The 57,671-nt window shown below is 43.0% G+C and carries 51 protein-coding genes (2 of these 51 cut by a window edge); 19 read left to right on the top strand and 32 right to left on the bottom strand.

The genetic code is table 11. From position 1 onward, the window contains the following. Both AM228_RS13000 and AM228_RS12995 read right to left on the bottom strand, forming a co-directional pair. Positions 1-1,245 carry the 5' portion of an ABC transporter ATP-binding protein gene (locus tag AM228_RS13000; RefSeq protein ID WP_054466534.1) on the bottom strand. 288 nt of this gene lie to the left of the window's left edge, so the window shows 1,245 of its 1,533 coding nt (coding positions 1-1,245); its start codon is at positions 1,243-1,245; its stop codon lies off the left edge, out of view. A 63-nt stretch (positions 1,246-1,308) separates the two neighbouring features. Further along, positions 1,309-2,352: a BMP family protein gene (locus tag AM228_RS12995; RefSeq protein ID WP_054466533.1), complete on the bottom strand. Its 1,044-nt coding sequence runs from the start codon at positions 2,350-2,352 to the stop codon at positions 1,309-1,311. A 147-nt stretch (positions 2,353-2,499) separates the two neighbouring features. Between AM228_RS12995 and AM228_RS32505 the strand changes: the two genes are divergently transcribed. The 4 genes from AM228_RS32505 (at position 2,500) to AM228_RS12980 (ending at position 4,627) form a co-directional block, all read left to right on the top strand. Further along, the gene (locus AM228_RS32505; RefSeq protein ID WP_156331739.1) at positions 2,500-2,643 is read left to right on the top strand and encodes a hypothetical protein; all 144 of its coding nucleotides are present in this window, start codon (positions 2,500-2,502) and stop codon (positions 2,641-2,643) included. A 64-nt stretch (positions 2,644-2,707) separates the two neighbouring features. Then, a complete protein-coding gene (locus AM228_RS12990) occupies positions 2,708-3,484 on the top strand; it encodes a peptidylprolyl isomerase (protein WP_054466532.1) in 777 nt (258 codons plus the stop codon). A 202-nt stretch (positions 3,485-3,686) separates the two neighbouring features. Then, positions 3,687-4,169, top strand: a complete 483-nt coding sequence (locus tag AM228_RS12985; protein ID WP_231636780.1) for a hypothetical protein — start codon at positions 3,687-3,689, stop codon at positions 4,167-4,169. Continuing rightward, complete coding sequence (locus tag AM228_RS12980) at positions 4,169-4,627, top strand: hypothetical protein (protein ID WP_231636779.1); 459 nt, start codon at positions 4,169-4,171, stop codon at positions 4,625-4,627. Before AM228_RS12985 ends, AM228_RS12980 begins: the two co-directional genes overlap by 1 nt. Before the next feature lie 377 nt (positions 4,628-5,004). Here AM228_RS12980 and AM228_RS12975 read toward each other — a convergent pair whose 3' ends face one another. Further along, complete coding sequence (locus tag AM228_RS12975; RefSeq protein ID WP_054466530.1) at positions 5,005-5,238, bottom strand: hypothetical protein; 234 nt, start codon at positions 5,236-5,238, stop codon at positions 5,005-5,007. Positions 5,239-5,932: 694 nt separating this feature from the next. Next, positions 5,933-6,154 carry a hypothetical protein gene (locus tag AM228_RS32500; RefSeq protein ID WP_156331738.1) on the bottom strand — a complete coding sequence of 74 codons (222 nt, stop codon included), beginning with the start codon at positions 6,152-6,154 and terminating at the stop codon, positions 5,933-5,935. Here AM228_RS32500 and smc point away from each other — a divergent pair. The 4 genes from smc to AM228_RS12955 all read left to right on the top strand — a co-directional run bounded on the left by smc (position 6,146) and on the right by AM228_RS12955 (position 11,843). Then, positions 6,146-9,835, top strand: a complete 3,690-nt coding sequence (gene smc, locus AM228_RS12970; protein ID WP_054466529.1) for a chromosome segregation protein SMC — start codon at positions 6,146-6,148, stop codon at positions 9,833-9,835. The two genes, AM228_RS32500 and smc, sit on opposite strands and share 9 nt — an antisense overlap. 68 nt (positions 9,836-9,903) lie before the next feature. Next, positions 9,904-10,911, top strand: a complete 1,008-nt coding sequence (locus tag AM228_RS12965) for a PRC-barrel domain-containing protein (protein WP_054466528.1) — start codon at positions 9,904-9,906, stop codon at positions 10,909-10,911. 255 nt (positions 10,912-11,166) lie between these two features. Beyond that, on the top strand, positions 11,167-11,388 hold the full coding sequence (gene ndhL, locus AM228_RS12960; protein WP_054466527.1) for an NAD(P)H-quinone oxidoreductase subunit L: 222 nt from the start codon (positions 11,167-11,169) through the stop codon (positions 11,386-11,388). A gap of 149 nt (positions 11,389-11,537) precedes the next feature. Continuing rightward, positions 11,538-11,843 (top strand): DUF3007 family protein, encoded by a 306-nt coding sequence (locus AM228_RS12955; RefSeq protein ID WP_054466526.1) that lies wholly within the window; start codon positions 11,538-11,540, stop codon positions 11,841-11,843. A 466-nt stretch (positions 11,844-12,309) separates the two neighbouring features. Here AM228_RS12955 and AM228_RS34205 read toward each other — a convergent pair whose 3' ends face one another. From AM228_RS34205 to AM228_RS12940, 5 genes are all read right to left on the bottom strand, one after another. Then, the gene (locus AM228_RS34205; RefSeq protein WP_197285291.1) at positions 12,310-12,588 is read right to left on the bottom strand and encodes a hypothetical protein; all 279 of its coding nucleotides are present in this window, start codon (positions 12,586-12,588) and stop codon (positions 12,310-12,312) included. A gap of 32 nt (positions 12,589-12,620) precedes the next feature. After that, positions 12,621-12,791 (bottom strand): hypothetical protein, encoded by a 171-nt coding sequence (locus tag AM228_RS34200; RefSeq protein WP_197285290.1) that lies wholly within the window; start codon positions 12,789-12,791, stop codon positions 12,621-12,623. A gap of 18 nt (positions 12,792-12,809) precedes the next feature. Further along, the gene (locus tag AM228_RS34195; RefSeq protein ID WP_197285289.1) at positions 12,810-13,193 is read right to left on the bottom strand and encodes a DNA adenine methylase; all 384 of its coding nucleotides are present in this window, start codon (positions 13,191-13,193) and stop codon (positions 12,810-12,812) included. A gap of 526 nt (positions 13,194-13,719) precedes the next feature. Beyond that, a complete protein-coding gene (locus AM228_RS12945; protein ID WP_231636781.1) occupies positions 13,720-14,706 on the bottom strand; it encodes a putative 2-dehydropantoate 2-reductase in 987 nt (328 codons plus the stop codon). A gap of 300 nt (positions 14,707-15,006) precedes the next feature. Then, a complete protein-coding gene (locus AM228_RS12940; RefSeq protein ID WP_054466525.1) occupies positions 15,007-15,336 on the bottom strand; it encodes an Hsp20/alpha crystallin family protein in 330 nt (109 codons plus the stop codon). 143 nt (positions 15,337-15,479) lie between these two features. Here AM228_RS12940 and AM228_RS12935 point away from each other — a divergent pair, with 143 nt between their 5' ends. The 4 genes from AM228_RS12935 to AM228_RS12920 all read left to right on the top strand — a co-directional run bounded on the left by AM228_RS12935 (position 15,480) and on the right by AM228_RS12920 (position 17,695). Further along, complete coding sequence (locus tag AM228_RS12935) at positions 15,480-16,064, top strand: hypothetical protein (RefSeq protein ID WP_054466524.1); 585 nt, start codon at positions 15,480-15,482, stop codon at positions 16,062-16,064. Between the two features lie 25 nt (positions 16,065-16,089). Then, positions 16,090-16,536: a hypothetical protein gene (locus AM228_RS12930; RefSeq protein WP_156331737.1), complete on the top strand. Its 447-nt coding sequence runs from the start codon at positions 16,090-16,092 to the stop codon at positions 16,534-16,536. A 157-nt stretch (positions 16,537-16,693) separates the two neighbouring features. Beyond that, positions 16,694-16,912 carry a hypothetical protein gene (locus tag AM228_RS12925; protein ID WP_054466522.1) on the top strand — a complete coding sequence of 73 codons (219 nt, stop codon included), beginning with the start codon at positions 16,694-16,696 and terminating at the stop codon, positions 16,910-16,912. A gap of 330 nt (positions 16,913-17,242) precedes the next feature. Beyond that, positions 17,243-17,695 carry a hypothetical protein gene (locus tag AM228_RS12920; RefSeq protein WP_156331736.1) on the top strand — a complete coding sequence of 151 codons (453 nt, stop codon included), beginning with the start codon at positions 17,243-17,245 and terminating at the stop codon, positions 17,693-17,695. A gap of 313 nt (positions 17,696-18,008) precedes the next feature. Here AM228_RS12920 and AM228_RS12915 read toward each other — a convergent pair whose 3' ends face one another. Next, positions 18,009-18,713: a PEP-CTERM sorting domain-containing protein gene (locus AM228_RS12915; protein WP_190879855.1), complete on the bottom strand. Its 705-nt coding sequence runs from the start codon at positions 18,711-18,713 to the stop codon at positions 18,009-18,011. 1,004 nt (positions 18,714-19,717) lie between these two features. On the opposite strand from AM228_RS12915, the gene AM228_RS12910 reads away from it, so the two are divergent. Continuing rightward, positions 19,718-25,552, top strand: a complete 5,835-nt coding sequence (locus AM228_RS12910; protein WP_054466519.1) for an alpha-2-macroglobulin — start codon at positions 19,718-19,720, stop codon at positions 25,550-25,552. Between the two features lie 141 nt (positions 25,553-25,693). On the opposite strand, the gene AM228_RS12905 is transcribed toward AM228_RS12910, so the two are convergent. Together AM228_RS12905 and AM228_RS12900 are read right to left on the bottom strand one after the other, a co-directional pair. Beyond that, the gene (locus AM228_RS12905; protein ID WP_054466518.1) at positions 25,694-26,776 is read right to left on the bottom strand and encodes a phosphatidylserine/phosphatidylglycerophosphate/cardiolipin synthase family protein; all 1,083 of its coding nucleotides are present in this window, start codon (positions 26,774-26,776) and stop codon (positions 25,694-25,696) included. Positions 26,777-26,921: 145 nt separating this feature from the next. After that, a complete protein-coding gene (locus AM228_RS12900) occupies positions 26,922-27,254 on the bottom strand; it encodes a hypothetical protein (RefSeq protein WP_054466517.1) in 333 nt (110 codons plus the stop codon). A 568-nt stretch (positions 27,255-27,822) separates the two neighbouring features. Between AM228_RS12900 and AM228_RS32495 the strand changes: the two genes are divergently transcribed. Both AM228_RS32495 and AM228_RS12890 read left to right on the top strand, forming a co-directional pair. Continuing rightward, positions 27,823-27,972, top strand: coding sequence for a hypothetical protein (locus tag AM228_RS32495; protein ID WP_156331735.1), 150 nt, complete (start codon positions 27,823-27,825; stop codon positions 27,970-27,972). Between the two features lie 304 nt (positions 27,973-28,276). After that, positions 28,277-28,963, top strand: a complete 687-nt coding sequence (locus tag AM228_RS12890) for a response regulator transcription factor (protein WP_054466515.1) — start codon at positions 28,277-28,279, stop codon at positions 28,961-28,963. Positions 28,964-29,209: 246 nt separating this feature from the next. Here AM228_RS12890 and AM228_RS12885 read toward each other — a convergent pair whose 3' ends face one another. Then, on the bottom strand, positions 29,210-29,965 hold the full coding sequence (locus AM228_RS12885; protein WP_054466514.1) for a PHP domain-containing protein: 756 nt from the start codon (positions 29,963-29,965) through the stop codon (positions 29,210-29,212). Between the two features lie 363 nt (positions 29,966-30,328). Then, positions 30,329-31,600 (bottom strand): HetZ-related protein, encoded by a 1,272-nt coding sequence (locus AM228_RS12880; protein ID WP_054466513.1) that lies wholly within the window; start codon positions 31,598-31,600, stop codon positions 30,329-30,331. A gap of 1,124 nt (positions 31,601-32,724) precedes the next feature. Between AM228_RS12880 and adhE the strand changes: the two genes are divergently transcribed. Continuing rightward, on the top strand, positions 32,725-35,358 hold the full coding sequence (gene adhE / locus AM228_RS12870) for a bifunctional acetaldehyde-CoA/alcohol dehydrogenase (RefSeq protein ID WP_054466511.1): 2,634 nt from the start codon (positions 32,725-32,727) through the stop codon (positions 35,356-35,358). A gap of 264 nt (positions 35,359-35,622) precedes the next feature. Here the strand turns inward: adhE and AM228_RS12865 are convergent, their stop codons facing one another. The 4 genes from AM228_RS12865 to AM228_RS12850 all read right to left on the bottom strand — a co-directional run bounded on the left by AM228_RS12865 (position 35,623) and on the right by AM228_RS12850 (position 37,976). Then, positions 35,623-35,973, bottom strand: coding sequence for a hypothetical protein (locus tag AM228_RS12865; protein WP_054466510.1), 351 nt, complete (start codon positions 35,971-35,973; stop codon positions 35,623-35,625). Positions 35,974-36,108: 135 nt separating this feature from the next. Continuing rightward, a complete protein-coding gene (locus tag AM228_RS12860; RefSeq protein WP_231636778.1) occupies positions 36,109-36,777 on the bottom strand; it encodes an S-layer homology domain-containing protein in 669 nt (222 codons plus the stop codon). Between the two features lie 117 nt (positions 36,778-36,894). Next, a complete protein-coding gene (locus AM228_RS12855) occupies positions 36,895-37,167 on the bottom strand; it encodes a cupin domain-containing protein (protein ID WP_054466543.1) in 273 nt (90 codons plus the stop codon). 176 nt (positions 37,168-37,343) lie between these two features. Beyond that, entirely contained in the window at positions 37,344-37,976 is a 633-nt protein-coding gene (locus AM228_RS12850; protein ID WP_054466509.1) for an S-layer homology domain-containing protein, read from the bottom strand. Positions 37,977-38,557: 581 nt separating this feature from the next. Here AM228_RS12850 and psaK point away from each other — a divergent pair. Further along, complete coding sequence (gene psaK / locus AM228_RS12845; RefSeq protein WP_197285287.1) at positions 38,558-38,818, top strand: photosystem I reaction center subunit PsaK; 261 nt, start codon at positions 38,558-38,560, stop codon at positions 38,816-38,818. A 128-nt stretch (positions 38,819-38,946) separates the two neighbouring features. Here the strand turns inward: psaK and AM228_RS12840 are convergent, their stop codons facing one another. The 5 genes from AM228_RS12840 to AM228_RS12820 all read right to left on the bottom strand — a co-directional run bounded on the left by AM228_RS12840 (position 38,947) and on the right by AM228_RS12820 (position 45,387). Beyond that, complete coding sequence (locus AM228_RS12840; RefSeq protein ID WP_054466508.1) at positions 38,947-40,458, bottom strand: FAD-dependent oxidoreductase; 1,512 nt, start codon at positions 40,456-40,458, stop codon at positions 38,947-38,949. 438 nt (positions 40,459-40,896) lie between these two features. Next, positions 40,897-42,549, bottom strand: coding sequence for a tetratricopeptide repeat protein (locus AM228_RS12835; RefSeq protein WP_054466507.1), 1,653 nt, complete (start codon positions 42,547-42,549; stop codon positions 40,897-40,899). Between the two features lie 333 nt (positions 42,550-42,882). Beyond that, positions 42,883-43,857 (bottom strand): malate dehydrogenase, encoded by a 975-nt coding sequence (gene mdh, locus AM228_RS12830; protein WP_054466506.1) that lies wholly within the window; start codon positions 43,855-43,857, stop codon positions 42,883-42,885. A gap of 17 nt (positions 43,858-43,874) precedes the next feature. Next, complete coding sequence (locus AM228_RS12825) at positions 43,875-44,090, bottom strand: NAD(P)H-quinone oxidoreductase subunit O (protein ID WP_054466505.1); 216 nt, start codon at positions 44,088-44,090, stop codon at positions 43,875-43,877. A gap of 205 nt (positions 44,091-44,295) precedes the next feature. Further along, complete coding sequence (locus AM228_RS12820) at positions 44,296-45,387, bottom strand: N-acetylmuramoyl-L-alanine amidase-like domain-containing protein (protein WP_082348868.1); 1,092 nt, start codon at positions 45,385-45,387, stop codon at positions 44,296-44,298. Positions 45,388-45,571: 184 nt separating this feature from the next. Here AM228_RS12820 and AM228_RS12815 point away from each other — a divergent pair, with 184 nt between their 5' ends. Beyond that, complete coding sequence (locus tag AM228_RS12815; RefSeq protein ID WP_054466504.1) at positions 45,572-48,292, top strand: filamentous hemagglutinin N-terminal domain-containing protein; 2,721 nt, start codon at positions 45,572-45,574, stop codon at positions 48,290-48,292. A gap of 106 nt (positions 48,293-48,398) precedes the next feature. Beyond that, on the top strand, positions 48,399-49,346 hold the full coding sequence (locus tag AM228_RS12810; RefSeq protein WP_231636777.1) for a phosphodiester glycosidase family protein: 948 nt from the start codon (positions 48,399-48,401) through the stop codon (positions 49,344-49,346). A 99-nt stretch (positions 49,347-49,445) separates the two neighbouring features. On the opposite strand, the gene AM228_RS12805 is transcribed toward AM228_RS12810, so the two are convergent. The 9 genes from AM228_RS12805 to AM228_RS12770 all read right to left on the bottom strand — a co-directional run. Then, the gene (locus AM228_RS12805; RefSeq protein WP_054466503.1) at positions 49,446-49,700 is read right to left on the bottom strand and encodes a phycobilisome linker polypeptide; all 255 of its coding nucleotides are present in this window, start codon (positions 49,698-49,700) and stop codon (positions 49,446-49,448) included. Further along, a complete protein-coding gene (locus tag AM228_RS32490; protein ID WP_156331733.1) occupies positions 49,666-49,842 on the bottom strand; it encodes a hypothetical protein in 177 nt (58 codons plus the stop codon). The genes AM228_RS12805 and AM228_RS32490 overlap by 35 nt, the downstream gene beginning before the upstream one ends. Before the next feature lie 47 nt (positions 49,843-49,889). Next, the gene (locus tag AM228_RS12800) at positions 49,890-50,762 is read right to left on the bottom strand and encodes a phycobilisome linker polypeptide (RefSeq protein ID WP_054466502.1); all 873 of its coding nucleotides are present in this window, start codon (positions 50,760-50,762) and stop codon (positions 49,890-49,892) included. A gap of 357 nt (positions 50,763-51,119) precedes the next feature. Continuing rightward, positions 51,120-51,608 (bottom strand): phycocyanin subunit alpha, encoded by a 489-nt coding sequence (gene cpcA / locus AM228_RS12795; RefSeq protein WP_054465837.1) that lies wholly within the window; start codon positions 51,606-51,608, stop codon positions 51,120-51,122. Between the two features lie 135 nt (positions 51,609-51,743). After that, on the bottom strand, positions 51,744-52,262 hold the full coding sequence (locus AM228_RS12790) for a phycocyanin subunit beta (RefSeq protein ID WP_054466501.1): 519 nt from the start codon (positions 52,260-52,262) through the stop codon (positions 51,744-51,746). 837 nt (positions 52,263-53,099) lie between these two features. Then, positions 53,100-56,453 carry an Eco57I restriction-modification methylase domain-containing protein gene (locus tag AM228_RS12785; protein ID WP_054466500.1) on the bottom strand — a complete coding sequence of 1,118 codons (3,354 nt, stop codon included), beginning with the start codon at positions 56,451-56,453 and terminating at the stop codon, positions 53,100-53,102. 76 nt (positions 56,454-56,529) lie between these two features. Next, positions 56,530-56,865, bottom strand: coding sequence for a XisI protein (locus tag AM228_RS12780; RefSeq protein WP_054466499.1), 336 nt, complete (start codon positions 56,863-56,865; stop codon positions 56,530-56,532). Further along, entirely contained in the window at positions 56,853-57,269 is a 417-nt protein-coding gene (locus tag AM228_RS12775; protein ID WP_054466498.1) for a XisH family protein, read from the bottom strand. Before AM228_RS12775 ends, AM228_RS12780 begins: the two co-directional genes overlap by 13 nt. Before the next feature lie 215 nt (positions 57,270-57,484). Beyond that, positions 57,485-57,671, bottom strand: partial view of a Uma2 family endonuclease gene (locus AM228_RS12770; protein ID WP_054466497.1) — the final stretch only. It continues 377 nt past the right edge of the window; 187 of the gene's 564 nt are visible here — the last part of the coding sequence; the start codon falls outside the window, past its right edge — the gene reads right to left on this strand; its stop codon occupies positions 57,485-57,487.

Here is a 57,671-nt window from a genome sequence, read left to right as displayed (position 1 = left end):
TTGCTGATTTCCCCCTGATAGTTGACTAACTTTTACATTTTCTCCTGAAACGCGAATTTTAAATTTTTCTATGCTGATTTGAGCATTGCGTTCGATCGCCTTTGGTTGCAATAAAAAATAACGGCAAAACGGCGACTTAGTAAAACTATTTAATATTAAGTTTTCTGCAATGGTAAACGGCAAGATTAACCCCATTTTTTGGCGGTCTTCGGGAATATAGCCGATTTGCGGATGCACCAAAGAACCAGGGAAAGAAATTTTACCCTGATGGATACTTCTTAAACCGGCGATCGCATCAGCCAATTCTCTTTGTCCATTCCCATCTACCCCCGCAATTCCTAAAATTTCTCCAGCCCGTAATTCAAAGGAAATATTGCGAAGAGAGGGAATATTTCTATCATCTAAAACTTGCAATTTTTCTACGGATAAAATTACTTGTTCGGCTGTGTATACAGATTGATTAACTTGTTGATTAACTTGTTGATTAACTTGTTGATTAACTTTTTTATTAACTTTTTTATTAACTGTTAAACTTACCCCTTGTCCCACCATCAAGTCTGATAATTGCTGAGAAGTGACTTCTTGAGTGCTTCTGGTAGCGACTACTTTACCTCGTCTTAATACGGTGACATTATCACAAAGTTTAATCACTTCTTCTAATTTATGGCTAATAAAAATAATCGTCTTCCCAGCCGCCGCTAATTGTCGCAAGATATGAATAAATCCTGCGACTTCCTTGGGGGTTAAAACGGCGGTGGGTTCATCAAAAATTAATAGTTTTGCTTGGCGATATAATACTTTTAGGATTTCGACTCTTTGCTGTTGCCCTACAGGTAAATTTTCGATGCGGGCATTTGGCTCAATTTCTAGGCCATAACTTTGAGCTAAAGCAAAAATTTCTTGTTGTTTTTGCGACCAATTTAAGCGCCAACTATTTTCGGTGCCTAAAATAATATTTTCCGTAACGGTCAAGTTAGGCACCAGCATAAAATGTTGATGTACCATGCCGATTCCTAACTGAATTGCCTGGTGGGGTGATGTAATTTTGACGGGGCGATCGTCTAGATAAATTGTACCCGTATCCGGTTGATATAGACCACTTAGAATATTCATTAAAGTGGTCTTTCCGGCTCCATTTTCCCCTAATATTGCCATAATTTTTCCCGTTTCAACCCGGAAACTAATGCGATCGTTGGCAATAAATGAATGAAAGTGTTTACTAATATTTTCTAAGCGTAAATCCATGAACCTTTCACATTACCAGAGAATTACCAGAAAATTACCAGAAAATTAGTATCTTAGTATAATTTAGACTTTTTTCACGCAACGGGTATCTTTTCCGGCGTCTTGACAAGGTTCAAAGATTATTTTTTGCTGAGAAATGGCTTGTTCTATTTGCAAGGCATTTTGTTTAATTGGTTCGGGTACGGCGGAACCAAATTGACCTAAATATAAGATATCTTTTCTATCTAAACCGATATTATATATCTGTCCCTTGAGTTCTTTTTTTTGAGCGAGTTCTGCTAAATAGGCGATCGCCACATCCAAGCGTTTGATAATACTGGTTAACACGGCTTTCGGAGCAATCTGTAATTGATCCGTTGTATTCCCAAAAGCATAAACTCCTTTATCACTGGCGGCTTGTAAAACTGCGGGAGAAGAACTATCTAACCATTGATAAATCACATCAGCACCATCGGCAATTAAAGCCAGTGCCGCTTGTTTTGCCTTCACAATATCATTCCAATCCCCCACAAAGGTGGAACTTACTTGAATATTCGGTTTAACGGATTTTGCGCCTAATTCAAATCCCCGCAATTCTTCCTGGGTTGCCGGAAATTCTTGCCCTGCTAGATAGGCTAATTTATTTGATTTAGTCATTGCCGCCCCAATCAGACCACATAAATAACTCCCTTGTAAGTGATCGATTCTTAAAGAGGCAATATTTTCTCCTTGATTATTCCCATTAACCCCGACAAAAAATGTATTGGGAAATTGGGGCGCAACTTGCTCTATAGAGGCATCAAATTGCCCACCATGAGCAAAGACCACATTATAACCTTTGCGGGCAAAGTCGATTAAAACTTCCGCTTGATCGGTTTGGGCAACTTGTTCGAGATATGCCACTTCTGCCCCTAAGTTTTGTTTCGCTAGGTTGATCCCTTCGTATCCAGACTGATTCCAAGCTTTATCGGTGATTAGACCAGGAAGTGCGATCGCAATTTTAAACCCTGCCCCACTATCACTAACGGTGCTAGTTTGATTACTACTGCAAGCTTTCAGTAATAAGCTAGTCCCTAAAGTCGCTGAACCATACACCAAAAATTTCCGGCGGCTAAAATTTCGTTTCATATTTTCTCTGGATGATATCTAGTCATTTTATAGTATTTGCACAAATAATTCGTCAAGCGATCGCCGAAATTAGTTAGGCGATCTAAAATTTTTCCGCAAAATCAGCTATTCTGAGGTTGGTTTTCTTATATAATGCGATAATTTTCTGTGCGAATACAGGAGATTTGCCCATTCTACTTTATTCGGGACAAGACCGGAGCAACCACCGCCAACGGAATTGCTGAATTCCGTCCGGGACAACCACGGAAAACCGGGGCAACCACCGCCAACGGAATTGCCCCTACGGTCTGAATGCTTTGAATATGTTACCGTAAAGGTGAAATCACCCTAGTTTTACTCTAGGTTTTAATTCAACATGACTGCGGAAAATTTTTTAACGATTGGCGAAGAAAACATCTCTTTACCCCAAGCACTGGGTTATTTGCGGGCAAGTGGAGACTTGCAGCAATTTCTGATGCGAATTCTGCGGCAGCACGTGATTGCCAAAGAGGTCGCCCAACGCACGGATCTGGAGGTTGACTCTAGCCAAATCGAACAAGCGATCGTCAATTTTCGACTGCAAAATCAACTGGTAAATCCCCAAAGTTTTGACCAATGGCTGACCAGTCAAGGCACTAACTATGTTGATTTTCGCAAACAAGTGACAGCGGGATTAAAGTTTGAATTGCTCAAACAAGCGATCGTCAATAGTAAGGTGCAAGAAATCTTTGAGCAAAATAAAGATTCATTTGAGCAAGTGATTCTTTCTCGGATTGTGGTGGATAATTTACCCAAGGCAGAAGAGTTAAAAACTCAGCTTGATAAAAAGCCTGCCCAATTTGAAAAACTGGTGAAAGAGCATTCCACAACCGGCGATCGCCTATTTAATGGCATGATGGGGGCGGTGACATTGGGTCAACTCCCAGACCAAATTAGTGAATTGCTCAAAGATGCCAAACCGGGAGATATTGTCGGGCCTGTAGAATTTCAGAATTTATACAGTGTTCTGCGACTGGAACAACGGATTCCCGCCACACTTTCTGGACAACTAAAACAAAATCTAGAAGAGCAAGTATTTGAACAATGGTGGCAATTCCAATTACAAAATCAGCCGGTGAAACTGCATATAGAACCGCCAAAAGTTGAAGCTTGATATTCCCAACCTAACCTAAGTTTAAGAAACCGGGTTTCTGCGTGTATTTTTGATAAGGACAACCTTTTCCAGAAACCCGGTTTTTCTAACTTAGTATTTTTTTATATTAACATTTATCTAAACATTTTTTAGCCCAAGGGTTATATTCAAGATATTTATGTTAGAATGATGGGTAGAGTAATGATTCGCAAGGCGATCGCCTATGAAATTAATTGAAGTTACAGAAACACAAGATCCACTGGCGGAATCGGCTAATTATAAAGAACCGATAGTTTTAACTCGGAATGGACAAGTGATCGCGGTTTTAATGCCTCTAGAAAGTGAGAGCAACTTGGATAATATTTCGACTAACTGGCGGAAAATTATAGAACCAGAGGCGTTTGCTAAAAAAACTGATTTGGAAACAACTTTTTATCAGCTTGTGGAGCAATGGAAAACAGAAACTCGCGGCATTTCATCCACAGAACAACTATCAATGCACTCAGCTTATCAGCAAATCATTGGCATGGGGAGTGAAGTTATCCCGATGCTGTTACGGGAATTGGAAAAAAATTCTGGGCGCTGGTTTTGGGCTTTAAAATCAATTACTCGTGAAGATCCAGTGCTTCCCGAACAGAGAGGAAAGACCAAAGAAATGATCGAAGCTTGGTTAAATTGGGGGAGAAAAAAGGGTTATATATGGTGATGAATGAGGACTGGATTGCTAGGGTAAAAGCTTGGATAGAAAGGGATTTTCCTAATTTATCAGCAAATGGATATGAAATTACCAGTCCTGATACGATCGATTACAATTGTATCGCTTGGGCAGCGGGTGACGATCAAAGGTGGTGGTGGCCAGATTCGCAAAATATCGATTATTGGCCAGAGGGAGTACCACGAGAAGTCACTGTAGAGGCTTTCCAGCAGGCTTTTCAAACCATTGGCTATGAAGTTTGTGCAGATGATACTATAGAACCAGGATATCAAAAAATAGCCATTTATGCAGATTCTCATGGAAAGCCAACACATATCGCTAGGCAATTAGAGAATGGAAAATGGACGAGTAAGCTAGGGCAAGACGAGGATATAGAACATGAAAATTTACCCGGACTTGCCGGGGCAATTTATGGCAATTTTGTTGTGATAATGAAACGGATCAAGTAATCGAAATATTTAATTGAATTATAACCCAAAAAACCAAGTCAATCATAGGGTGCGTTAGGCGGTGAGAAAATTTTAGAGAAAACTACTAATCTTTACTGTCCGCCTAGACGCACCATAAGCAGCATTAAATTTTAACAAGTAATGCACCGATTAACCTAATTATTGGTGGATTGGTGCGTCTAGGCTCGAACAAGATTAATTCTTGCCATCAAAAGTTTATACCGAGCCTAACGCACCCTACCACTGAGATACTACTGAGAGCCAAAAAACGCAAAACCAGACCTCAAGCAGTATATATAAAAGAAATAAGGACACAGTAATAGTGTCCCCTATAGATTTATACAATTAGCTTTTATTCCGGTTTGGTATATATTTTTTTAAGCCATCTCTGCTTCGGCATTTTTTACAACGGAAGAAATTCCGCCAGCTTCATAATCTCTTTCCCATCCATCATTCCATTCCTGGTTGACTGTATGTTTGGCTTTTCTCGTTATTTCTTTAATTTTTTCACCTACGCCCAGTTCATCCGCAACATTATTAAAGATATATGAGCCTGCGTTATTAGCCAACCCTGCCACAGATGCCACAACTATGGTTGTTCCAAGTTCCATGATTTTTGAATGAATTTAATGTACTACACATGACGATTGTAAAACAAGTTATTTATTTTGTCAAATATTCTATACTGTCAAAAATATTTCAAAATTCAGTAATTTTACTGAATAATAGTTTCACCAAACTCTCAGAAAACGTGTTTTTACTTAAGTAAATCTCTGGTTTTTCAGCAAAAATCTTTCAATGTAACCTAGTTTTTCAATCTCCTTGGTAATATCTAAGTAATTTTACATATTTAAAGCTGAGTTATCATACAGCAATTTTCTCCGCGAGTAAACCACAAATACCTGTAGGGGCGTGATCTTTCCGGCAGTAGGGGCGAATGGCCATTCGCCCCTACAATGCTGAAAATATTAAATTAAATATCGCTTGGGCTTCGCCCTACCGTGATTCAGTAATCTGAAAACCGCTGTAAATGATTATTTTTCTCTATCGCTGAGTAGAAGCATAACATAATCGCGTCGATTCAGCAGTAAGTCAGAACCGCAAGACAGTAACGGCTGTTGATATTATTCGGGCAATCAACTTTCGGGCAATGGGGATTGATGCAAAGGCTCATTTTCAGAAGCGCCTGATTAGACAATGCTTTTTTAGATTAACGTACCTGGACTTATGCTAGTCAGAAAGCCCATTCTACTTACTAGCTAGTAGAGTCGGTGCGTCTTAAGTTCTATATGATTTCATCAGGACTTACACATCACGTCTATATTTTGTAAGAGCGAATGGCCATTCGCCCCTAATAAACCCAAGCACCTTGACCCCGGAAAACCGATCGCCCCTACTGACCGATCGCCACAAGATTTGAGCCAGAATATATTTTATCGGTATAATTTCCGATGTCATCCGATAGAAAGTTGTTAAAATAATCAACAACGTCATCACCCAACAAGCAGCCCAGACTGAATGGTTCATATCAAGAGCATTGAACTGACGAATTTTAAATCTTTTGGTGGCACGACCAATATTCCGTTGCTGCCCGGTTTTACGGTGGTTTCTGGCCCGAATGGATCTGGCAAGTCGAATATTCTCGACGCGATGCTATTTTGTCTGGGCATTTCCACCTCTAAGGGAATGCGGGCGGAACGTTTGCCCGATTTGGTGAATCACGATCAAAGTCAGCGCCGCAATAGTACCGTGGAAGCCAGCGTTCAGGTGACATTTGATTTGGGAGAGGACTGGATCGATCGCCCCCAAAAGACGAAACCCACAAAATCGGACAATGAGATAGCCGAAGATGAGACAACGGACGATGTAGAAAATTTAACCGACTCTACAGAAGACCCGGAAGCCAACGAAGCCGATAGTAGCGATTCCGGGAATCGCCGCAATGAATGGAGTATCAGCCGTCGCTTGCGGGTGACAAAACAGGGCACCTATACCTCCACTTATTATATGGATGGGCAACCTTGCACCCTGAGCGAACTGCACGAACGGATGAACGAACTCCGGATCTATCCCGAAGGCTACAATGTGGTGCTTCAGGGGGATGTGACCGCGATTATTTCCATGAATGGCAGGGATCGCCGCGCCATTATTGACGAATTGGCGGGGGTTGCCGCGTTCGATCGCAAAATTGCCCAAGCCAAAAGTAAGTTAGATGAGGTGAAAGAACGGGAAGACCGTTGTCACATTGTCGAACAAGAACTGATTCGCAGTCGCGATCGCCTGGACAAAGACCGGGTGAAAGCGGAAAAATACCAAAAACTTCGCACGGAATTGCTGGAAAAGCAAAAGTGGGAAAGCATTCTGGCATGGCGACAACTGAAGCAGCAAGAGTGGGAATTGCGGGAAAAAATCGAAGCGGGCGATCGCACCATTGGCGAACTCAGCCTGAAAGTTTCCCGGATTAACTATGAAATTGAGCAAGCCAACAATCAGTTAAATGAACTCAATGCCCAGGTAAAAGCCTTGGGTGAAGATCAACTGCTGGCCTTACAAACCACCCAAGCCAACCAACAAGCGGAACAAAAACAACTCCAACAACGGCACGAGGAACTTGTCACCAGCCAACAGGAAACCCAAGCCGCAATAGCACGAATCGAGCAAAAAGTCAAGGAAGACGAGGCAGAACTTGATCGAGTCCAGGAACAACAACAGTTGACTGAGGCCAAACTCGCTGTCTTGCGGACGGGACGGGATGCAGCGGCAGTGGCGTTACAACAAGGTCGGGAGCAATCCCAGGCGATCGCCGCTGCTAACCAAGCTTGGGTAGAACAACAAACCCAACTGCACCGGCAAATTGAAACCTTGCAAAAAACCCTCGACCCCCAAAGAACGGAACAAGCGCGATTACTGGAAAGAGAGCGATCGCTAGAAGAACAAATTGCCAAACAGCAACAAACCATCCAAGACTCAGAGGCAGAAATTGTCCTGAAACAAGACAGCCTCAAACAACTGCAAAACCAAGAACTGGTCTGTCAAACAGACCAAATCCAAGCCCTAGAAGAAGCCCTCAGCGAAGCCGAAGCAGAATTGCAACTGCAACAAGCCACCCAAAAGCGCCTCCTGGAAGAACAACGGGAAAAACAACGACGCCTCGATAAACTGGAAGCCCAAGCCCAAGCCATCAAAGAAACTAGCGGTAGTGGGGCCAGTCAAGCGATCGTGGACGCCAAACTGCCTGGGGTTCATGGGTTGGTCGCCCAACTGGGGCGAGTGGAACCGCGCTATCAACTCGCCTTGGAAATTGCCGCTGGTGGCAGATTAGGCAATATCGTGGTGGAAGATGACGAAGTAGCCGCCGCAGCAATTAAACTGCTGAAACAAAACCGGGCAGGTCGGGCCACGTTCTTACCCCTGAACAAGATTAAACCAGGGCGTTTTGACTTCAACGAAGGACTGAAAAATGTCCCCGGTTTTATCGACTATGCGGTCAGACTGATTGCTTGTGACAATCGTTATCAGCCCATTTTTGCCTATGTTTTCGGCAGTACCGTAGTGTTTGAAACCCTCGATGCGGCGCGATCGCACCTGGGGAAAATTCGCATTGTCACCCTAGATGGGGAACTCCTAGAAACTTCTGGGGCAATGACCGGGGGAACCATCCAAAATCGTTCCACCCTGCATTTTGGCACTGGAGACAACACCGATTCCACGGAAGTCGCCGAATTACAAGCCCGGTTAAAGCAAATTAGCCAAATCTTAGAACGATGCGCGATCGCCACCGAAACCGCCAACACAGCGGTCAAAACCCAATCGCAACAACTCATCCAAGCCAAACAAGTCCAGCGGGAAGTGCAACTGCAAGTGCAACAACTGGTCAAAGAAATCAACGGCTTAACTGTATCCGTTGAGCAAATGCAGCAACAACTAGCCAACAATCGGCAAGAATTGACCGCTGCCAAAGCCCGCTTGCAACAATTAGCCACCGAATTACCCGCCAAAGAAAGCCAAATCGACCAATTACGTCAAGCCCTAGCCGAACTGGAAAATTCCAGTAAAAACAGTGAATGGCAACAAATTCAAACCCAACAACGGCAACTCGAAGAAGCCTTACAAACCGCTCAATCTGCCTTGACCCAGGCAGAAAAAAATCACCAAGACTTAGACTCTGCCTATCAGCGATTGGCGGAAAAAATCGCCGCAGGAAAACAGCAGTTAACCCAACAGCAAACCCAGCAAAAAAACCGAGAAATTGCCATTTACAAAGTGCGTCAGCAATTGTCAGAAATTAACCAGCAAATTCAGGCCACCCAAACAGCTTTAGGGGAAATCGAAGCCAAATTAGGGGCAGAAAAAGCCGCTCGCGATTTAGCCGAAACCAAATTGCGAGAATTGCACCTGTCTCGACAACAGAACAACTGGCAAATTCAACAACTAAGAGAAACTCAGCAACAACGGCGAGAACAACTTCTAGCCTTGCAAGATGAACTCGAACTGAAATTAGCAGATTTACCGGATCCCTTACCAGAAGTACCTGAAGATATTAATGCCAAAATCTTCGAGTCCCTGCAAAACTTACAGAAAGAAATCCGCGACTTGCAAAAACGACTGCAAGCAATGGAACCTGTAAATATGTTAGCCTTGGAGGAATATGAACAAACCACCAATCGCTTGCAGGAACTTCAGTCTAAACTGAAAACCCTCGAAGATGAACGCACGGAATTACTATTGAGAATCGAAAATTTTACCACCACCCGGTTACAAGCTTTTCAAGAAGCTTTTGACGCCGTGAACAGCAACTTTACCAACATTTTTGCCGAATTTTCTGATGGAGATGGACATTTACAGCTTGATGATACCGACGACCCATTTAATAGTGGTTTGAACCTGGTGGCACATCCCAAGGGTAAACCCGTGCAGCGGTTGGCTTCCATGTCTGGGGGTGAAAAATCTTTAACCGCCCTGAGTTTTATCTTTGCTCTGCAACGCTATCGCCCTTCGCCCTTTTATGCCTTTGACGAGGTAGATATGTTTTTGGATGAGGCGAATGTAGAAAGATTAGCTAAAATGATCAAACAGCAAGCACAGCAAGCACAGTTTATTGTGGTTAGTCACAAAAATCCGATGCTGAAGTCCGCAGAACGCATTATTGGGGTAACTCAAGCGCGAGGCGCTCATACTCAAGTGGTGGGATTAAAAGTTCCCTCCTAAGAATGCTTCGGTGTAAATTTGATCGTAATTTAACTTTTATAGAATTCGAGATCGGAATTTTAGCAAGAATGACATCTGAAATAATCCGCCCACGCTCCGAAATATTAAATACTCAAGTCATTACCCGTAATAGCGGCAAACGCATCGGGGTAGTGAAGGAGCTATTGGTAGACATTGACCGACGGGAAGTGGTGGCGCTCGGTTTACGAGATAGCCTGATTTCTCTCGCCGGTATGCCTAGGTTTATGATGCTCAGTAGCATCCAGAAAATTGGTGACGTAATCCTCGTCGAGGATGAAAACGTGATCGAAGATATCGATGTGGAAGCATATAGCAACCTGATTGGCAGCGAAGTGATCACGGAAACCGGGGATCTATTGGGAAAAGTTCGGGGGTTTAAATTTAACGTAGAAACAGGCGAACTCTATTCTCTAATTATTGCGTCATTAGGAATTCCCCAAATTCCTGAGCAAATGCTCAGTACCTACGAATTGCCCATTGATGAAATTGTCAGCAGTGGCCCGAATCGGTTAATTGTTTTTGAAGGGGCTCAAGACCGCTTGACTCAATTATCCGTCGGGGTGATGGAACGCTTGGGCATTGGGGAAGCCCCTTGGGAAAAGAACCGCGAAGAAGAATTTCTCACGCCGAAAATTCGCATTGACAATCAATTGGGCACCGGCGCCAAGATTCCAGAACCAGAACCAGTGCGGTTCCGCGAAGCGGATCGCGAACGCGAATCGCCTGCACGAGTCGTCGAAGAGGCTTGGAGTGAAGACGAATGGGATGAACCGGAACCAGTTCCCGTCCCCGAACCCATCTCAGAAGCCATGTATTATGAGGAAGAACTGGAAGAAGATAACTGGAATGAAGCCAGTAGAGGCGATCGCTATGAAGATTATCGAGATCCGGTAAATCCCTATCCTGAGCCAGATTATCCCCAAGAATACGACTATCCCGATGTAGAAGCGGATGCTTGGGCCGACGAAGGAGAGCAAACTCCCTATACACCCCCCCGCGTCAATATCCCACAGAAACAGAAAACTCCAGAATATGAAGAAGAACCGGGATATTAACTAACATCAAGACTCTCCAAAGTAGTAGGGTGGGCAAAATTTGCCCACCCTACTTTATTTGTTTGTTATTGGTTGTTGGTTATTGGTTGTTGGTTATTGGTTGTTGGTGGTTGTTGGTTGAATTGAATAACAAATAACAAATAACAAACAACAAACAACAAACAACAAATAACAACCAACAAATAACATCAAAAAGCATAATTACTGAAGTTGATATAAAATAACACCAGTCAGAAGTTATATGGTATTTAGCTAATGCTAGACTCAACTCTCCTAGTTCCACTGTTATACCTGGTTTTGGCTGGGGTTTACTTGGTTGTGGTTCCCTTTGCTACTTATCTCTATTTACAACAACGCTGGAATGTTGCCACCTCCTTTGAGCGTGGTTTTATGTACTTTTTGGTCTTTTTCTTTTTCCCTGGATTGTTATTACTCAGTCCATTTTTGAATTTTCGCCCTCAACGCCGGGAAATCTAATCTTTGACTCTGGGAAAGTTGTCGTGAAAATTTCATGGTAATTTTTAGGATTCAGTGATTTTACCTGCTTATAGTAAAGATAAAATTACTGAATCCTCAAACCATTGATGATAATTTTGATAATTTTGATAACTTTATTCTGAATAATTATGCGTAGAATTGATGTAATTGGCATTGGTTTGGGAATGTTTTTGGCCGGTGGATTGGTTTATTTAGCCTTAGAATTTGCCGGATTAGATAGTCAATCAGCGGGAATTTGGAGCCAAGCTGTCCTGGTGGGGGGAGTGGTTGGCTGGCTGTTGACTTATTTGTTTAGAACCCTGACTCAACAGATGACCTTGAATCAGCAAATTAAAGAGTATAAAGAGGCGGTTTTAACGAAGCAGTTAGAAGAAATGTCCCCGGAAGAATTAGCCAAGCTTCAGGCAGAAATTGAAGCGGAGAAAAAATCTTAAAAGTGAAGATTTTGGTAGAAGATTTTGGTAGGGTGGGTTAGGCGGACAGTGAGATTGGAAATAAATCAGCCAGTTAATATTTCCGCGCCCTTCCCACCACAGCCAAATTAATTGAAAAAACGGTGCGTTACGGCTCGAATTGGGTTAATTTGTGCTAATTTAATGTTCATGGCCAGCAAACACGCACCCTACAATTTACTTAGCACTTGTCAGAGTTATTAAGTACAAAAAAACCTGTCATTCCCGCGAATGCGGGAATCCATCAAACCTCTGTACTTCATCCGGATCATAACCGCTATATACAGCGTTTTTCAGGTTACTGAACCACGCTAGGGCGAAGCCCAAGCGGTATTTAATTTAATATTGTAGGGGCGAATGGCCATTCATTCGCCCCTACCGCAGGAATGCTTCGCCCCTACAGGTATTTGTGGTTTACTCGCGGAGAAAATAGCTATATGGCTGACAACTAAAATCTATCGGACAACCAATCTAAGTTACGACCAACCAACAATTCAGTCATTTTCGCATGATGCGTATTTTTCATGGCTACAGTTTGCCAATCAAATCTATGTAAATTTGCCCAGGCTTTAACTGCTTGACTTTCATCATAAGTCATCAGAAATTCTCCAGCCATTTGGCTCGCTAATTGAAATAATTTTTCATGGTTTAATTGAGCATACTGATAAAGACGATGCCCTGCTTTTTTCCCCGCTGCTGTGTAGGGAGGATCGATAAAAAATACCACATTATGCCGATGAATATTCTGGGTAATAATTTCTAAACCATCTCCAGGAATAAAAGTAATGCGATCGCGTATTTCAGCAGCAATATCCGACGTTTCAAGGTTTCTGGATACCAGCGAGACTTTAAACCTTTCCCTTTTTCTCCTTGCTTAATCATCCCGGCACCAGGGGCTAAAATTCCGCCTCGATTTACCCGATTTTTCACAATTGTTTGAAAAGCTTTTTATTGTAATGAACTGGGTTCATTTGACAAGATTTCTCTCACCGCTTCAGCGGTCATTTCAAACTTAATAATTTCCTCTGCTAACCACTCTGCATCTTTAGATAAAATAGTCTGCCAAACTGCTGCCACTTGGTCATCTAACTCTACCATTGTCACATGATTGGCTAATTTTTCAAAAGCCACTGTTAAACTGACAATTCCGCCACCAGCAAACGGTTCAATAAATTCTTGGGCTACATTCGGTAAACTATTTAGCCATTGTCGAATTCGAGGCACTAACCAAGTTTTTCCTCCGGGATAGCGAAAAGGACTCCTTTGAGGAACCGAGGAAACATTAGTAATTTGGTTGAGGTTTTGTTGATCGAATAGGGAAAGTTGTTGCATGGCGATCGCGTAATTATCGCGTAATCATCTCCTAATTAGAGTAAATCGATTAAACTGGGCGCATCTGGTGGATTCACCTCTTCTAACTTTTCATCTAATTTTTCTTGTAGATATGCTACAAAATCATTCATAGTGAATATTTTGCATAGGGAAGATTTTCGTAGGGTGGGTTAGGCGGACAGTGAGATTAGGAAATAAATCAGCCATTTAAATTTCCTCGCCCTTCCCACCACAGCCAAATTAATTGAAAAAATGGTGCGTTACGGCTCGAATTGGGTTAATTTGTGATAATTTAATGTTCATGGCGAGCAAACACGCACCCTACAAGCTAATAGATATTTTGTGACATATATATGAGACAGATCAATGAAAAATGAAACATTTAGGTTAAGCCGCGATCGCTATATTTAAGACTTGATTTTTCGCCGTAATACATTTTATAAAAGGTCATACGTTACTTATGAAGCTGATAGGATATAATTAGGTTATGATGAACGAATATTAGTCAATATTTGCTCTCACTGTATTAATGGGTATTAATGGATCGTGGCTGACAGCGGGAATTTTGGGTATCAATAAATTTTAATTGTTGATACAACATCCACATACGGGGTAAATCAACTCCGGCTAATTTAGCCATGCGAAGAGGGTTGCCTAGGATGGCTTCGACTTCCAGGGGATTGCCCCGATCGCAGTCTAATTTCATACTCGTCAAATATGGCTTCATCTTCTCCGTATGATCCAACATTTTTTCAATAAAAACATCGGGAATCGTGCGGCCAAAAGCTGCTGCACCAGCCACCACTTCTCGCATCAAATCTTCGGCCAAATGGCGAATATGTTTATTGGCCATCAATTGATTAGTGTCAGCATTTAAAATTACAGAGAGCCCATTATAAGGCACATTCCAAACCAACTTTTTCCAGCGAGTCAAGATTAAATCTTCATTCAGGATAGTGGCAATTTGTGCCTGTTCAAAATCCCTAGCAATTACCCGTAAATTTTCCGTAATCCCAGCGGGTTGACCGTTGGGGGAATATTCAGCCAAGGTAATCACCCCATAGTCTAAATGGCGAATATGTCCCGGCCCAACTTTATTAGAGCAAACAAAACATAAGCCCCCAATAATCGGGTGATGGGGAATAAAGTTTGCCAGAAATTCTTCAGCCCCTAACCCATTTTGGAGCAAAACAATCATGGTATTTTCTTTGAGTAAAGGAGGCAACAATTGCGGCAGTAAATGATTTTGGGTAGTCTTCAGGGCAACCACGACTACATCACAAGGAGGCATTTCTTGGACATTTTGATAAGCGTTGACTTGTTCTAAAGTAAAGTCACCATCTTTTGATTCAATTACCAGACCATTTTTTCTGACATACTCATAATCGGTATTCAGTAAAAAATGCACTTCAAATCCGGCTTTTTGGAGTAGACCGCCGTAAAATCCGCCGATCGCCCCTGTGCCAATAATTGCATAACTGTGATTTGTCATCAAACCCGGTAAATTGCTCATGTTCATGGTTATATATAGGCTATATCTGGGAATATTATCATTAGACACTAACCGGGCAAAATTATCGCTCGTCTGAGTGGCTTTTTTAGCCCTGGAAAGCCAGAATTGTCTATTATTTATTAGCTATTGGTTTAATTATATAGCCAGTATATAGCCAGAAAGCAAGAGTTAGTCAATCAGGTTCTTCGGGCGATCGCCCCGTTCAGTCCCCACAGTAACCACAATTTTTCTACCCCCTGAAATGCTACACCCCAGCCCCAGATAACCGGGGTCGGGGTGCGGCATCTAATTTAGATTAACTCAGATTGACTTTGAGGACTTTATGTTGCTCGGCTTCTGCTTAAGGGTCAATTTTAAAATACCATTTTTATATTCAGCTTCTACTTTAGTATTCTGAATTCGAGTTGGCTGGGGAATGACTCGTTGGAATTGACCGTAGCGGAACTCACTGCGAAACTTGCCTTTTTCTTCCGCCGTGAATTGAGATTTCCTTTCGCCGCTAACCGTGACAGCTTCAACGGTGACTTGCATATCTAAATCTTGGGGATTGATTCCGGGAATTTCTAGGTTTAAGTAAACGGTTGTCGAGGTTTCTTGGATTTCTGCTGGGGGAACAAAATTGACTGCCACATTTTCCGATTCAGGATAGGTGGTTAAGCGATCGCATACCTGGCAATAATAAAAATTAACTTAAAAACCTGCTTTCTGACTTCCCGGCAAGACTATAATATTTTGCAGTGTTTACCTACCTAGCAAACCAGGTGCATATTGGCATGAACAAAAGCCAGGAAATCCAAAGCATTATCGCCCAGCGTCAACCGCTGGCCCAAAAGCTGGGAGATATCGAGAGTCGCTTATCGTCCCTGTATGGTTTGATTCAGAATTTGGCACAAGAACGCGATCGCCAGCTTGAGTATTGGTCGGGGGACGCGGCGACCCAGGCAAAGCTAAAAAGTCTCGACTTTGCCCAATTTGAGCAAATTGCCACTTCTTCTCTAGCGTCATTGCACCGACTCCAGAGCCGATTTTCCCGCAAAGCCCTGAATATTGGGGTAACTGGGCGCATGGGACAAGGCAAAAGCACCTTGTTGCAGAGTTTGAGTGGGCTGGAAAACGAGGTGATTCCGGCAATGCAGGGGAAAGCTTGCACCGCAGCGCGGAGCACTATTTGTCATCAACCGGGGAATTTGACCGCCGCCGAAATTCAATTTCACGATCGCGAGTCTTTTTTAACAGAGGTGATTATTCCCTATTACGAGAAACTCAAACTCACCCCGGCGCCCAATTCTTTTGAAGCGTTTGCTCATGCAGAAATTCCCAGGCTGGAGCCGGGGAAAGAGTTAAGAGCGTGTTTTTAAACATTGAAAAATACTTACTTTGGCCATGAAAAAAGTAAAATTTGTTCTACTGATTTCGGGGTTACTAGCTTCTCATATGCTATTCTCAGACAGAGTTATGGCGGAATCTTGCTATGCTCGAAGAGCCGATACTCAGGGTAGAACTGCTTCTGATGGGAGTTGTCTTGCTTTTCCTATTTTTGCTGGAAATGCGTGGGGTAAAAGTTATGTAGCTCCTTATGTTATGGGTTTTGTTACTAGGGCTATACAGGCAGGCAGTGCGGGTGATTATAATTCGGCATTATTGCATTTTGAGGAAGCCAGCCAATCCCTTCTTAATAATGAATTGATATCTGCAAGAGACGCGGAGCCTTATCAAAGAGAAGTTAATCGAGGGTATTTAGCGGCTCAAGTAGCAAAAAAATGGGTAGACCAAGGAGATTCTGTCGCAGCGCGACAAGCTTGGATTGAAATTAGTGGGATTGATTACTGAACAAAGTACGGGCTGAATTTTTCTAACGAAGGTTGTACACCTAGAGAGTTGAGGGCGATTTAGGGCGATCGCACATAATTGGGTCAACAGCCTTTGACCCCTACCGTCGCCAAAAATAGTTATCCTATAAATATGTAACCGGAGTAAACCAACAGAGATGGAAACTATTACAATTCAAGTCGATGCTGAACTAGCCCAAGCTTACCGAGAGGCTGAACCCCAGCAACAAAAAAATGTCTCGTTCATGTTTAATTTGATGATTAAGGAATTACTCACCTCTAATTCTTTTAACGACCTTGTAGCACAAATTAGAGAAGAATCTGCGGCCAATGGATTAACTGCTGAAATTTTAGCCGAACTCTTAGAAGATGCATAAAAAATGTTTTTCCCCTGGCTTATAAATGGAGGAATAGCCTCAAAGAATGCATTCCCATGCTGGAGCAGGGTAAGGAGTTAAATAAATAGTAAATATAGAAAATAAAAAAGCGATCGCACATTTTAAATCTATCCTCTGTGTCCTTTGTGTCTCTGTGGTAAAAAATCCCAATTACACCTCCATGACAGAAACCGCCAGGGAATGAATTCCCTGGCTAATAGCGAAAGTCGGTTAAAACCGACTAAAATTTTTTTAATATAAGCATTAAGAGTCGGTTAAAACCGACTTGCGCTATGAGGCCGCCATCATTTTAATCCCCGCCGGTTGTGGTTGATTAATCTAAAAACCGCTGTATGTCGTGCGATCGCGCTTTCACCAGAAACCCGGTTTGTCAAAATCCCAAATTTTGCTAAAATGGAAACCCTATACAAATTATTAGATAAAATCAAGCATAACCCAGGACTTTATATCGATTATTCATCGGTGACAAACCTATATATGTTTCTCTGTGGATATGAATACTCCCACGCACAACTGAATATTTCCCTCAGTGAAGAAGAAGCAGAATTCCAAGAATTTCAACCGTGGCTACAAGAACGGTTTGGCGTAAAAACTTCTGCATCATGGGCGCGGATTATTTTGCTTTATGCTATTAATGAGGAAGAGGGATTTAATACTTTTTTTGATTTGCTAGAGGAGTTTAAGTGCGATCGCGCTACTCAGTCGGATCAACTTCCATTTGCCAAAACCTCAGAAAATGAGTTTGTTTTATCAGGAAAATAAAAAGGCGATCGCACATTTTAAATCTATCCTCTGTGTCCTTTGTGTCTCTGTGGTAAAAAATCCCAATTACACCTCTATGACAGAAACCGGGTTTCTTTCTGTGAAAAATAAAAAAGCGATCGCAATCAATCCTCTGTGTCCTTTGTGTCTCTGTGGTAAAAAATCCCCTGGTTTATTTTACCGGGAAATAAAGAGGCGATCGCTGCTACTCCAGATAGTATTGGTGGGTTACCACACCGAACGGCACCCTACTAATAGAAAAGTATTGCCTAAGTCCTGTTCAACCCTATTTTTTATCAGAATTTTGATCAACTCATGCTTTCCGCTTGCGAGCAGATTTCGCACCTAAAATCCCCAACCCAATTAAACCAAGAACCGTAGAAGGTTCAGGAACCGAGGCGACGGTGACATTAAATCTATCTTCTGTCCCAAGTTCCTCACTACCATATACGCGGTTTAAAGCAGTCAGCCAATCATTTGTCGGGCCTTGAGTTAACCAACTAAATGGTTGGGCTGTGGTAATAAAATCTTCCACTTCAAATGGATTTTCATTACCATTATCATTACTTTGAATATCATAACCCCAAGTCCAACCCACTAACGGCTTGACGGAAAAGAAATCATCTTGGGCTTTGTTGGGATCATCGCCAAACACTTCATCTAAGACTTCAACTAACCAAGTTTCAAACTTAGCCTCTGCACGACCACCAATAGATAAAACATCAGGGAAAGAGGCGGTAGGCTGATCGAAGAAATAATTTTCCAAACCTGGTTCTGCATCGTAGTAAGGCAAGAAATCAATCAAACCAGGGGGCATCATAAAATACCCACCGGGGGGAGGATCGAGCAAAGGTTTTTCAATCAACGTACCATCGTAAAATATGGTAGGGCCATCGGCTGATGTTATAGCACTAATAAAGCCATATTTGCCACTTTGATTGGGATTAAACATCGCGTCCATAATCACCGATCCGGCTCCAATATTAGGAAACTCTTCTAATGGATAACCGGCGCGCACTGTATACTCATTAATTGTTAAAACGCCCTGATTCAGAGTTTGGCAAGAAAATGCTCCATCCCAGCATACAGCGCTTGCCGCTTCTGGGAGAGCAAGGCTGGACAACGCAGCGAAAAACAAGGGGTAAGTAATCTTTTTCATAACCTTCTGATAGCTAACTTTACTTGATAATATCTAATTTGAACTGGATCTAATTTGAACTGGCTCGATTTAATCGAGGGATTCCCTGTAAGGTAGGCAGAAAGAATTAGCCTTTTTACTCAGACTATTGCAGATTACCGCATACCAGCGGGATGGATTTAGCGATCTGGCTATATCTGTTCCAGATTCACTTCTCAAAGAGAAAAATACTGAAAGCATTTTTTTCGTTGAACCGCTAAATTTCACTTGGCTTTATCCGTAATTATACGCAGGTTTTAGAGAAAATACCAGGGGACGGCTTCAACTTTACAAAAGCTTTAAATTTTCCCGGTTGATTTCCCTGGGTTTCGCGGATTTCTTTACACAATCTTTAAAAGACTGAAGAGACCGCGTAAGGGTACTTAACGAAAAAGGCAATTCGAGATAACCCCGCCCGATCGCTGGATCGGGGAAAAAGGCCGTGGAGTTTGTGAGTCACTTTGACAAATCATCAGAATTCACAAATCATCAGAATATAGATGGGAAATAACCATCCAACAATTGTCATAATATGACAAAGTAATAACCCTAGTTAAGTTTTATAAAGAAATATAAATTTTTTTACCATAAAGTTACCAGAAGGAAACAACCAGAATCGACTAAATATTCATAAGCATCAAACTTTTAAGATTGATTGGCTAAAATAGATTGTGTTCGGCTGAGTCCAGCTAACGGTTGAAATCAACCAACAATCTGATAGCGATCTATTGATTAATCGTGTATCTATGACATTTCTGAACAAAACATGACCAATTTTGCCAAAAATCCCCAAAGGCGATCGCGCCTTTTGATTCAGTCACCATCGATTCACCGTGAGGAAATAAATGAGAATAAAAATTAAGACTTGGATGAAAACTTGGATACATTTCCTGCTGGGGTTACTCCTAGCATTTGGTTTATTTACTTGTCAAACCACAAATATGACCACAAATTTTTCCCAGGCAGTGGAAACCTTACCACAGGTTGCCCCACTTCCGAAGCCACAAATTCCCGACTGGATCGAACAAATCAGCCCGACGGAAGAAGCCGAACCCCTTGCCCAAATTCGCATCCGGTTTAAAGACCCAGTAATTCCTCTAGAGAGTCTCGACTCTCCCGAACAGCAAATCAAACTAAACCTATTTCAAATTCAGCCTGCTTTACCGGGGCGATTTCGGTTTTTAACCCCGCGCATGGTGGGATTTCAAGCGGACGAACCCCTGCCCAAAGCCACGCGAATTCAAGTTACTGTAAAAGCGGGTTTAGCAGATTTAAATAATCATCGTCTGACTCAAGATTTGGCGTGGACATTTACCACTGACCCGATCCAAATTACCAATTTACCTGAAACTAATCCTAATCCATATAGTTCAGGATATCTGGATATCAAGCCAAACCTAGAAATTACCTCAAATGTTCAACTAGACTTGAACTCTTTGGCCAACAATGCCACCTTAATTTCTGAGGCTAATCAAGAAAAAATTAGCCTAAAAGCTGAACAACCAACCGCCGAAAATCAGCAACCATATCCGATTTTTTTAGCCAATGGTTCTACGGATCCATTTAATCTGATTAACCGTCAATGGCAGTATCAGCTAATTCCTCAACAAGAACTGCAAAAAAATACTCGTTATCGCTTGGAATTAGATCCAGGAATACGGCCTATCCGAGGTAATTTAGTCAGCGACAAAGCGTTTACCAGTCAAGTAGCAACCTATGCTCCCTTAAAATTTGAAAAAATAGAAACCAATCGCGGATGGGGATCCAGATTTGATCAAGGAATCTCTGGATTAAGATTTAATAACCCCTTGAACGCTGATTCAGCCTTAGAAAATATTCGCTTTAGTCCTCCACCTAACCCAGACATTCCTCTATTAGAAATTTATGAGGGCAACAACTATGTTGGGGTTAACTCTTGGGCATTAGAACCAGAAACAAATTACACCATTACTATCGGCGAAAACCTTAAGGATACCTTTGGTCAAACCTTGGGTAATTCCTTAACTATTCAGCATAAAACAGGAAATTTATTGGCCAATATTTCTACCCGAACAGGGTTAAATATTTTTCCCAAAGGTGCCAAAGCTAATTTAAAAATTTCCACGGTAAATTTGCCGGAATTAAACTATAAAGCCGCTTACAAAGTCGTGCAACCCACTGACTTAGTATATCGCAATAACTCAGAAGAATTTCTGCCAAGTTCAAATACTTGGAAAAAGTTCGATATTTCCGGTAAAAAAAATCAAATCACCCAGACTGAAGTCGCTTTAGAGCAAGAACTGAAAGCCCCTACAGGCATGGTGGCTTATGGAGTCCAAGCCAAGACAGTTCCTTACTCAGAAAATAACCAGCAAAAATGGCAAGAACCCACTTATTATGGTTTCGCCCAAATCACTAATTTAGGCGTCTTTACTCAATTGTTTCCCAAATCTGGATTAATTCGGGTCAATCATCTATCTGATGGGGCGCCAGTTGCCGCTGCCACTATCGAGATTTATCAGTCAAAATTGAATGAAACACCTCGTCCTGAACCGAAACCTTGTGCTACTGGAATTACTGACCAAACAGGAACTTTTATCCTGAATAATCAGCAGTTAAAACAATGTATTCCCAATAATGAACCACCAGAATTATTAGTGATTGCGCGAGAAAACCAAGATTGGGCTTATGCTCGATGCGATCGCGACAGTGGCAGCTATGGTTATGGCATTTATCCCGAATGGGACTATGGCCAAATTCAACCACGGGGGACTATTTTTTCCGATCGCAACCTGTATCAACGGGGTGAAAAAGCATCATTTACCAGCTTGGCGGCTTATTTGCAAAATAGCCAGTTAAAGCTGGATAAAAATAGCCAATATACTGTCACCTTGTCTCAACCAAATGGCACGCAAAAAAATCTGGGTAATTTTACCACCAATGAGTTTGGGACATTTTCTTTTGACTGGGCAATTGAACCAGATAGTCCTTTAGGAGACTATTATTTATCAGCCGATGGAAAAAATGGCAATGTCCTTTCTGGTTATGTTCGGGTAGCAGAGTTTAAACCGCCAAATTTTCAGGTGGATTTAAAGCTAGATAAAGAGATTGCCATTAGCCAGCAAACTATCGAGGCAAAAGCAGAAGGTCAATACTTATTTGGCTCCCCCTTAGCGGCAGGTCAGCTTAAGTATTATGTCACCCGCAGTCAGGCAAATTTTACCCCCAAAGGTTGGGAAGAATTTGCTTTTGGACAACAGTGGTTTTGGCCGGAAACACCACCATCAATTGATGCTCAAGTGCTGCAAAATTATGCTGAGTTAGATCCTCAAGGTCTGGGAACTTTTAGCTTTAAAATTGGTAATGACCTACCATATCCCATGACCTATCAAGTATCCGCAGAAGTCTCGGATAGCTCAAATCAAGCGGTGGCCGCTTCTCAGTCGGTGATTGCTTTACCCAGCGATCGCCTAATTGGGTTAAAAAGTGACTTTGCGGCTGAAGTGGACAAAGATTTTACTGTAGAAATGATTGCCACTGATGCCACAGGTAAAGTGCTTAAAGGAGAACGAATTCGCCTGCAACTCCAAAAAGTTGACTATAAACCGATGCCGCGTTCAATGTCAGAACCTTGGCCAAAATATAAACTTGAATATACAACCGTAGCGGAAAAACAAATCACATCTGGCGGCCAAGCCGAAAAGATTTCTCTCCAAGCAAAAGAAGCGGGTTATTACCGCATTCGGGCTAATTTTGCCAATGCCAAAGATGAAGTAATGGCGACCGATTTATCCATTTGGATTAGTGGGAAAAATCCTGTATTTTGGGGATATCCTGGAGAACAGGAAAATGCCCTGGAAGTTAAACTAGATAAAGATACTTATCAACCCGGTGAAATCGCCACCGCTGTTGTACAATCTCCCTATCCAGAGGCCGAATTATATTTTGCCGTGGTGCGAGATAAACCCATCTATAAAACTATCACCAAAGTAACCGGAGGGGCGCCGCAAATTCAGTTTACTGTCACCCCAGAAATGCTGCCCAATGCCGCAGTGCAAGCGGTGTTAGTCCGACAAGGTATTTCTCTGGATCAAGTGGAAGCGGGAACGGTGAAAGATTTGGTAAAAATTGGTTTTGCCCCATTTTCCACTAGCTTAGATGAGAAATATCTCCAGATAGAAGTGAAGCCAGATTTAGAGGCTGTTGAACCTGGGGCAGAACAAAGCCTCAAACTGACCGTTAAAGATGGGAAAAATCGGCCAGTTAAAGCACAAGTTTCCCTGATGGTGGTGAATGAGGATGTCCTGCAATTGACGGGATATCGTCCCCCGGATTTGGTGACAACAGTTTATGCCCAGCAATTAATTCCGACGCGGTTTACGGATAACCGATTTGCGGTGTCTTTGAAGGATATTATTTTTAACCAAAATGAGAATCCTCAATTGTCACCACGGGCTGCTACTCCAGGAGTGGGAGATGTATTTCTACAACAGGAGTCGGAAAAAAATCAGTCTGCCCCATTACCTGCAAATGCTCCTGCCGCAGGCCGATCGCAGACCCCAGAAGAACCGGCGCAAGCGATCAATATTCGCAAAGATTTTAAGCCCTTGGCTTATTACAATGGTGCCGTCATCACTGACAACAATGGTCACGCCACTGTTCGGTTTAAATTACCGGATAATTTAACCACTTGGCGAGTGATTGCGATCGCCGAAACCGAGGATATGCGGTTTGGCAAAGGAGAGAATACTTTTATCACCAAAAAACCGCTGATGGCCAATCCATTGCTACCCCAATTTGTCCGGGTGGGCGATCGCTTTTTTGCCGGTCTTGCGGTCACTAACAATACGGGCAAAAAAGGCAATTTAGAAATAAATGGCCAAGTGGCGGAAAATATGCAGTTTGCGGAAAATGCCAGCAGTACCCAACAATTAAGCACTCAAGCCAAACCGGATACAACTGGCTATCGTTTCCCGATCGCAGCCCAAGACATTGGGGTAGGAAAGATAAAATTTACCGCCCAATTAAACAAGCGGGACGGCGATGGTTTCGAGGTATCTCTGCCGGTGAAAAAACTGGCAGTTACAGAACAGGTGATTTCTACTGGAGTCACAGAAAATCAGGTCAAAATTCCCTTAAATGTGAATCAGAATGTAGCGCCCAATGTGGGAGGTTTAGAAGTTTCTCTGGCTTCTACCTTAATCCCCGAAATTACTGCCCCAGCGCGGCAAGTATTTGAAGAAAATCGCTTGCCATTCTTGGAACCGGCAGCCTCTCAGTTAGCGATCGCTGCTAACCTGCAAATTTTAGGGCAAAAATATGGTCAAGCTTTTGGGGAATTTAACCCCACAGCCCAGGCAGAAATTGCCTTAAAACAACTCCAAGAACTTCAGCAGTCTGATGGCGGTTTTGCCTCATGGCCAAAACAATACCAATCCGATCCATTTGTCACCCCCTACGCGGCGGAAAGTTTAGCCAAAGCGTTGGCTGCTGACTTTAAGGTAGATCCGGGGATGGTTTCTCAGGTAAAACTGTATTTGCAGCGTCTCTTAGAAAACCCGCAACAATATGATTATTGCCAGACAGAAATCTGTCAAAATCAGTTGCGACTATCCGCACTGATGGCTTTAGCCGAATTAGGAGATAAACGGGATAGTTTTTTAGGGGATATCTATAAACAGCGAGAAGAATTAGACCAGTTATCTCAGCTTAAATTGACCCGCTATTTATTTAGCTTCCCGCAGTGGCAAGATGAGGCAAAAACTCTGTTCGATCGCTTCCAGGAAACAGTTTATGAAACTGGGCGATCGGCCACAGTCAATTTACCGCGAGGCTGGTATTGGCTGAGTACCCCGACCACTCAACAGGCGGAAACTTTACGGCTATTTATTGCCCAAAAAGCTAAACCAGAAGTGAGCGATCGCCTCTTACAAGGGCTATTAAATTTGCGGCGAAATGGCACCTGGCAAAATAGTTATGCCAACGCTTCTGCCCTGACTGCATTAGTGGCTTATGCCAACACTCAACCCACCCCACCGAACTTTACCGCCACGGTAAAATTAGCCGGGGAAAATATCGACTCGATGCAGTTTCAAGGCTACGAAAATCCCAGTCGATTTATTAATGTAGCAATGGATCAATTACCCCAGGGAAATGCTGACTTAACCTTAGAAAAATCAGGGGCAGGTAGCCTACATTATTTAACCGCCTATAGCTATCGCTTATTAGGCAATGCCCCCGGACGATTTAACGGCTTGCGCGTTGACCGAAAAGTTCGCCTTGCCGGGGAAGATCAAGTGCTGGCAACAATGGGGTTATCTGCCTTAAATCAACCCGTAACCGTAGAGGTTGGACAAGTGTTTGATATTGGGTTGGAAATTATTACTGACCACCCCATCGATCATCTGGTGATTACTGACCAATTACCCGCCGGTTTTGAGGCAGTAGATACCACTTTTCAAATCACGAATCCGGCAGTTCAAGCCCAAGTTGATAGCTGGGAAATTGGTTATCAAACCATTTACGCAGACGAAGTGGTTGCTTATGGCGATCGCCTCAATGCCGGGGTCTATAATCTGCATTATTTAGTGCGGTCTGTAACCCCTGGAACCTTTGAATGGCCTGGGGCAGAGGTGCATCTAAAATATGCCCCAGAAGAGTTTGGGCGATCGGCCACGGCTACTTTGGCAGTGAAAGAATAATTACTACCAAAAAACCTCAACCTGGTTCCTGAATAAGCCCGGTTGAGGTTATGCTTCAGAGGTTATGCTTCAGGCGATCGCTAACAGCAAACTGGTTTATTGTGTTAGCTATAAAACCAGGAATTCCTGGTTTATTTCCGTTTACCGATTGACCCATAAAAATAATTGACAAGCGGCTTTTAATTGGAAATATCCCCATTTTCCTTGCCAGTCAGAAATTTTCCCAGTCCATCGGCTTGATTTTTGCAAATCAGGTAGAAAAATCAGGCGTTTAAATTCTTGGATGAGAGACCGATCGTGACAAATGGCAATAATGTCTTGCTGAAAATAATAACTAAATAAGTCAAAGTTAGAAGAACCGATGATTAAGTATTGGTCATCGATTAACATGGATTTTAAGTGGGTCATGCCATCAGGGTAAAGATATAGGTCAATTCCCGATCGCCCAGTTTCCCAGCGAGTATAATGGTCGTAAACTCCCCAGTTATTCGCCGCTGAGGTAATGAAGGAAATTTTCACACCGTTTTTTCGGGCAGTTCGCAGGCGATCGTAAAAAGGAAATGACAAATAAGGGGTTTCAATGATAATTGATTCACGGGCTGACTCAATTAAATCAAAAAATCTGGGAAATAGCTGAGAATTATTCCTGCCATTGAATAAATAGAGTTCAATGTTGCCAAAATTCTGAAATTTCTGCTGATGTTCTCCCTGCCAACTGGCTAAAAAGTCAGTGGTTAAAAATTCTGCTATCTTGGGGTCTTCAATTCGCAGCATCATATCATGCCACGCAAAGTTATGCTGGCTAAAATTAATTCCGCCAATGTAGAGAATTCGACGATCAATCACAATCATTTTTTTATGATTGCGATCGGCAAATTTGCTGAAAAATAGCCCGACGGGATTAATAAATTTAACCCCGACTCCATTTTGATTCAGACGTTTAATGATTTGCCAAGTTTCTCTGGCTTCTTGCTGTAATTCTGATTTGAGTAAATTTGGCAGACTATATAAAAATTGATCGCTAATCTTATACTTAGTATAAGAGTCGATCATCAATTTTTTATCCCTAGCCGCAGAAGCTAATAAGGCTTCGGCCAAGTTTTGACCGACGCGATCGCCCTCAAAAGAAAGGGTTTGAATATAAACTTGGTCTTGGGCTGATAAAATATCGGCTTTCAAGCTTGCCCAAAAGTCATGTGAATCCACTAAAATCTGAAAATTCATAACCACAAACCTTTCAACAATTGAGGAATTCCTACACAAAAGATAAACCGGATAAACCGTCCAGCCGCCCCAAACGTAAAAAAGTTAACCAACTTAATTTTTAACAGAGCCGAGCCAACAGTGACGACAAAAAACGGCGAAAAACTCACCCAACCGGAAAGAAAAATAAACCAGTTGCGGTGGTTGCCCATTTTTTCCATTTTTTGGATAACTTTTTCAATCTGGTTGGCGTATGCTGTTTGAGGGAAAACTGGATCGCACCTTGAGTGGCAAAAAACATCAGAGATTTTCCCAGCATTTGTCCCAAAGTAGCCAAAAGAACGATGGCTAATAATTCCCCAAGAGATTTGGGCAAAAGTGTGGAAATTGAAAGCAAGTAAACTTCGGTGTTCAGCAAGGGAAATGCCCGGGCGACAGTACAAATAATTAAAGTCGCCGCATAAAGTCCGAATTGACTAATTAATTCCGAAACATTCATGCAAGATAATCCGCTGTAAATTGTATCTTTTGATGGGGCAAAGCATTCGGATGGGGAGCATCCCCAGCATTGCAACTACACCCGTAGGCTCTTGGGAGGGCGAAGCATTCTGACGAGTGATTCTCGGTTGCTCGCGAGAGATTCCTCGCCAGAATGCTTCGCCCCTACCGGGGAAAATAATTAATCTGCAATTAATTTGCGGCACCAACTAGGGCTGATTCCCCTGGATCTGACTTCTGAGGGTGGCGCCAGTTGTCAAACACAGCGATCGTATTCACACAGGTCTGCAATACGCAGCGCAATCCTTCTCGGTCGCGTACTCGGCATCCAAGTGCTCCTGAGTGTATTCTAGGAAGGGAATGCCCGGGTAGCCCCTTTGTTGGGAGCAGCGATGCACCAGACCATCCTCGCAAACGTAGAGATAGCGGCCTCCTGCCCGACACCGCCACTGGTTAGGACGGCCTTCCACAAGGTTATTTCGGAATGCCATAAAGTGCGACATCGGCCAGGGGGTTGTGGAACGGTAATCTTGGTAGATGGCTCGTTCCTTTGAACCGAGAGGCCGCAGTTGGCCATTGCCATCGTGGACTACGCTCACGGTACTCGTGAAACCCAGTTTCCGGGCATGACGACCAATGGTCAAAGCATCCTCTGGGTTAGAGATGCCAGCACCAATCACCGAGTTGATGTTCACGTCGAAGTTCCCATAAGCCGCTAGGTGATCGAGATTATGCCCAATGGTCGTCTTGGTTGGGTTTCATGGTCTGCCGTTCCCTTGTAGTATCTGCTTAAATTTTATAGTTACTGGGAGGAAATTGGCATTGTAGAAGCTTTCGCATATAGCCTAGCAGGGCGACAATTTATGGAATAAACAGAAAAATTTATTTACCACAAAGACGCAAAGGACACGAAGGGATGGCTGCTGGGGTCATGGCGGGGTGCGAGAAACCCGGTTTCTTTTAAGCTACAGTGGAATAGACGATAATAAACGATACAAATAGGCATGAATAAGGGGGCGATCTATGACCCAAAAGCTTTTACTGGTGGATGATGAGCCCGGTTTACGAGAGGCAGTACAAGCCTACTTGGAAGATAGTGGCTTTGAGGTGAATGTTGCGCCAAATGCTCAACAGGGCTGGCAATTGTTGGAAAAGACTCTACCGGATTTGGTGATTACGGATGTGATGATGCCCCAGGTAGATGGGTATCAGTTTCTTAAGCAGATGCGGGAGGATCCCCGGTTTAAGGCGCTGCCAGTGGTGTTTTTGACCGCTAGGGGGATGACCAGCGATCGCATTCTGGGGTATCAAGCGGGTTGTGATGTGTATATTTCCAAACCTTTTGACCCGGATGAATTGGTGGCGATCGTGCAAAATTTGCTGCAACGGCGGGCGGCGCAAAATAGTGAAGATGGGGATGAAGCGGGGATGGCGGATTTAGTCCGTCAAATTGCAGAAATTAAGGCGTTGCTAACAGGAAATACGGGAATTGTTCAGACTCCCGCACCGATTAAAGTCGATTTAACTCCCAGAGAACAAAGTGTTTTAGATTTAGTAGCCCAAGGATTAATGAATAAAGAAATTGCCCGTCGTTTAGACACCAGTGTGCGGAATGTAGAAAAGTATGTGAGTCGCTTATTTAGCAAGACCGGCACCAACAGCCGCACTGAATTAGTGCGCTATGCTTTGGAACATGGATTAACGAAGTAATATACATATGACAAAATAACCGATCGATCCCCCCAACCGATGGCGGATCAAAGGGGGGCTTTTTATAATTTTGCCATAATTGTCTAATGATGATTTAAACAGTGATTTAAACAGTGATTTAAACAGTGATTTAAACAGTGATTTAAAGATAGTCGGTTGACAATAACTGTCAACCGTTAGCCATGAACGTTAAACATTTTTGGGGTATGAACACTCAACCAGTGGCTCCTTCTCTAGAGACGCAGCTTAGAGACGCAGGAGCAGGTTAGAACCATGAGTATCGGTGCCGCAGGTACTTAATAAATGATATTCTGCGGCTAACTCTTTTACTTGTTGAGTTTGCCCGGGACTCGGTTGCCAAGGTTTAGGGTTGCCGTAAGCATAGTAAGTTTCTACCCCATCAATCCCTAGGTTAGCCGCTGCTCGAATTAAGTCCACAGGCGATCGCCGATAGCGGACGGGATGCGCTAATACCGCTAATCCTCCGGCAGCTTGAATGGCGGCAATCACCTGAGATGCTTGATAATCCCGACCTTTAGGGGCTTGTCGTTGCAGGTAAAGCTCCATGCTAGGGTGTGCGGGATTAAAGGCATAGCCGAGAATATGAACTTCCGTGCCAATTAAATCAGCGTTAATTTCTACCCCAGTCCACAAATACGGCTTCGGCGCCGGGTTAGAGTCATACCCATGAGCTAATTGTTTTTGAAGTTGGTTCTGATATTGGTTCTGATTTGGCCATCGATCGAGCCATTGCTGTGCCACTTGATAGCCCCCGATGCTGTGGTGATCGGTAATAGCTAGTCCTTGCAGTCCAATGCTTACCGCTTGGGACATAATCTCTTCTGGCTTTAACTGACCATCGGAGAAGGTTGAGTGGAGATGAAAGTTGTAAGTCAGCGGGCAACTATTGCCGTTAATTGTTTGGAAAACTTTTTTCAGTGCTGACTTATTTTGAGCCGCACTGAGGGTCAAGGTTGAAGGTTCTGCAAGATTCAGAGTCATAGATCCATTGGGAATGATTGATCTTTTTCTAGCATATCTAATAAGATATGTTTCTAGGATATCTAACTTGCAGAGGTACTTGACGGCGATCGCCTTATGGCAATTGATTAAATGAATAAACTATTGACTTTGACTAGACTTGACTAGACTTGACATATTTTGTAGGATTTTATACGACTTTTTTAGTAATTTATTCAATTTTCATTATTATATCCATAACCATCAATTATCAATCCTCAATCATTAACTATTAATTATCAAGAATTAAGAGCTAATTATTAATAACGATCAAGGAGGGGCGATCGCCCATGACGGCGTTGGTGCGATCGCAGAGTAAAATCGCTCATCATGTTCACCGAAAGCTTAAGGATTTTCAGGATTATTTTCTGCATTCCGTGCTTCCCAGGCCATTTGTAAAATCGCCGACCAGCGTTTTTGCGCTTGTTTGACAGTACATTTAATCGCGGCAGCAATTTCTTGGTCAGTAGCGTGGTGGCGTTTCAGTTGCAACAACTGAAATTGTTCGGCAGAAAGTTTCCCCTGAAAAGCTTGCCACTCTTGCAAAGACATCCCCAAATTTTGATCCAAATCAGCCCCTAACCATTGATGCACCAGTTTCCATTGACTAGAAGACCGAGCGAATTTTTCCACATGGTACTTAAACCGCTGTTGTAAATAGTCCCGTTGGCGAGGTGTCAGACCCAAAATTTCATCAATATCCGGAGCAGACAAATCTTTCAGCTTCAACACCAGATAATTCACACAATCCGGTTGACCTTGATCTTGCAAGTATTGAATCAGTTCCGCCACCACGCGATCGCGCAACACCGCATCTGCTGGATCGACCGTCTCAGAAATCATTTGCTCGCGCACTTGTTGCGCTGCATAGGAACGACCATGCTTTTCCGCTTCTTCTCCCTTGGGAAATTCCACAGTTTGCTCAATATCCATCACCGTTTCCTGGGGCTGACCGTAGGCAAAGCCTTGAGCGCGTAAAATAATCAACTGCTGATTGCGATAACCGGGTAAATTAATCCGACGCTTGGCATATTGCTCCGTAAAAGCCATATACTCAGCCAGTTGCAATTGAGTCCGGGGAGTATAGTCTTCCGGGACATCATGTTCCCGTCGGAAAGCCCGCAGCACCTCGATATAGAAATTTTGTAAGAAATCTTCAATTAGGTTGTAACGAGCTTGGAAAGTCAGATATTGATTAGAGGAAATATGCCGATAGACCATCGAGCTCAGTTGAGCGTGTAACTCCACTCGTCCTTGTCTCGAACCCAGGCGGAAATATTCCACGCACTTTTGCAACCGCTGACGACCCAGGTTGACCTGCCAGTATTGCACCTTACCGGACTTTTGGATGCGATCGCTCTTAGTGCAAATCCGGTTCACTTCCTCAGCAATCCGTCTTGCCACTTCTGGAGCGCTACTTGAGGCAGTTTTCAGCTTCGTCAACAGTTCGCTCAACAACTCATTCATTAAAGTTTCCAGATCCATCCCTTCTACTTCCGTTTCTGTAGCGAGAGGGGATAAATTCACACTCCGATCATCGTTCAAAGTCATGGTTTCTTGGGCAGCAATTTTGGTTTCGGCATTACGATTCACAGAATTTGCAAGTTTGACGTTCATGATTAAAGCCTCTGGTGGCGACACACCTAATACAAATTTGATTTATGAGCATGGTTCAGAAGAGGTTTCTGATCCGCTTCACATCGCTCAACTGTCCCCAATCTACGAGGCTTTAATTGGGTTTAGTGCTTCCAGGTTGCCACTATCCCAACTGCCTAATTTGATCGTGGCCACCGGAAAAACTGACCCCCAGTTATCCCAGGATTCAAACCTGTGCTAACCGTTGCCCCATAAGTGTTTTCAGCCATTCACACCGCAAATCACGCCACAAAATTTCACTTTCCCGCAGAAAAAGTTAGGGAGCCCACCCCTTCCCGCAATGGACAATTTCAAAACTGGCTGTCCCTGCAGTGAATGCTGGGCTAACTGGCACAATCTTTGCGATCTGTAAATTGGCTATAACAACACAAAATTTCCATACGGACAGATTCCTTTCCGATCCGGAGAAAAAATATTCCACCGCCACTTGCTCTAGGGCCGTCGGTCTCCGACGGCCCTAGAGCAAGTGGCTCTTTGATCCGCGCCATCAAAATGCCATCAGAATTTCTCTCTATCTGGAAAATAATTTATAACAGATTAGTTACTGCTTATAATCACGACAGGAATTATCGTAAACCAATAATTGCCCAGCAACGCCTATATATCAACGCCTATATATCAACGCCTATATATCAACGCCTATATATAAAGATTTGTCATCATTTCTCATAATCTTGAGGAATTTGTGGGGATTTCCTCACTGCCATAACATCTTTTTTTGTGCCTAACTGGATCCCGTCTTTACTTTCAGCCAAATTAATAGATTTTTTCCGGATCTGTCAAATAATAAAGCCGGACTTAAGGCAACACTGATATTATGTTGGATTAGCAACAGAATTTGTTGACGAATTTTTATCGATTAATTCACATAAAATCGATTCATAATATATTGTGATATATTATTATAGCATATTTTTTTGGATAAAGAAATAATTCCCACATTAAAATTTGATTAATTTTTGACCCAACTCGATCATCTAGCACATTTCAGAAATTAGCTGGCTATAATGTGAAAAGAGAGTAAATACCTAGTGATTTCAATCCCTAGGAGACAAGACATAACAGAAATTGAGACAGTTAAGCCCATGAAAGTCACAAATCAAGCCGAACTTGAAGCCCTAATTCAGCGAGTCAAAGCGGCTCAAGCAGAATATGCCACCTATAGTCAAGCCCAAGTTGACGAAATTTTCAAAAAAGCAGCCTTAGCCGCCAATGCGGTGCGGATCGCCCTAGCGAAAATGGCTGTAGCTGAGACAGGGATGGGCATCATTGAGGATAAAGTGATTAAAAACCACTTTGCCTCCGAATACATTTACAACAAATACAAGCACGAAAAAACCTGCGGCATCATCGAAGAAGACAAATCTTTTGGCTTCCAGAAAATTGCTGAACCTGTAGGAATTCTCGCGGGAATTGTTCCCACCACCAACCCCACATCTACGGCAATTTTTAAAGCATTGATTGCCTTAAAAACTCGTAATGGCATCATCTTTTCTCCCCATCCCAGGGCAAAACAATCGACGACTGAAGCGGCCAAAGTTGTCCTAGAAGCTGCGGTTGCTGCCGGGGCACCGGCAAATATTATCGGCTGGATTGATGAACCCACGGTTGCCCTTTCCCAAGCACTAATGCAGCATCGAGATATTAATTTAATCTTGGCTACGGGCGGGCCGGGAATGGTGAAAGCGGCTTATTCTTCGGGACATCCTTCTTTAGGGGTTGGGGCAGGCAATACTCCGGCCATTATTGATGCAACGGCTCATATTAAAATGGCAGTTTCTTCGATTCTTTTGAGCAAAACTTTCGACAATGGGATGATTTGTGCCAGCGAGCAATCAGTGATTGTCGTGGATGAGGTTTATGAGAAAGTTAAGCAAGAATTTGGCGATCGCGGGGCTTATTTCCTCACCCCAGAAGAAAAAGCCAAAGTTGCCAGCCTGATGATTATTGATGGCCACTTAAATCCCAATATCGTTGGCCAATCCGTAGAAACCTTAGCCCAACTCAGCGGCATTTCTGTCCCACCAGGTACGCGAGTTTTGATTGGAGAAGTGACAGAAATTAGCACCAACGAACCATTTGCTTATGAAAAACTTTCTCCCATCTTAGCTATGTATCGGGGGAACGATTTTAAAGATGCCGTAGAAAAAGCCGAGGCATTAATTGAATTTGGCGGGCGGGGTCATAGTTCAGTGCTCTATACTTCTCCGGCAAATAACGAGCATATCAAATATTTTGAAAACCGGATGGAAACCGGACGGGTATTAATTAATACCCCAGCCTCCCAAGGGGCGATCGGCGACCTCTATAACTTCCGACTCGATCCATCTTTAACATTGGGATGCGGCACCTGGGGCGGAAATACCGTCAGTGAAAACGTTGGCCCCCAACACTTGCTGAATATTAAAAGTGTATCGGAACGCCGGGAAAATATGCTCTGGTTTCGGATTCCCCCGAAAGTCTATTTTAAATATGGCTGTATGCAGACCGCCATTCAAGAGTTGCAGGGGAAACAGCGAGCATTTATCATCACCGATAAACCTTTATACGAGTTAGGAATTACCCGCAGTTTAGAACAAGTCCTCGAAGAAATTGGCATCAAATCTGATGTGTTCTATGATGTAGAACCCGACCCATCGTTAAAAACAGTTAATAAGGGATTAGCCTTAATTAACTCATTTAATCCTGATGTAATCATCGCCATTGGTGGCGGGTCGCCAATGGATGCCGCCAAAATTATTTGGCTAATGTATGAGCATCCAGAAACCGACTTTGAAGGACTGGCTACCCGGTTTATGGATATCCGCAAACGGGTTTATGAGTTGCCGCCTTTGGGCAAAAAAGCCATGATGGTGGCTATTCCCACCACCTCCGGGACTGGTTCAGAAGTCACGCCCTTTGCGGTGGTGACGGACGATCGCACGGGGATAAAATATCCTCTAGCTGACTATGCCTTAACTCCGAATATGGCCATTGTCGATCCTGAATTAGTGATGAATATGCCCAAAACTCTCACCGCTTATTCGGGAATTGATGCCTTAACTCACGCCTTGGAAGCTTATGTTTCCGTCTGTGCTTCCGAGTTCACCAATGGCATGGCATTAGAGGCGATTCGGTTACTGTTTAAATATCTACCATCGGCCTATAAAAACGGGGCGAAAGACCCGAAAGCGCGGGAAAAAGTCCATTATGCGGCCACAATGGCAGGGATGGCTTTTGCTAATGCTTTCTTGGGCATTTGTCACTCAATGGCCCATAAATTAGGGTCTACATTCCATGTCCCCCACGGATTAGCCAATGCCCTGATGATTTCCCACGTGATCCGCTACAATGCCACGGATTTACCCTTTAAACAGGCGATTTTTCCCCAGTACAAATACCCCAATGCTAAATGGCGTTATGCCCAGATTGCGGATTACTTGAAACTGGGTGGGGAAACCGACGATGAAAAGGTGGAAAAATTAGTCGAAGCGATAGAAAATCTCAAGCGGGAATTAGATATTCCTATGACGATTAAAGAGGTATTGCCTGAAGATGAGCAAGCCTTCTCCAAAGAACTGGAAGAAATGGCCGAACAAGCTTTTGATGACCAATGCACTGGGGCGAATCCCCGTTATCCTTTGATTAAGGATCTCAAGGAATTGTATGTGTTGGCTTATCAAGGTTGCCGGATTGGGGCAGGTTTCTATCATCCTGAGTCCGATCCTGCCCATGTTTAAAGCGGATCTATTACAGAAATTTTCTCCGCGAGTAAACCACAAATACCTGTAGGGGCGAATGGCCATTCGCCCTTGTAGGGGCGAATGGCCATTCGCCCCTACAATACTGAAAATATTAAATTAAATACCGCTTGGGCTTCGCCCTAGCGTGGTTCAGTAAGAAAGAAAACCGCTGTAGTCAAAAACCTTTGAAGTAAAAAGAAACCCGGTTTCTTCAAGAAACCGGGTTTCTTTACTAATCTTTACTAACATAAACCCCGTTTTCTAATTGGGATTTTCATAGAAAACATAGCTAGTGGAGTAATCGCTAAACTCAAAGTAAACTCGTTTTTCTCCGGGATCTACTTGATAGTTCTGATTTTTGTCCAAGTGGCCATAGCCAAATCGATAGGGACGAGAGGTGCTCGGATCGCTGGTTCCCTGCGCCGTGGTTAGTTTATCGATTTTAATAAATCGATGCACCAGCTTATCCCCGGCATAAATATCTAGAACTCCATCAGTCCCCGTCCAGTTTTGGATATTGCGTTGAAGTTGATTTTGGGTTTCCTGGGTGCAACCAGTAACCGATAGACCGAGGAATAAAACTATAGAAAGATTTTTTACTTTTTTTAACATAACTGATTGGATGTTTTGAATCGATTGACAGCTATATTATAGTCGGTCTTATTTGAGTTTTATTCTCGGTCTGCATAGATGCTGGTCAATGTTCAATTTTCAGAGTTTACAGGGTTTAATTTTCAGCCAGTTCCGTTACTCTAAGGGAATGGTCGGAATTGTGCCTGGGTTTTCCTGCTTTGCCAAGTATTGACTCAGGGCATAAACCATATCTCCGCGAGTCATTAATTGATCGGGATTTAGACGATTGTTGGCCGAGTCAATGTTTACTAATTCTTCAAAAATAGCGCTGGCGATCGCCCTTCTTGCCCAGCCAGGGATGCGATCGCTATCTGGGTAAGAACTGAGAATCCGGGAAATTTCGGCATCACTGAGGGACAAAACCCCATAAGCTTGGGCAAATGTGGCAAAACCTGCGGCCCTGGTCACAGGTTGATCCGGGAAAAATCTTCCCTGTTCGTCCATATGTAAAATTCTATTTTGCAGCACAAGCTGAATATTGTCAAACGCCCAATGGTCGTTGGGGACATCGGACACGCGAAGATTATTTTCTTGTCCTGGAATGCGTTGATCTAATCCAAAAGTTTTGACTAAAATTGTGGCCAATTGCGCCCGACTCAATACCCGTTCTGGATGAAATTGACCATCAGGATAATTTGTCATCAATCCCATTTGAATAATTTCCTGAGTGCGATTTCCGTAGGCATCCCTAGAAGAATCGACTTCTTGGGCTTGAACCATTAATGAACCCGTTTCTAAGCACAACAGCAAAGAACACAAGCTGATAATTTTTCTGCTAAACACCCTAATTCCTCCTATTTACATCTTTTAATTTTATTTAATAAAAAAGTCAAGAAAGTGGCGATCGCGGCCTAAGCCTCGGTGCGGAGCACCTTCGCGACTCTCTTGACTCGTGTTCAATTAACCGAATGAGTAATGTTTTTTTACCGCTTTGCGAATTTTCCAAGTGCAAGACATTCCCGCTGGAAATGTCACCAAATCACCTTTACCCATTTCCACTGGGGTGCCCCGGTCGGGGGTGACGACCACATCTCCCTCTAGGAAATAGCAAGTTTCACGCATATCATAAGTCCAAGGAAACTCAGACACTTCTTTTTTCCAAATCGGCCAGCTAAAAATCTCCAGTTTTTTCAGTTTTTCCTCACTGGGTTTATGTTCAATTTGAATCTGCATTTTTTCCAGCCTCCAATTTGCCAACATGACAAGTATTTTCCCCCAGGCTGACTTAGAAAACAATCTCGTTCTGTTATTAGTGATTGGTTATTAGTTATTGGTTGAGTGGTTGGTTGGATTACCCTGGAAATCCCCACAAATAACCAATCACTAATAACCAACAATTAATCTTTAATTTACTGATCCCAGGGAATTGGCGCTGGGTTGCCTTCTTGTCGTTCTAAATACTGACTTAAGGCATAAGCCATATCGCCTCTGGTCATTGGTTCTAAAGGTTTAATCTGATTATTAGGACCGATATTGACAAATCCTTCATAAATAGCGGTAGCAATAGATTTTCTTGCCCAATCAGGAATTTGTCCCGCATCAGGATATTTAGCTAGGAGTTCGTTGATATTATTTTGGGGAAACTGAAAGACTCCATAAGCTTGAGCGAGAATAGCCAAACCTTCGGCTCGGTTGACTCTTTGATTCGGGAAAAACATTCCATCTCGATAACCATTCATTACTCCAGTTTTGAGGACAATTTGAATATCCCGGTAAGCCCAATGAGAGGAGGGCACATCTCGCAAGGTAAAGTCGTTGGTGCTGACCAATGCTTGACGGTTGTCTAACTCAAAAGTTCTGACTAATAATGAAGCGAGTTCAGCGCGGCTAAGAATCCGATTTGAGTTAAAATTGCCGGTAGGATCTTTGGTCATTAATCCGGCAGAAACCACTTTTTCTACATGAGAAAACTCTTCAGCATTGACTAGGGTAGGCATTTGCAAGATTAAGGTCAAAGACAAAATGGTGAGTAAGCGTTTCATGCTGTTTCTCAAAGCTAGGATAATCTTGAGTATTATGATTAATGACTACAGATAAGAAAACAAGTGTTCCGGGATTTTTGATTATTTTTGCTTATTTTTGCTTACCTATAACAAAATCTATAGTCTTTGCATTAGAAATCTAAATAATTGACCAAAGAGGTGGGTGATGGTGGTAGGAGGATGGGAATTTTTCCATTTGTTTTACTAGGGGCGGTTCGCGGTAGCGATCCGATGAAGCGGAATCGCCTCTGGAGAAATTGAGGGTATTTTTGCATCACTACAAGGGAAGTGTTGCGGATTTCGGAATTTATAGAAAAATTTTTTCCGGGTCGCAACTTTCACCCCTTGAAACATAAATATATAAATCTGAGGAAAACCTTTGAAAAGTATTGTCTGACAGAGCGATCGCGATTTGGCATTGCTGAATCCTCACCATTGCCATAAGCTCTGCTTAAGAAATGGTAGGAAATGTTAAGAATTAATACAACCTGCCTGGAGTGATTGACATGAGTTCGCGAAAAATGTATTCAATAACATTCAACTAGATTCAATTGTCGTCTATCAATTAAGGGGAAAGTTCCTTGATTTATTCAACTTTACTTGCAGTGGTTCCCAATACCCTGGAATGGAGTCCCACTGTGGCCATTGTTATGATCATCTGCAATATCGTGGCGATCGCCTTTGGTAAATTCACCATCAAATATCCCAGCGTTGGCCCAGCAACCCCTTCCCCCAATTTGTTTGGTGGATTTGGTTGGGGTGCCGTGCTCGGTACTACCTGCTTTGGTCACATCCTGGGGGTTGGTGTCATCCTGGGACTAGCCAGCATGGGTGCGCTTTAAAGCATTGCCCTGGGATCGTTTGACCGCAACCGAAAGCCGATTTCTTCCCGAAACCGGCTTTCTTTTTGCGATCGGGTTGCGATCGGGTTACGGGGAATCATCACCAATTCGGTGAATTGATGTCAAAATTACGGCAACCAAAACGGCGGGAGAAAAGTCTCGGCGAGCGATCGCACGGTTTGATTAATTTCTCGCAACCCTTGAATATGGGGTTCATCCGGTTCCACGGGAATAATCTCAGCCTGTTGACCTCCTTTCAACCGGGAAATAACTAAATTCGCGGCTTCCAAGCCGGTGACATAAGCTTTTTCCTGAGACCAAGAACCATGACGATTAACAATCCAATCCCCACTCATAAACACATTATTAATACTGGTCTGTGCAGGCAACATATATTGATAACTGCCCGGAGAGAAATGAGTCACCGCTTGGCGCAAGCGAATCACGCTACTATCAATAATTTTAGCTTGACCAAACTCAGGAATACAAGTGGTTAAATACCCTTTAACGATCTTGACAATTTCTCGATCGGTCAGCGGTAAAAATTGATTGGCATGATAAAAATCAACTTCCACCACGCTGCCCGGTTCATCTCGATATTCATCATGCAAAGCATTCAGGTCAAAAAATGTCCAACCCGTGGTTTCATCAAAGCCAAAACAAGCATTAGAAGCACGGGGAATCTTAATTTGGCGATCGAACCATAAACGAGTAGCCAGAACATCAATCCCGGATAAATTCATCAAATTTCTAAATTCTGGGCGACTTTGTAAATGAGAACTATTGCTGACAATTTTTTTCATCCCAGTAATACCCACGGCGAAAATTACCGCATCGGTATCAAAAATTTCGTCCCCACAAACCACGTCGGTAGCTTCACCCAACTCATTAAAAAGAATATCTGTAACGCGATGATTCGCCAGAATTTTTCCGCCCGCTTTTTCTATGCGTTCCACCCAAGGCCGAAAGATTTTTTCTCCCACGGTTCCCCGACACCACATCACATCAAAATTTGGTTGATGAGCCAAGATAAAATAGTAGAGCATTCCCAAGGCAGCAGCGGCAGAACATTGCTCACCAGGGGCAAATAATCCCACTAACAACATCGGGTTAAAGGCATCACGATACAGTCGCCCCGAAACTCCATATTGTTTAAATAATTCTCGTGCGGTTACGGAGTCATATCGCCGCCATGCTTGCTCGGAATTGTCAAAATCAATCAGGGCATAAAGCATCGGCAGGGCTGAGAGTCGGTCAATAAAAGGTAAGCGCTGAAATTGTGGATAAAGAAATGTCCCCAAAGGGGTTGGCAAAGAGGGTTCTTGTTGAAAAATTGGCGATTCAACTTCTAATCCGGCGGGGGAATATTGGGCTGATTTTGTCCAAGGAGTGAAGGGTTGAATGGCTAATTCATCGATTAATTTAAAAATGTTTTTGTAGGGATACCAAAATCCATGAATTCCCGCTTCGACCGAACGTCCGTGTTCAGTTTTCCAGCCAGCAACTAAGCCACCGGGATAAGACCCTGCTTCTAGGAGGGTGACGTTATAGCCTTGTTTGGCTAGATGGTAGGTAGCGCTTAAACCCGCCCAACCAGCGCCGACCACAACAACTTTTTTGGTTTCTGATTCACTAGACATTATTCAGATTGTTTGCTTTTCTAGAGGAAGATAATAAGCTGTTAATCATTTAAATTGGGTATCTGGATTCCAGAAGCCACGAAACCTCGACTGTCAGAGAGTTTAACTGATCTCAATCTAAATGCGTAACAGCTTAAGACAATTTTAAAGGCGAGACATCCCAAGTTTTAGTTTTTCCATGCCGTGACTTAAGTCTCTGAGTCATCAGCAGGATCGCAGTCTGCGATCCTGCTGATGACTGGCATTCCCAACGAGGGGGGAACGAGGAATTTACGACCAAAAAGCGGGATGCCGATCGCAAGGATATGAAAGAATATTGGCGATTAGTGTAGGTGACATAGAATATGTAGATTTTTTTAAAAGTAAAATTTCAGTCGTTCGGATCGACGAGGGTAGATCGCACAATTTATTCATAATTCAATGCTGGGATCATTTCGACTATTTTAGATACGATTCAGCCCACTCATAGCGATTTGGATCTTTGCGGAAAAGATATTCTGCAACTTCTCTACGTTGCTCCTTGTCTTTGACCATTCTGACAATTCTTTCAATTTCATCATCGGTATCATCAGCCCCACGTTCTTTCGCTCGTTCAAACCAGATGTCTCCATCATCATATTCACGGCGATCATAACAAATTGCTCCCATCAGGGTATAAGGCTGATGACTATCCGGTTGACATTCTATTGCTTGCGTTGCACAGTTTTCAGCTTCATCTAGTTGACCAAGATCCCGAAATGCTGCACCTCTAGTAACCAATAAAGCTGATTTTAGGTCAGATTCTTTGATTTGCTTCCAGTTTACCTTTTCTGTGACTTTTAGCGCGTTTTTCGGTTCATCTGCTTTACGCCAGTTACTACTTGCACTGGCTAAATTCCGTCTGTTTCCAGTTCGATGATATTCTTGTTCATAAAATTTTGCTTCTAATGTGTAGTGGGCGATCGCTATTTTTCCATGCCGAGAAAGACGATTTTCTTCTATTAGTTGAACGACTTGTTTTGGTTCCAGCCTTTGCCCCCGTTCAAGTCTGAGCATAATTTCATAAAATGGAGCGAGGGGTAACTTGGGATCCACCATACCATATTTCTTTTTTAAAATGTTAAAATGAATTTCCTGAGCAATTTCTACTGTCTCAGCAAGTCCTTGCTCTGATAACCACTGAATATCTGGATCAGAGACTTGATTATTATCAAGATTTCTCAGCACAGTAAATAAAGGACTGGAAATATCTGAACTTTGATATTGAGTCGCTTTATACTTACTTTTCAGTTTCCTGAAAATTATTTTATCCTTTCGTTTTTGCTCGATTTGAATCAGTTTTGTTAAATTTTGTTTTTTGAGCCACTCACATTTTATCGTATCGATTTTTTCCTCGTCATCTAGTTTCTTTAAAATCAAATATAATGGACTGCTAGGAGAAGTGTCTGGATGTTCTTCAACCTGATATTTTGATTTTAGTTTTAAAAATTCAACTTTGGCTTTTCTTTCTTCTTCCTGCTGCAAATAAATCTCTAAGGTTGATTGAAAATCCGATGCTAAAAGCCATTCAGCTTCATCGTCAGATAATTCCTCTCTCATGTCAAGCTTTTTCAAAATTGAATAAAGAGGTTCTTCAGGAAACCGATTTATATGTTGAGTGGCATTGTATTTAACTTTTAGTTTGTCAAACCTAACCATTTCTTCAACCAAGTTAATTGTATCTACCAGACCATGCTGATTTAATATCTCAATTTCTGAATCGGTGAGATTATATTCATTATCTAGTTTCCAAAGGATTGAATAGACTGAACTAGAAATAGGCAGTTCTAGTTCTGAAGGGATATGATACTTAGTTCGCAATTGCAGAAACTCGGCTTCTATTCTCTTCTTGTCTTCGGCTCGATATGTATGTAAGCAAATAGCTTCCATCGTGCTAAAAAGTCGATTTTTTTCTAACCATCTAAATTCTAAATCTGTGAGATCAATGCCTGAGTCTGCTTTTCTCAGTATTAGATAGAGAAACCTATCATAATCAGCAACTTTATATTGAGTAACTTGATATTTCTCTTTAAGAAAAGCAAAGTGTTTTTTCTGGATTTCTTTACTATCCATAGCTGATTCGATCTGTACTTTTTTCTACATTACCACATTAATATCCATTTCATCTAATCTTGCTGATGGTCGGTGGCACCCAATTCGGAGCGAAGGTTAAGAATTTTGCCGCCAGCGAGAAATTTTATCTGTTGCATGAATTTTTGTAAATGGTATCATTTCACTATGCCGCTGTTTGAGTCCATGAACCGCCAAAAACCACCAAAAACCACCAAAAACCACCAAAAACATCTAAGGGTTGTCCCCCCGAACAGGAGGACAACCCTTAGATAGGTAAATAAAGCTCTAGATCAGAAAAAAACCGGGAAAAAATTGGGAAAAACTGGCAAAAAGCTAGATGCTTCCCACCACAGCCTTAGCCTGATCGATATTTTCTCTCACGGTGTCCGCACAGTGAGATAAGGCGGCTTTTTCGCTATCGGTGAGGTCGAGTTTGAGGATTTTTTCTACCCCATTTGACCCTAGCTGACAAGGCATTCCCAGGAAAACATCGTTGATGCCGTATTCTCCTTGAAGATAAGCGGCGACGGGCAATACTCGCGACTGATTTTGCAAAATGGCTTCACACATTAAACAAGTGGAAGAAGCGGGGGCAAAATAGGCACTGCCAGTTTTCATTAAGTTGACAATTTCTGTGCCACCTGTGCGAGTGCGATCAACCAAACGCTCGATGGTTGGGGTATCCATCAGTTCCGTGAGGGGCACCCCATTCACGGTGCAGTAACGAGGAATGGGCACCATTAAGTCGCCGTGGTTTCCCAAGACCATCGTGTGAATATCTTGGATGGAAACGCCGAGTTCCATTGAGATAAAGGCTTGGAAGCGGGCGGCATCAAGTACCCCAGCCATCCCCATGACCCGCTGAGTGGGCAGACCACTGGCTTCCCAAGCTAAATAGGTCATTACATCCAGGGGATTTGTCACTAGAATTAAGATCGTGTTGGGCGATCGCTCCAGGGCTTTTTTCGTCGCGTCCACCACGATCTTGGCATTGGTTTTCAGCAGATCCTCTCGACTCATCCCCGGTTTTCGGGCCAGACCCGCAGTAATCACGACAATATCGGAATTACTGGTATCTGCATAGTCATTGGTGCCGATAATCTGACGGTCATGGCGTTCGACTCCTCTGGCTTCCATGAGATCCAGGGCAATGCCTTGGGGCATTCCCTCGACAATATCGACCAAAACAACATCAGCAATATTTTTCTCAACCAGACGTTGAGCCAGGGTACTGCCAACCCGACCGGCACCGATGACGGAGACACGGGCGCCCCGAAGTGAAGAGGGAGACAACGAGAAAGAGGTCATAACTTGAAGGTGATTAATTACTTAAATTCTTCCAGTTGATCGATCCGCAACCAAATATTTGGGGTGGGCACTTGGCCAAACTTAATCAAAGCATAATCGCCCCTCGTTTCTTGGATTTCCCCTTTGGTTTCAAAAATATAAGCGGGGAAACGCGGATCGCTGGCTTTGGCTTCTACACTATTCTCTAACTTTTCGCGCAATGCGCGGACAAAACTGCCTTTTTTAATTGCCATAGGTGATTGTCTCAGATTTTTAGATTACTTGCTTGAATTTTAATCTTTTTTTCGCTTTTTAGAGTGTTTTTGCGGGAATTTCTCTCTCATCACAACATCCAATTGAATCAGAGAGTAGCCCCCTGCCAGATTTCTGGGGTATCTATGGGGTTGCGGTGGGCTGTAACCTTGGAACCACGGGGTTTTCCAGTGTAAAATCTCCGATCTAATAATATGGACGAGCGACGATAATGCCAATTTGACCATCAACAGCTTGGATATATGATTGTAAATCGCGGGATATTTTTACTTCTCCACTGGGGGAAGCGTGGATAAAGCCAATGCCACCATCAGGAAAACGATAAACTAAGCCAGTATGGGTGACATCTAATCCGGGGATATCCGTAGCGGTGGCAATAATATCACCGGGTTGTAAGTAAGGGTAAATGGTGGCGATTTTGTCTTGGGGAATATAACGGATATTTAGGTGGGCAAGTCGGGCTTCTTGGTTGAGAATACATTGATAATTAGACTCGTTGGCAAGTTGAGGATAATACTGCCGATGTTGGGTCATAAAGTTGAGGGTAGCACCCAGAGGAATTCCCCCAATATTTTGGGTAATATTCTCGACCAGCCGCCGATTTTGATTGTCATATATCCAGTCAGAAAAATAATGTAATCGGCTGCAATAGCCGTCGATTTTACCGCCACGATAACGCTGTTCTTGGACGCGATCGCGGAAGTTTTGGTAGTTGTAATCTTGCTGGGCAATTCCTCTGGCGATCGCCAATACGGTTTCCACAAATAAAACACAGTCAAAGCCTTGTAACGTTACTACCAAATTTTCTTCAGGGGATTTATCTAATAATCCCGCCATATAGGGAGTGCCGAGAAATTGTTCGCCGATCGCTTGGATAATTTCCCCCAAGGGGCGATCGCTCAGTTTAGCATCAATGGCATATTGCATCACCTGATTAAATCGCATCATTTCTGAATCTAAACCCTGATAAATTGAGAGTGCTTGGGGGCGATTTTCTCCGGGAGATGGTAAAATTTCCGGGGGAACGACAGGGGAAAGGGAATCAAATTTATCTTGATTTTGGGGCAACTGCTGCGGTAATTCGGGCAAGGGGCGATCGGTCAATAAATTCTCTTCAGGGATAAGTTCTTCTGGGTTATCGATCGCTTTTTTGGTTTGACCCTGACTCAAATCTGGTTCTTGATAATAAGCAGTTGCTTGGATGCCTGCCAATACCATGAGAATCAAACTGAGAATGCTTAATAAATATAAACAATTTTTTTGAAAATTAAAATCCATAATAGGTTTTTTTTGATCGACTTATTTGATAAACTTAAATATGTGAGCGCTGTGAATAGGACTGATACCTATTTAAAATATAGCTGCTGTTTCCCACCCTTAGATGCCCCCCGGCAACCCTAGGGTTAGGGTGCCCCATATCTGCCATTGACCGTCCCTGGCATTGTATAAAATATATCCTAATATGAAATATATCCTAATTGGTCTCTGTGGATTCGCGATCGCCACCCCAAGTTTTGGGCAAAGTCTGGGGCAAATTGTCCCGGATACCAGCCAACCCATTAACTCCATTGTCACCGTTGATGGCAACAATCAGATCGTCACCGGGGGGACAACTTCTGGTAGCAATTTGTTCCATAGTTTTCAAGAATTTTCTCTGCCCACCGGCACCCAGGTATTTTTTAACAACCCGGTGACTATTGATAATATTATTACCAGAGTGACCGGCGGGGGAATTTCTCAAATTGACGGCATAATTAGCGCCAACGGCACCGCGAATTTATTTCTGTTAAATCCGAATGGAATTATTTTTGGTTTCAATGCGGCTTTAAATATTGGCGGTTCTTTTTTTGCTAGTACCGCCGAAACCATCACATTTGCTGATGGCAGCGAGTTTAGTGCCAAAAATCCCCAAACTCCACCTTTATTAAATGTGAATGTTCCCATCGGGTTGCAGTTAGGAGAAAATCCGGGAACGATTGTTAATTATTCCCGCGCATCAATTAACGAGCGAGTCTTAGGTTTAGCGGTACAACCCGGACAAACTTTGGGTCTAATTGGTGGCAATCTGAACTTAGAAGGCGGTCATATTAATGCCATTCAAGGCCAAGTGGAACTAGCGGCAATTGTCAATGGTGAATGGCCGATATCTATCAGTGGAAATCAACAACCAGTTTTTTTAGAAAATCCCGATTTGCTGATGGGCAATATCCAATTATCCCAACAAGCCGTAGTGAATACTACGGGACTAGGTGGGGGTGAAATTAACATCAGAGGTGGTTTAATTTCTCTAACCGATAATTCCCAAATTTTAGCCAATACTGGCGGAGATTTTAATGGGGTGGGAATTACTATCGAAGGCGATCGCCTCCGATTAGAAAATAACTCTTTAATTTCCTCTTCGACCTTGGGTTCAGGGGCAGCAGGAGCGATCGACATCGCGGTAGGAAATCTAGAAATAATTGGCAACGGTGACTCCAATATATTACCAGCCCTTTTAAGTGGAAATTTTTCCCCAGACCTCCTCAGCAATGGGATATTTTCGATTAGTGCGGGGGCTGGTGCGGCAGGCAAAGTCACCCTAAATATAGATCGCTTACAATTAACAGCGGGGGCGGCAATTTTAACCACCACTCTCGGCCCAAATAAAGGGGGAAATTTAACCTTAAATGCCACTGATTTTGTAGAACTTTTCGGGGGTTCTTTGATGATCACCGGCAGCGGGAATACAGGTGCAGCGGGAGATTTTACCCTGAATACTAATCAGTTAAAAATTCAAGATGGTAGTTTAATTGCGACTTCTCCTACCGCTGCCAGTCAAGGTAGTGGGGGAAATCTCACGGTGAATGCAGGCACAAGCGTGGAAATTAGTAATATTCCACCGGGCAGACCTGTTCCAGGGGGTTTATTTACCACGACATTGGGGGCTGGAGATGCGGGGGATTTAATGGTAAATACGAGACAATTAGTGTTGCGAGATGGGGCGCAGATTAACTCCTCTTCCTCCGGTCGGGGAATTGGCGGAAATCTCACGGTGAACGCCACTGAATCTATAGAAATTAATGGAACTACTGCCGATATTTCCTGGATTAGTGGTTTATATACCAGTTCATCTTTGTTAGATGTGCAAGGATTATCCGGTGCTTCTCCGGCTGGTACTCTGACGGTGAATACAGGGCGATTAAGTATTCTCAATGGCGGCATTATATCCGCAGCCAGTGAGGAAGGTTCCGCAGGCAGTTTACAAATTAATGCTTCGGAATTGTTAGAAATAACGGGAATGACTAATACAGCGATTCCAGAACTGCAAAAAGCCAGTTCTTTGTTGGCGAATAGTGTTGGTTCTGGAAAAGCCGGAGATTTACTGATTCAAACTGACAAGTTAATTGTGAGCGATCGCGCCTTTATCACGGTGAGTGGAGAAGGGACTGGTAATGCGGGAAACCTGCAAATTTCCGCGAATTCTATTCATTTAAACAATGGCAGTCTCAGGGCTACCACCGCCTCTGGGGAAGGGGGGAATATTTTCTTAAATAGCCAAACTTTGCAGTTAAGAGAAAATAGCAATATTTCCACGGAAGCACGCGGCAGTGGAAATGGCGGAAATATTAATATCAATTCTCAAATAATTGCTGCCTTAGAAAATAGCGATATTATTGCCAATGCTTCTCAAGGATTTGGGGGTCGAGTAATAATTGATTCTCAGGGAATTTTTGGCACCCAATTTCGCCAACAACTCACCCCAAACAGTGATATTACTGCTACCTCAAAACTTGGCCCCCAATTTAGCGGCGTGGTGGAAATTAATACCCCCGATATTGACCCTGGGGCTGGGTTGGTGGAATTACAAACTGAAGTGGTTGACGTGCAAAGTTTAGTCGATCGCGATGTTTGTGGAAATCCGGGCAATAGCTTCTACATTACTGGACGGGGTGGCTTGCCTCCGCATCCCGACGAACCCCTGAGTAGCGATACCGTTTGGATAGACGATCGCGCAGCGGCGCGGATGCGCTTTCGCGCCACTTTTGTCGGGGAAATATCAACCATTAACCCAGAAAAAATTATCGAAGCAACGGGATGGAAGATTGACCCTGATGGCCAAATTATTTTAACCGCAAATCAGCCATTTATGCTGCCAAATACCGAATACTGGCGATCGGATCTAAAGTGCCAACAAATAAACTAGGCAATATAAACTAGGCTAGATAAACTGGCATCGAGTTATAAACCAATCACAACCTCTCAATTAAAATTTGAGCAATTCAGTAAAAAAAATTGCGTGAGGATGTACTATGTTATCTGACTCAGTGATGACAAAATCCGCCAAAATATTACTGCCACGCATCTTTCTCAGTAGCGCGATCGCACTTTTCTTATTTCCCTTAGTAATTTATAGTGGTTTACTATTGCGTCGTCCCCCGCGAACCGCCCAACAAAAACAGTTATTTCCCGGCATTACCTATCAACGGATTGCGGATTTAAATCCGCGTCCGGTGATGATGCATATTGTCACCATTGACCTGAATGCCCCAGGAATTAAACTGCGAGTAACACCGGGAGAACCGGGAGATGATGGCAAAGATATCCCAGCCCAAACCACCTCAGAGTTTCTGCAAAAGCATCAGCTACAACTCGCTATCAATGGCAGCTTTTTTTATCCTTGTTATTTTAATCACTTTTGGGATTTTGTCCCCCAGCGGGGCGATCGCGTTAATGTGATTGGTCAGTTAATTTCCGATGGCATTTTATACAAGGAAGGTAGACCGGGCTGGGGGGTATTATGTGTTTCTGAATCCGCTGGGGTTTCTATTGCCCCTGCCCATTGTCCCCCTAACACTCGTGAGGCGATCGCCGGTCGAGAAATCATCATCCAAAATGGTCAACCTGTGGCGATCGCTAAACCGAAAAAAAATAGCGATCGCCACAAACCATATCCGCGAACCGTCGTGGCAATAGATCGCCTGGGGGAGAAATTATGGTTCATCTTAGTGGATGGTCGTCAACGGAATTATAGCGCCGGTCTAACCCTTCCTGAATTAACCGAAATTCTCTTAAATATGGGAGTTGATGCAGCCCTAAACTTAGATGGGGGTGGGTCTACTACCCTGGCGATCGCTGATGGCAAAAAGACTCGATTATTAAATTCGCCCATTGATGCCCGAATTCCCATGCGAGAACGGGCGATCGCCAACCATATTGGGATTTATACCTCACCCCAATCATCCCATCAAAAACCATAGACTGAAAATCAGCCAATTAAAAAATCAAAAAAAATCAAAAAAATCAGAGGGGTTAACAAATGTTAACCCCTCTGATTCAACACATCAAAACAATGTGATTTAATTTTCTGCCGCAGACTCAGGACTTGTCACCGGATGAATACTCACAATTGTGCCACCCAAACGGGTAATCCGGCGCATTTCATCATTCATCCGAGAATAGGGAACAGTGATGAAAACACTCGATCCTTGACGAATCGCATGATTTTGGAGATCCGTTTGGTCATTTTGACGCAACCCGGTCACTTCATAGCGAAATAAACGATTAGCCCCAATGACATTAGCTTGATTGCCACCAGCAACTTGTCCCAGCATAAAAATTTTCCAATCCTAAGTTTTCTCTAGTTAAACAGGTAAGATGATGCTGACTTTTTCCTGGATAATTCTGCATCAATGATTGCCGGTAATCATAGCGGTTAATCATGCCATCAATGCCATAAATTTCCCGGTCAATCATCCATCCAACTTCAGATAGTCTGATAATCTGACAATCAGATAATCTGATTAAATTGCCGTAATGCTGGCAATTTTGCCACCTTGCTTCAGAATGGTCTGAATTTGCTTGGAAAGCTGGTTGTAAGGCACCACATAAACTTTGCTGCTGCGGCGAACCTTGGGATAACCTGCTTTCACAAAGCCAGTGGCTTCAATGCGATAAACTTGGCCTTCTTGACCAAAGCCCACAAATGCACCGCCCACAAAGCTATTCGGTGCGGAGTTTTGGCTGACACGGTATGCCCAAGCATCATTATTGCTGCCAGAAGGAGCCACAATTGTGGTCGTGCTGTTTTGACCCAGTTCGCGAGCTAAACGGGGGCTGTTGCCTTCTAATTGAGCGCGATCGCTGTTAGCATAACCACGATACAACCGGAACATCCGATTAAAGCCCACAGTTTTTTGACCCAATTGAGTCGAAAACCCGCGATAGTAAGGAACGATACTATCGCCAAAATTGTCTTCATATTCAGGAGAATCAATATAGGAGTCGATCTCCGCATCAAAGCCTTGATTTTGATAAAGATCGAGATGATAAACAACTTCAGACTCATCATAAGGACTGCGACCCAACAAATGCTTATAGTTGAGTTCAATCACGCGAGTTTGGAAATTGTTGTACAAAAACTTTTCTTTATAAAGATCGGACTTCGCCACACAGCGCACAAAATCCCGCACCGTAATACTGCCATTTTTCAGCAGAGATTCGGCATTAACTAAACGTTCAGATGCCATCACATAGTCATTACCTAACACCTGACGATACACAGCCCGAATGACTGCTTCAACATCTTCTGGGCTCCAATTGGGACGAAGCTCAACAACTGGTGCGTCACTGTAGGGAGAAGTTCCCAAGCGAGATGCGGCTACTGTTACTGCCATATTATTAATTTCCTCATCAAAACAATTATCTAGTGGATGACCTTTAACTGGCTATTTTAGTGATGCCATAGTCATCATCAAAGGCAAGAATTAATTAACCCAAATTCTATTTGGGCTATTTGGGCATCAAGATGCAATCTGTTTAACCTGTGTTGAACCTGTGAACCTGACATCTAAATTCAGTATGCGATTTATCTGAAAATTTTCGATGTTTTCTGATAGATTTAGGCCAAATTTTGATTATTTAATTGCATCCAAATACTGAGTATGTCCGGACGGATGTGTAACTGCTACTAGGTTTACCAGCAGTAGCTTCATATCTTTCCGGACATCTCTTTAAAATAACGGCAAAACCAATTAGCTCAGAGCATTGATGGCGTAGTCGAGGTAAGCATTGGCTTCAACCGCAGCTTGACCGCTCAGACCATGATTGCCTTTGATGTACTTGAGAGCTTCAACGTACCAGCTAGGAGACAGTTCAAAGGTGGTGTTGATTTCATCAATACCAGCCAACAGGTAGTCATCCATTGGGCCGGTGCCACCGCAAATCAAGCAGTAAGTCACCATCCGCAGGTAGTAACCGATGTCACGAGCGCACTTGGACTTGCCGGTTTCGGTGGAAGCGTAGTTAGCACCTTGCATGGAGGTGGTGTAGGGGAACTTGTTGTACACCGCTTGAGCTGCGCCATTGATCAGGTTTTGAGCATTGTTGGTCAGAGCGCGAGCAGCTTCCATGCTGGCGGCGGCACGCTTGAAGCGACCGTCAACAGCTTGCAGTTCAGTATTGCTCAGAAAACGGCCTTGAGAATCTGCGGCAGAAATGGCTTCTGTGATTGGGGTCTTCATGTTGAGAACTATCTCCTTGTGATGATGATTTGCTGAATTTTGATTAGCCTTGAATTAAATCAATCGGCTAATAATTGTGTGAAATCTTTGGTGATTTCCGATGCTGTTGCTAAAGCAGGACTTTGGTCCGGCAGATTAAGCAACCGCAGCAGCAGCGCGATCGAAGTAGGTAGCCACTTCAGACATCAGGGCGCTGCAATCGCCAGGAGTGATACCAGCAGGATCGTTAGCGATCTGGATAGCGGCATCTTTCATTTTGCTGACCCCGTTAGCCACAGAAGCTCCAGGTACACCTAAAGCTTGGTAGGTTTCACGCAGACCATTCAAGCAGCGGTCATCGAGCACACTGGCGTCACCAGCAATGGTGGCGTAGGTGACGTAACGCAAGATGATTTCCATGTCGCGCAAGCAAGCAGCCATACGACGGCTGGTGTAGGCGTTTCCACCGGGAGCGATCAGTTGGGGTTGCTCGGCGAACAGAGCGCGGGCAGCGGCAGCGACGATGGTGGAAGCATTGCTGGTGATCCGGTTGACGGTATCCAGACGCTTGTTGGCGTTGGAAACCATAGCAGACAGAGCATCTAATTGAGCGGTGCTCAGGAATTCACCGCGAGCATCAGCTTGGGAAACCACTCTTGCGAATGCGTCTAGCATTTACTAAATCTCCTATGTTAATTGGATTGGTATCGAGTTAAAGTTTTTTTTTCTGGCAACAGATTCAGACTTGTTTAATCCAGAGGTCTGGACAGAGATCGTGTTTCCGATTGACTGTCTTCTGTTGTCGTTATCCAGTTGACCACTGGTTTCTGGAACAGAAACCGGGAAATTAAAACTGGCTTCAGAGAATTATGAGAGTCTTTTCCTCTTTTATGAGATGGAAAAAATTCTCTCAATTCAGGTCTGGGTAATAATTTACCTTTTTTTCTGACCTATTAGGCAATGACTATACAACGGAATTTATGATTTTTATATTAAGTTTTATTACAAAAATTTGTGGCGATCGGCGTAAGTAAAAATGCTCTCCTCAGAGGTGATGCTGAAGCGATCGCCCACCGTCTCAAACCCTCGATCTTCCGTCATATATAAGGTTGGCCAAGATTCTCCGTAAGTATCCTTACTTACTGCCCAAGATAGGCGACGGGGATTTTAAGGGTGATTTTAGAGGGGATTTTAGAGGGGATTTATGGAATTCAGATCATCATGTTGGGATATCAATGACTGCTGATTCCGGCATTTTGGCAAGGCGATCGGCATAAACAGGAAAAGTGAATAATTTCAGAACGATCGGCAGCTAATCCACATTGTATGGGTGCGTTACCGAAATGCCTCCGGCACGCGACCAGATCGGAAAGGCACCCTATTGATACAGGCTTTGCGTAAGTCCTGATATAGTAAGGGTTCAGATTATTTGATCGACGAGCATTTTTGGCTTCTAATTCCACTGGAATTTCCAGATATATTAATTATAGGTTTTAATTATAGGTTTTCTTTTTATTTTTCCGGGGCGATCGGCATTCTTGGCGGCGCAGTTTTCCACATTAAATCTATTTCTTCCGGAGTTAAACCATAAGCTTGATTAACTAAATCAGCAAGACGATATTCCAGGGTCAAGGCTTCTGCTTGACGGGCTTGAATATCCGGGGCATAATCTTGATAAACTTGCCGCAGTTCTTTCAGGGCAGAGGGACTCATACCGCCCGATGATTTGGGTTGGCGCTTTTTCACTTCTTGAATAAAATCATTTTCTTCTAAGTTAGCAAACTCTTCCAGTTTTTCACCAGGTTTATCAATTTTTTGCTCAACTTGTAACCAGTCCAATACTTCTTTATAGGCAGTTTGGTTGGCTTGGGTGATTTCAATCAAACGGCTAACAATCGGTTCCACTTGTTCGCGGATTTGTGCGGTGGGTGGGGCGATCGGAAAATCAACCATAATATCTCCACGGGGAGTCACCGCATCACCAATCATTTTGGGAAATATTTGATGAGCGATCCACCATCCTAATGCAGAATTTAAGCAGCCACAAAGATATAATTCATATTTGGCAATCAGAAACACTTTATTATTGGCAAAATAACCCTGAGTATCGATCGCATACGCTGGAAAAGTATTAATTTCTTGATAGATAATTTTCGGCTGTTCAAACATCTGCCAATAATCAACGGCATCTTGAATTTCATACCATTGATAGCTTCCGGTTTTTCTTCCTAGCCATTCCCCATCCTGATTTGTATGCCAATTTTTAGGACGAGGTTCTAATTTTTTTCGATACTGACTTAGATGGGCTTTTACTGCCGGATAAGCATCAATATCAATCCCTCGTTTTGTAAAAATTAACCACAAATTTTGCCAATCGGGACTCCAGCGTTTAATATCGCGACCCCGTAAAAAAGGCTTAATCACTTCAGCGGATTTAGGGTCAGCTTTAACCAGACGATTTTTCGTCGTCTCATCAATCAAAAACGCTTCATTAAACCCGGTTAATATCCCCCGATAAGGCTTAACTCCAGCAAACTCTTTCAGGGGAATACCCACGCGCAGGATTTTTTCCATTAATGCTTCAACTTCTGGCCGTTCCAAACTCCAAGCATCCGCAGAAAACCGCGACCAAGCAACCGGATAACTTTCTTGCTGCACATATTGAGTCAAATTAATATCCGCTAATTTTTCTCTAGGAACTGGACAAACTTGCACATACTTTTCCCCGGAACCTTGGGGATCTAATCGTTTCCGTAACCCCACAATACAAGGAAAAGTATCCGCATCCTCAAAAATTGGGGCATGACCAAAATCAACAATTTCCTCAAATACGCTATTTTCCACAAAAAACCGCCGTAACGCTTCCCCATATCCTGCCCGCAACCATTTATTTGTCACAATATAAGAAAGCACTCCCCCCGGTTTCAAAATATTTAACCCTTGCTCATAAAAATAAGCATATAAATCCGCTACCCCATCATAAGACTGATATTTTTTTTGCAAATAAGGCTTAATTGGCGATAACAATTCTTGGCGCACATAAGGCGGATTACCGATCGCCACATCAAACCCACCATCCGCAAACACTTCGGGAAATTCTGCCTGCCAATTAAAAGCCCGTTCTGCCACTTCCGGGTCATCCACCAGGGAATTACCCACTTTAATATTGCCATCTAAATCCGTCAGGGTTTTCCCTTTTTCCGCTGTTTTCAACCAGAGAGAAAGCTTGGTAATTTCCACCGACTCAGGGGACAAGTCCACTCCATAGAGATTCTGGTTTAAAATTGTCCGGTTCAAATCAAACAAACTGCGCTGACCGACAATTTCTGCATCTTTTTTACCGCCAATTTCCAAACTGGCTAAGGCTTGATTGACTCGTTCATATTCCCGCAGCAAATACTCAAAAGCCGCAATTAAAAAAGCCCCGGATCCACAAGCCGGATCGATCACTCTGGTTTGCTTCAAAACCTCATCCCGGTAGGTTTCCCAAAACTGAATTTCTGCTTGCTGCCGTTTCTTAGTTGCCCGTGGGGAAATTTGCTCTAATTGGAGGCGATCGCGGATTTCCTGTTCCTGTTTTTTCAGATAACCACCCAGGGCAACCTCAACAATATATTGAGTAATAAAAGCCGGGGTATAAAATACCCCTTGGGTCTTGCGTTTTCCTTTTTTCTGATTATATTCTTGCCCGGTAGCTTCTGCTTTTAACTCCTCTAAATCCGTCACGGACTGCTCAAATATCCGCCCCAGGATATCAACAGAAACCTCCGTATCAAAATCATAGCGAGTTAACTGCTTAATTTGACCACAAAGAATATTCGGAACGGTCAACTGTTCATCTAACAGGGGGTCAACTTCAAATAACCCGCCATTATAACCAGAAATCGGCGGATTTTCATTGCCTTTATCTACCCAACGAAACACCGCTTTGTAATTTTCCCAAATCGGTCGGGGATTATAGGGATCTTGGTGGTCGTGGGCTTGCATAATGGTTTTTGCTGGCAATAACCCCTTATCCTCGCAAAAGGCAATAAACAAAATCCGGTCTAAAGTTTTTTGGGCTTTTTCGATTAGCAGGCGATCGCGATCGGGCAGGTCTTTTGGCCCCGAAAAGCGAAAATGCTTCACCAATTGCCCGCGAATCTCCTTATATTCTTGATACAGTTGCTTAGTAATACTTTCTTGCACCTCATTGGACTCAGCCAATAGGCGATCGATCGCCGAAGGTCGATCGGATTTCACCCCCAGAAAATTTTGCCGACAGAAAATAAAATAAAACCGCTTAAACTCTTGAATATCCTCTAAATCAACCAGACGAAACCGCTCATAATAAGCCGGAGTTTTACTGGTATAATATAAGCGCAACTCCCGATAATTAGAAACAATCACCCAGCGACAATCTGGAGTATAATTTGCATAGCGCCAGCCCTGTTCCACCGCTGACTCTTTGCGACCCGAAGGAGGGCGATCTAAATCTTCTTTTGCGCCTTTTAACTCAATCGGTGCGATAACTTTTCCTTCTAGCTTAATTTTGTCTTTTTTCCCTGCGGAAGCCGTAAAAAAACCCAAAGCCGCATCTGCCGAACCACCCCCATCCGATATAGTCGTTTCCGCGTGAATTTCCCAGGCTTTACCCCCACCGGAAATCACCGAAACATAGCCCAAAACTCGCTGAAAAATATCCGTCAGAAATTCCCCATGTAAAGAAACTTCTTTAATTTCATTCAGCGTCCCTGCTTTTAGTGGTTCAAGCCACTTTTTAACCAGGGCATGACGTTGGTCTAAGTCTTGGGGAAAAGTAAAATTGCGGATGGCATTATTCAGAGTTTTGGGATGAAATAAAGGATGGGTAATTTTATTAGTCATAGCTAAGATTTAACTGCTTGGTCTTATTGTAATCTTCTTTATGTCCTTAGTCTCTTTGTGGTGTTTATTATTTACATCATCCCACCCCAAAATCGGTATATTGCCGCATGATTGGGGAATTAAATCCTAAAATAATATCTTCTTTCGGCACCCCTAATTCAACCAATTGATTCGCCAGTCCTTCTTCGGTTCCATCTTGTTGAATCCAAATTTTCCCATCAATAATATCTACATGAAGCACCACCCCATAGACCCGCTTGGCATTGGTCGGCCACCCTACATAAACTAATTGATAGTGGTCTCTCTCTGGATCGAAAATTGTTTCCGCCTTAATCTTAGGATTCCAAACTAATTTGGAGCGTTTTGTCAGCAATTCTTGAATATATTGTCGATAAATATCTACGGTAGCCATCGCTCAATGACCTCCTGTTCAATATTATAAGTTAAAAGATAAACTTGATTTTCCTGGACAAGTTCCTGAATAAATGAAGTTTGAAAAAATTCCTCATAAATATCGCTAGGAACTCCTAAGTATAATTGACGGTCTTTGTCTTGCAACTTCAAAGCTGAACGATAAGAGATGAATTGACCCAAAGCATTGTAAAAATCAGCAATTCTAGATGGACTGCGAAAGCTTTTGATTTCCACCGCAATTTTTCGTCCTTTTTGTTCAGCGGCAATAATTTTTTCTGCCCCGATATCGATCGCCAGATTAAAGCTACCTGCCTGAAGCGGATATGGATCGTGAGTAACGATCCATTGATCTTTTTGCAGGGCTGTTTTGACAACTTCGTGAAACTTATCTTTGGCAGACATAGTTAATCACCAAATCAAAAAGAATCGCACAACTATAATATAGCAAATTTTACCATATTTTACCATGATTGACATAAATATTTATAGCAGTTGTCAGAGTTATGAACTAAAAAAAACCTGTCATTCCCGCGAATGCGGGAATCCAGAAAACCCCTGTACTTCATCCGGCTAATAACCGCTATATGTCCTTTCTCGAAAGTGGCGTTAATTATTTTTTAAACCACCGGACTTAACATTTCCGCAACGGTCATCGTTACATCAGGAAAAGCTAAAAGTGAAATCGGGTCATTTTCCCTGAGAATAGCTTCCCGTTGATAACCATTTTCTTGAGGTTCTCGCAAAACATATAATTGGCGATCGCTAATATCTAAAACCCAATAATCCGTAATTCCTGCTTTAGCA

Origin of the sequence: Planktothricoides sp. SR001, from assembly GCF_001276715.1 — a bacterium.
GTDB classification, from domain to species: domain Bacteria; phylum Cyanobacteriota; class Cyanobacteriia; order Cyanobacteriales; family Laspinemataceae; genus Planktothricoides; species Planktothricoides raciborskii.
The sequence above is the reverse complement of the archived record's forward strand: the minus strand, read 5'-3'. Positions and strand labels throughout refer to the sequence as shown.

Bases quoted from the DNA above. Each gene is read 5' to 3' on its own strand.
- adhE (WP_054466511.1), top strand. From the start codon at position 32,725: ATGAAAGTCACAAATCAAGCCGAACTTGAAGCCCTAATTCAGCGAGTC.
- AM228_RS12995 (WP_054466533.1), bottom strand. From the start codon at position 2,352: ATGAAACGAAATTTTAGCCGCCGGAAATTTTTGGTGTATGGTTCAGCG.
- AM228_RS12850 (WP_054466509.1), bottom strand. From the start codon at position 37,976: ATGAAACGCTTACTCACCATTTTGTCTTTGACCTTAATCTTGCAAATG.
- AM228_RS12905 (WP_054466518.1), bottom strand. From the start codon at position 26,776: ATGAATTTTCAGATTTTAGTGGATTCACATGACTTTTGGGCAAGCTTG.
- AM228_RS12815 (WP_054466504.1), top strand. From the start codon at position 45,572: ATGAAATATATCCTAATTGGTCTCTGTGGATTCGCGATCGCCACCCCA.
- AM228_RS32490 (WP_156331733.1), bottom strand. From the start codon at position 49,842: ATGATTGACCGGGAAATTTATGGCATTGATGGCATGATTAACCGCTAT.
- AM228_RS12965 (WP_054466528.1), top strand. From the start codon at position 9,904: ATGACATCTGAAATAATCCGCCCACGCTCCGAAATATTAAATACTCAA.
- ndhL (WP_054466527.1), top strand. From the start codon at position 11,167: ATGCTAGACTCAACTCTCCTAGTTCCACTGTTATACCTGGTTTTGGCT.
- AM228_RS12945 (WP_231636781.1), bottom strand. From the start codon at position 14,706: ATGAGCAATTTACCGGGTTTGATGACAAATCACAGTTATGCAATTATT.
- AM228_RS12985 (WP_231636780.1), top strand. From the start codon at position 3,687: ATGAAATTAATTGAAGTTACAGAAACACAAGATCCACTGGCGGAATCG.
- AM228_RS12775 (WP_054466498.1), bottom strand. From the start codon at position 57,269: ATGTCTGCCAAAGATAAGTTTCACGAAGTTGTCAAAACAGCCCTGCAA.
- AM228_RS32500 (WP_156331738.1), bottom strand. From the start codon at position 6,154: ATGAACCATTCAGTCTGGGCTGCTTGTTGGGTGATGACGTTGTTGATT.
- AM228_RS12975 (WP_054466530.1), bottom strand. From the start codon at position 5,238: ATGGAACTTGGAACAACCATAGTTGTGGCATCTGTGGCAGGGTTGGCT.
- smc (WP_054466529.1), top strand. From the start codon at position 6,146: ATGGTTCATATCAAGAGCATTGAACTGACGAATTTTAAATCTTTTGGT.
- AM228_RS12805 (WP_054466503.1), bottom strand. From the start codon at position 49,700: ATGCTGGGACAAGTTGCTGGTGGCAATCAAGCTAATGTCATTGGGGCT.
- AM228_RS12785 (WP_054466500.1), bottom strand. From the start codon at position 56,453: ATGACTAATAAAATTACCCATCCTTTATTTCATCCCAAAACTCTGAAT.
- AM228_RS12840 (WP_054466508.1), bottom strand. From the start codon at position 40,458: ATGTCTAGTGAATCAGAAACCAAAAAAGTTGTTGTGGTCGGCGCTGGT.
- AM228_RS12880 (WP_054466513.1), bottom strand. From the start codon at position 31,600: ATGAACGTCAAACTTGCAAATTCTGTGAATCGTAATGCCGAAACCAAA.
- AM228_RS12990 (WP_054466532.1), top strand. From the start codon at position 2,708: ATGACTGCGGAAAATTTTTTAACGATTGGCGAAGAAAACATCTCTTTA.
- AM228_RS12910 (WP_054466519.1), top strand. From the start codon at position 19,718: ATGAGAATAAAAATTAAGACTTGGATGAAAACTTGGATACATTTCCTG.
- AM228_RS12900 (WP_054466517.1), bottom strand. From the start codon at position 27,254: ATGAATGTTTCGGAATTAATTAGTCAATTCGGACTTTATGCGGCGACT.
- AM228_RS12780 (WP_054466499.1), bottom strand. From the start codon at position 56,865: ATGGCTACCGTAGATATTTATCGACAATATATTCAAGAATTGCTGACA.
- AM228_RS12855 (WP_054466543.1), bottom strand. From the start codon at position 37,167: ATGCAGATTCAAATTGAACATAAACCCAGTGAGGAAAAACTGAAAAAA.
- AM228_RS12980 (WP_231636779.1), top strand. From the start codon at position 4,169: ATGAATGAGGACTGGATTGCTAGGGTAAAAGCTTGGATAGAAAGGGAT.
- AM228_RS12955 (WP_054466526.1), top strand. From the start codon at position 11,538: ATGCGTAGAATTGATGTAATTGGCATTGGTTTGGGAATGTTTTTGGCC.
- AM228_RS12890 (WP_054466515.1), top strand. From the start codon at position 28,277: ATGACCCAAAAGCTTTTACTGGTGGATGATGAGCCCGGTTTACGAGAG.
- AM228_RS12835 (WP_054466507.1), bottom strand. From the start codon at position 42,549: ATGGATAGTAAAGAAATCCAGAAAAAACACTTTGCTTTTCTTAAAGAG.
- AM228_RS12790 (WP_054466501.1), bottom strand. From the start codon at position 52,262: ATGCTAGACGCATTCGCAAGAGTGGTTTCCCAAGCTGATGCTCGCGGT.
- mdh (WP_054466506.1), bottom strand. From the start codon at position 43,857: ATGACCTCTTTCTCGTTGTCTCCCTCTTCACTTCGGGGCGCCCGTGTC.
- AM228_RS12865 (WP_054466510.1), bottom strand. From the start codon at position 35,973: ATGTTAAAAAAAGTAAAAAATCTTTCTATAGTTTTATTCCTCGGTCTA.
- AM228_RS12825 (WP_054466505.1), bottom strand. From the start codon at position 44,090: ATGGCAATTAAAAAAGGCAGTTTTGTCCGCGCATTGCGCGAAAAGTTA.
- AM228_RS12885 (WP_054466514.1), bottom strand. From the start codon at position 29,965: ATGACTCTGAATCTTGCAGAACCTTCAACCTTGACCCTCAGTGCGGCT.
- AM228_RS12925 (WP_054466522.1), top strand. From the start codon at position 16,694: ATGGAAACTATTACAATTCAAGTCGATGCTGAACTAGCCCAAGCTTAC.
- cpcA (WP_054465837.1), bottom strand. From the start codon at position 51,608: ATGAAGACCCCAATCACAGAAGCCATTTCTGCCGCAGATTCTCAAGGC.
- AM228_RS12820 (WP_082348868.1), bottom strand. From the start codon at position 45,387: ATGGATTTTAATTTTCAAAAAAATTGTTTATATTTATTAAGCATTCTC.
- AM228_RS12810 (WP_231636777.1), top strand. From the start codon at position 48,399: ATGTTATCTGACTCAGTGATGACAAAATCCGCCAAAATATTACTGCCA.
- AM228_RS12930 (WP_156331737.1), top strand. From the start codon at position 16,090: ATGAAAAAAGTAAAATTTGTTCTACTGATTTCGGGGTTACTAGCTTCT.
- AM228_RS34195 (WP_197285289.1), bottom strand. From the start codon at position 13,193: ATGCAACAACTTTCCCTATTCGATCAACAAAACCTCAACCAAATTACT.
- AM228_RS12800 (WP_054466502.1), bottom strand. From the start codon at position 50,762: ATGGCAGTAACAGTAGCCGCATCTCGCTTGGGAACTTCTCCCTACAGT.
- AM228_RS12935 (WP_054466524.1), top strand. From the start codon at position 15,480: ATGAACAAAAGCCAGGAAATCCAAAGCATTATCGCCCAGCGTCAACCG.